Source organism: Haloleucobacter ellipsoideus, from assembly GCF_052491725.1.
Genome location: NZ_JBQWAR010000014.1, coordinates 113,626 through 171,296, shown reverse-complemented (window position 1 = coordinate 171,296; position 57,671 = coordinate 113,626). Strand labels below are relative to the sequence as shown.

Sequence of the window (57,671 nt, the reverse complement as noted above, 5' to 3'; positions counted from 1 at the left end):
ATGGCGGGCGGCATGGAAGCGGCCGCGCTCCTGCCCTTCATCCTGCTGGGCCCGGGCCTTGCCTTTCCCTTCACCCGGCTGGCGCGCGGGGCGCAGGGGCTGCAAACCTCACGCGGCGCACTCCAGCGGCTGGAAAGCGTTCTGGCCCTGCCGCAGGAGCCGGAGCCGCGCCACCCGGCCTTTCCGCATGATGGAACCGTGCGCATGGAAGGGGTGAGCGTTTCCTCCAACGGCCATGACATTCTCCATGACATCGATCTGGAGCTGAAACCGGGCACGGTGACCGCTGTCGTGGGGCCCTCGGGCGCCGGCAAATCCACTCTGGCCCGTCTTCTGCTGCGCTTCCTCACCCCGCACACCGGGCAGATCAGGCTTGGCGGGGTGGCGCTTCAGGATATTCCCTCCGCAACGCTCTACCGTCATGTGGGCTATGTGTTTCAGGAGACCGCCCTGCTGCGCCTCTCGGTGCGGGAGAATATCGCACTGGGGCGGCCGGATGCGGACATGGCCGAAATCGAGGCCGCCGCCCGGGCCGCGGCCATTCATGAGCGCATTCTCTCCCTGCCCCATGGCTATGACACCATCTGTGGCGAGGAAACCGGCTTCTCCGGCGGCGAGGCGCAACGGATCGCGATAGCACGGGCACTGTTGCAGGCACCGGCGGTTCTGGTTCTGGATGAACCGACGGCACAGGCCGATGCGCAGACCAGCGCGCGGATCCAGCAGGCTGTCAGCACCCTCATCTCGCGCGCACGGTCACAGAGTGTTCTGATCGTTTCGCATGATCTGGCAGCCATCCGCCATGCCGATACCATCGTGGTGCTGGAACGCGGCCGCATCGTCGAGCGCGGCACGCATCAGGCGGTTCTGGCGGCCGGCGGGCCCTATGCGCGCCTGTGGCAGCAACAGCATGGAGAGCCGGGCAAGAAGGGGTATAGCGCATGATCCTGTCGCGCCTGCAAAAACTGCTGGAGCCGGAGGAAGGCCACCGGATACCGGCATTTCTCCTCGCGGCCATGCTGGCCAGCCTGTTTCAGGGCCTTGCCTATGTGCTGGCCATCCCTTTTCTGGCGGCCCTGCTCAAGGGGACGTGGCTACAGGCGGGCTTGTGGCTGGCCGTGTTCATGGCCTGTGTCCTGGCAAGCTGGATCACATCCCACAAGGCGGCGCTGCACGGGTTCGAGCTGGCGCTGGCGCTGCTGCATCACATCCGGGAAAAGGTCGGGGACCATCTGGTCCATCTGCCGCTCGGCTGGTTCACCCCGGTCAGGGCCTCACGGCTGGCCGGCGCGCTCAGCCAAGGGGTGATGGATCTGCTGGCCCTGCCGGCCCACCAGTTGCTGCCGCTGATGCAAGCGCTTGTCATGCCGCCGGTTCTGGTGATCGGCATCGCCTTTTTCGATGTCACCCTGGCGCTCACGGCCGCCATTCTCTTCCCCCTCACCGCTCTGGTCTACTGGTGGGCGGGCCGGCTCGGACAGCTTGCCGACCGGCGCGCCCAGCAGGCCGCCGAGGAGGCTGGACAAAGGGTGGCCGAGTTTGCACAGGCGCAAATCGTGCTGCGGGCCTTCGGCGTGCTGGAGCGGGGGCATGAGAGGCTGGAAACCGCATTGCAGGAACAGGCCCGCGCCGGGCGACGCCAGCTCTGGATGATCATGCCGCCGCTTCTGGCCAATTCCTGGCTCATGCAGCTTGGCTATCTGGTCCTGCTCTCGGTCGCCCTCTCCCGGATGCTGGCGCTGGAGGCCGAGCCCGCGCGTCTGGTCACGCTGATCGCGGTGATGGTGCTGATGAACCGGATACTGGAGCCGCTGGGTGATGTCGCCGCCTCGGCCGCCGGCATCCGCATGGCCGCGCGGGAGCTGGCACGGATGGAGACCATTCTCGCCGAGCCGCCCCTGCCCCTCCCCGTTTCCCCCGCCGCCCTGCCGGCGCGGCATGACATCCGCTTCTCGCAGGTGCGCTTCGGCCATGATCCCGAAAAGCCGCTGCTGCATGATTTCAGCCTGACCCTCGAACCGGACAGGACGACAGCGCTGGTCGGCGCCTCGGGTGCCGGCAAATCCACGCTGCTGCACCTGATCGCCCGCTTTTTCGATGTTCAGGCCGGCGCGCTCACCATTGGCGGGGTGGATGTGCGGCACCTCAACCCGCAGGATCTCAGCCGCCTGATCGCCCCCGTCTTCCAGAACGCCTATCTCTTCTCCGGCTCCATTCGCGAGAATGTGCTCATGGCTCGCCCGGATGCGGGCGAAGAGGAGCTGGAACGGGTTGCCGCCCTCTCGCGTCTGGATGAGATGCTGGAACGCCTGCCCAAAGGCTGGCACTCTGCGGTGGGGGAAGGCGGACAGCGCCTGTCCGGCGGGGAGAGGCAGCGCATCTGCATGGCGCGCGCCTTGCTGAAGAACGCGCCCATACTGATGCTGGACGAACCCGCCAGCGCGCTCGATGCCGCCAACCGGGCCGCCATCGCCCGGATGCTTGCGGACCTGCACGGCACGAAAACCATCCTGATCGTCGCCCACCAGTTCGAGTGGATCGCGGGGGCGGATCGCATTCTGGTCCTGCAGGACGGAACCATTCTGGAAGATGGCTCTCCCGCCGATCTGATCGCGCGGAACGGGCATTACGCCACCCTGCACCGGCTTCACGCCCAGCCGGAAGGCTGGCGCATGTCCAGGTGAGATCACTATCCGCGGTTACAGGACAGGGGGAATGCGGCAGATCCGGCCAGCATATTACATGCGTTCATGCCCACACGGTTCCCTGTCATTCCTCCTCCTGTACGAGAAGCGAATAAGCTGCGGCCGGGGAGCGTGCCCCCCGCAACATGTCGGGCATCCTGTCGCCCCGGGTCTTGCGCGCCACGGCCGCGAGAATCTTCAGATAATCGCCCGTTCCCTCGGGCGGGGAAAGCAACAGGAAGACAATATCGACGGGCAGATCATCCACCGCCTCGAAATCGACCGGCTTTTTCAGGATGACCAATGCCGCGAAAGGTGCCATCAGGCCCTCCACCGGGGCATGGGGAACAGCAACGCCGTTGCCGATGCCGGTGGAGCCAAGATTTTCCCGGCCCAGAAGCGCGGAATGGATCACCTGCCCGCTCACGCCCGTCCGCCCGGCGGCATGGCCCGCCAGAAACTGGAGCAGGCTCGCCTTGGTCGCGACGGACAGGTCAAGGATCACATCCTCTGGCCTGATGACGGATGAAAGATTCATGAAGCTACCCACATTCAATCGTTCGCAGGGGTGCGAACACGGTCAGTCGCTCTCCGGCTCGCGGAGGCGATAGCCGACACCTGTTTCAGTCAGGATATATTGCGGCTGATCTGGCGTTGCCTCGATCTTCTGGCGCAACTGGCGCACATAGACCCGCAGATACTGGACATCCGTGCTCCCGTTCCAGACATGCTTGAGAATATGCTGGTGGGTGATCACCTTGCCGGCATGCTGCACCAGAACGCGCAGGATGTCATACTCCTTGGGTGAAAGCCGCACCTCCCTGTCGGCCACCTTCACGATCCGCTTCACCAGATCGACAGACAGATCCCCCACCTGAAAGACCGGCCGCTCGCCCTGCTGCTGGAGCTTGTGCCTCAGGGCGACGCGGATGCGGGCCGCCAGTTCGCGCATCCCGAAAGGCTTGGTCAGATAATCATCCGCCCCCAGCTCAAGCGCCCGGACAATCCCCGTTTCATCCGTGCGGCTCGACAGGATGACGATCGGCTGCTCGACATGTTCGGCCCGCCACAGCCTGAGAAGGTCATGCCCCGACATGTCGGGCAGGCCGAGATCCAGCAGGATCAGGTCCGGCCGCTCGGACGCGACCAGCGCGATTGCCTGCTCGGCACTTTCCGCCTCCACGATCACATAGCCCTCCGCCGTCAGCCCCACACGCAGCAGCTTGCGAATAGGGGGCTCGTCATCCACGACGAGTATCCTGACCCCTGATGTGGTCATATCCTGCCCTCCAGATTCACGGCTTCCGGGCCGGTCGGAAACCGCAGGGTGAAAATGGCGCCGGCCCGGTCCGCCCGGTTCGTCGCCCGGATGGTGCCGCCCATCGCCTCGACAAACCCCTTGCAGATCGACAGGCCAAGTCCCGTGCCGGCCTGCACATGATCCTTCTTGCGGACGCGATAGAAGCTGTCGAAAATCTTGGTGAGATCATCAGGGGGAATGCCCGGCCCCTCATCGGCGATCTGCAGCAGGACATGGGCATCCTCCGCCCAGCCCCGGATCGAGATCCGGGACCCGGCCGGCGCATATTTGCGGGCATTGTCGAGCAGATTGAACAGCACCTGTTCAAACAGGACCGGATCCAGCCGGACCATCGGCAGGTCGGGCGGCACGGCCAGATCGATCCTGTGATGGACGAGAATCTTTTCCGCCCGGCGCAACGCGCCCCCGACACTGTCCCCGATGAACAGGGGGGTGAGCGAAACCTCCGCCGCCCCGGACTCCAGCCGGGTCATGTCGAGAAGATTGGCGATGAAGCGGTTCAACCGCTCCGCCTCGTCCACAATGGTGGAGAGCAGCTCGATCCGGCCGGTTTCGGTCAGGGAGGCTGAATAGTCCCGCAGCGTTCCCGCCGAACCGAGGATCGAGGCCAGCGGGGTCTTGAGATCATGGGACAGTGAGGTCAGCAGCGCCGAGCGCAGCTTGTCCGCCTCGGCGGCAAGGCGGGCATTGTCGACATCGGCCACGAGCTGGATGCGCTCGATGGCCAGCGCGGCCTGATCGGCAAGGGAATCGAAAAGCCGCTGCTCGGCAGGGGTCAGGACCGGCCCCTGCTTATCATTGTCCAGGCCGATCACGCCAACCTGAGTGCGCCCCGTCCTCAGGGGCAGATACAGGCGTTTTGCTCCCGGCAGCGTATCCGCCCCCCGGCCGGCGGGCTTGTCATGTTCCCAGGCCCACTGGGCGGCGGCAAGATCCGCATCGTCGAGCGTGTCATCGGGGGGATATCCGGCCTGAACCCTGATGCGTCCATCCTCGGGCAGCAGCGCCACCACCCGGACCTGAAGCATGGAGGCGATCTGGTAGACCGTCGCCCACAGCACATCCCCCAGCGTTCCCGCGCTGGCGAGCTTCTTGCTGAACAGATACAGCCCCTCGGTGGTTTTCGCCCGTCGCCGCGCCGTCATCGCCTGGCTTTGGACCCGGCCGGCCAGATTGCTGGCGATCACCGCAACCCCGAGGAAGAAGGCCAGTGCGACGACACTTTCCGGGTCGCCAATATCCAGCGTGTATCGCGGCTCCAGAAAGAAGAAGTTGAAGACAAAGGCGCTGACGACTGACGCGAACAAGGCCGGCCACAGGCCGCCGCCCATGGCCGAGGCCAGCACCGCCATGAGGAACACCAGCGCGATGTTGCGCACATCCAGAAACCGGGACAGGGCCGTGCCGATCCCCAATGCACCCGCGACATACAGGATGCTCCAGAGATAGCGGCCCAGATCCAGACGCCGTCTGGACCATATGTCCGGCATGGCGGAGCGCCGCGCCTGCCCGCCGGTTCCGGGCGAGATGACATGGACGCTCACATCCGCCTTCGCCCGGATCAGGTCATGGGAAACCGAGCCGGAAAAGAACTCCAGCCACCGCGGGGCTGTCGGCATGCCGACAATGACATGCGTGTAGTTGTTGGCGCAGGCATAGGCGAGAATCTCCTGGGCGACATTCTCACCCGGCAGGACAACCGCCTCCGCCCCCAGCTGTTCGGCCAGCCGCAGGGCGCTTGCGATCTTGTCCTTGTCGATCTCGGAAAGACGCGCATCCCTGCTGGTCTCGACATGAACCGCCGCCCAGGGCACGCGCAGACGATCGGCCTGCCTGCGCCCGTATCGCACAAGCGCCATCGCGCCGGGGTGCTCATTGATGCACACCAGAACGCGCTCGCCCGCCGACCAGGGGCCGGGAATGGCATGCGCCTGCATATGGGTCACGAGCTGGTCGTCCACGCGCTGCGCCGTGCGGCGAAGGGCAAGCTCCCGCAGCGCCGTCAGGTTGCTCGGCGAGAAATAGTTCTGTGTCGCGCGTTTCGCGGTCTTGGGCAGATAGACCTTTCCCTCGGTCAGCCGCTTGATGAGATCGCCCGGGGTGATGTCGATGATCTCGATGTCATCGGCCCGGTCGATGATCGAGTCCGGCACGGTTTCGCGCACCCGGATGCGGGTGATCTGCGCCACGATGTCATTGAGGCTCTCCACATGCTGGATGTTGAGCGTGCTGTAGACATCGATCCCGTTGGCGAGCAGTTCCTCGACATCGAGATAGCGCTTGGGGTGCTTGCTGCCGGGCGCATTGGTGTGGGCCAGCTCGTCCACCAGAACGAGCGCCGGCCTGCGGGCAAGAACCGCATCAAGGTCCATTTCATCGAGCACATGCCCCCGATAGGGCACATCGCGGCGCGGAATGATCTCGAAACCCTCCACCAGAGCCTCGGTCTCGGCCCGGCCATGTGTTTCCACGACGCCGATCACCACATCCACGCCCTCCGCCCGCTGGGCGCGGCCGGACATGAGCATCTCATAGGTTTTCCCGACACCGGGCGCCGCCCCAAGAAAGATCTTGAGATGGCCCCGGCTTTCCCGCCGGGCATCCTCCAGCAAGGCATCCGGCGAGGGCCGCGCTTGCTCCCGCAATGGATCTTCAGACACGGCAATGGCTCCGGATCAACAGTCAGGACACCTGTTCTAGCCGTCCTGACACTTTCATTCAGCCGCGACTTGCGTCATCGAGCGCCAGATTCAGCTTGAGCACATTCACCACGGGCTCGCCCATGAAACCGAGCATGCGCGGCTCTATATGCCGATCGACCAGACCGCGCACAACGGCCTCGCCAACGCCGCGCGCCCGGGCGATCCGCGGCACCTGGAAATAGGCGGCCTCCGGCGTGATGTGCGGGTCAAGGCCACTGCCCGAGGCGGTGACGAGATTCATCGGGACAGGCTCATGGCCATTCTCCGCGCGCAGCGCCCCGGCATCGTTTGCGACGCGATCGCGCAGCGCCTTGCTTGTCGGCCCGTAGTTCGAGCCGCTCGACGCCCCGGCATCATAGCCATCCGCGCCCGCCGCTGACGGGCGCGGGTGAAAATAGCGCTCAGCGACGAAACGCTGTCCGATCAGCGCGGAGCCGATCACCTTCCCGTCACGCTCGATCAGGCTGCCATTGGCCTGGAACGGGAAGATGGCCTGCGCGATCCCGGTGATGCCGAGCGGATAGATGAACCCGGTGATGAGGGTGAATGCGACAATCATGATGATGGCCGGTCGAACTTGCTTGAGCATCTTGTTTGTCCCGAATGATCCGCCGCCGCGCTTCTGGCAGGCATGCGGAAGAATGGCCCGCTGGTCGATCCGCCTCACGCCAGACCGGCGGCGGTGATCGCCATGTCGATGAGCTTGATGCCGGCGAAAGGCACCAGAACGCCGCCCAGCCCGTAGACCAGAAGATTGCGGGAGAGCAGCGCGGCCGCGCCCGTGGCACGATATTTCACGCCCTTCAGAGACAGGGGAATGAGCGCGATGATGATGAGCGCGTTGAAGATGATCGCCGACAGGATCGCGCTCTGCGGCGAGGTGAGCCCCATGACATTCAGCGCGCCAAGCTGCGGATAGAAGGCCAGGAACATCGCCGGGATGATCGCAAAATACTTGGCGATGTCATTGGCGATGGAGAAGGTCGTCAGCGCCCCGCGTGTCATCAGGAGCTGCTTGCCGATCTCGACGATCTCGATCAGCTTGGTCGGGTCGCTGTCGAGATCGACCATGTTGCCGGCCTCGCGCGCGGCCACGGTCCCGGTATTCATGGCCACGCCGACATCGGCCTGCGCGAGCGCGGGGGCATCATTGGTGCCATCGCCGCACATGGCCACGAGCTTGCCCTTCGCCTGTTCCTGCCGGATCAGCGCCAGCTTGTTCTCCGGCGTCGCCTGGGCGAGGAAATCGTCCACGCCGGCCTCCGCGGCGATGGCGGCGGCTGTCATGGGATTATCACCGGTGATCATCACCGTGCGGATGCCCATGCGCCGCAGTTCGGCAAAGCGCTCGCGGATTCCCCCCTTCACGATATCCTTGAGATAGATCACGCCAAGCAGCCGCCCGTCCCTGACAACCGCCAGCGGCGTGCCGCCTTCCTTTGCGATGTCATCGGCAATGGCCCGCACCGCGCGCACGCTTTCGGAGCTGGCGCGCGGGGCACCCGTGGCGACGGGGGCAAGCTCGACATGTTTCAACACTGCATCCACCGCGCCCTTGCGGATGGATGAACCCTCCAGATCCACGCCACTCATGCGCGTCTGGGCCGTGAAGGGAATGAAGCTTGCATTCAGGCTCGCCATGTCACGCGCCCGGATGCCGTATTTCTCCTTCGCAAGCACCACGATGGAGCGCCCCTCCGGTGTCTCGTCCGCAAGCGAGGCAAGCTGCGCCGCATCGGCCAGCTCCTGCTCGCTGACACCCCTGACCGGGCGAAACGCGCTGGCCTGACGGTTGCCCAGCGTGATCGTTCCGGTCTTGTCGAGCAGCAGCGTGTCCACATCACCTGCCGCTTCCACCGCCCGGCCGGACATGGCCAGAACATTGAAGCGCACCAGCCGGTCCATGCCGGCAATGCCGATGGCGGAGAGCAGCGCGCCGATGGTGGTGGGGATCAGCGTGACGAACAGCGCCACAAGGACAATCACCGGAACCATGCCGCCGGAATAGGTGGCGAAACTGGGAATGGTGACGACCGCCAGAACAAAGATCAGGGTCATGCCGGCAAGCAGGATGTTGAGCGCGATCTCGTTCGGCGTCTTCTGCCGTTCCGCGCCTTCCACAAGGGCAATCATCTTGTCGATGAAGGTGGCGCCGGCCGCGGCGGTGATGCGCACCTTGATCCAGTCGGAGAGCACCTGCGTGCCACCGGTGACGGCGGACCTGTCACCGCCGGACTCGCGGATCACCGGCGCGGACTCGCCCGTAATGGCGGCCTCGTTGACCGAGGCCACACCCTCGATCACCTCGCCATCGGAGGGGATGATGTCGCCCGGCTCCACCAGAACGACGTCCCCCACCTTCAGGCTGTTGCCGGGCACCATGCTGTATGTGCCGCTGGTGCCGGAGAGCAGCTTGGCCTGCGTCTCGCTGCGCGTGCGGCGCAGGGATTGCGCCTGCGCCTTGCCGCGCCCTTCCGCCACCGCCTCCGCGAAATTGGCGAACAGGACGGTGAACCAGAGCCACAGCACGATTTGCAGCGAGAAGCCCACATGCTCCGCGCCTGTCACGATATCCTTCACGAGCAGAACCGTTGTCAGCAGCGACACGACAGCGACAACAAACATGACCGGATTTCTGGCCAGGCTTTTCGGGTTCAGCTTCCGAAAGGCGCCGCCAATGGCCGGAACGAGGATGCGAGCATCCAGTATGCTCGCGGATATGGACTGGTTCATTGAAAACTCCAGCGCACTTGTTCTTGGAAGGTCAACCATCCGGCGACACCGCCGCGAGCAATTCAGGGATATCGGGCCGGGAGCACCACGGCTCCCGGCGCCAGTGTCATGCCATGCAGGCGCGTCAGGCCCTTGATGGGCGGGAGTGGCGCGCCGGCCCGGGCGGGCCTTGCCATCGGGCGCTCAGCACGGCTTTCAGAATGTCTGTCCCGCCAGCATGGCGAAGTGCTCGACCACAGGGCCCAATGCCAGCACGGGAAAGAAGGTGAGCCCGCCCACGATGAGTGTCACGCCGACGACAAGGCCGATAAACAGCGGCCCTGTGGTTGGCAGCGTGCCTGATGAGGCGGGAATGCTCTTCTTCGCGGCCAGAGAACCTGCAATGGCCAATACAGGGATGATGAGCAGGAACCGCCCCATCAGCATCGCAAGACCAATGGCGACATTGTAGAAGGGCGTGTTCGCGCTCAGTCCGGCAAAGGCGCTGCCATTGTTGTTTGCGCCGGAGGTGAAGGCATAGAGCACCTCGCTCAGGCCATGGGGACCGGCATTCAGGATGCCGGACAACCCGGCCGGAATGACGATGGCGATGGCTGTCAGGGCAAGGATCGCGAAGGAAGGCCCGAGCATCGCCAGAATGCTCATCTTCACTTCCTTCGCCTCGATCTTCTTGCCGATATATTCCGGGGTGCGCCCGACCATGAGTCCGGCAATGAAAACCGCCAGAATGGCGAAAACCAGCGTGCCATAGACACCGGCGCCAATGCCTCCGAGCGGCGGAATCTGCATGTTGAACAGCGGGATGAGCCCACCCAGCGGCATCAGGCTGTCATGCATGGTATTCACCGCGCCTGTCGAGGCCGATGTGGTCACCACCACGAACAGCGAGGAGAGGGCAAGGCCGAAACGCGTTTCCTTGCCTTCCATATTGCCACCCTCGAGCCCCAAAGCGTGAAGCAGGGGATTGCCAGCGCTTTCGGCCCAATAGACGACGCCGATGCCGGCCACGATGATGGTCAAAATGGCCCCAAGCAGCGCCCAGCCCTGCTTCTGGTTTCCCACCATCCGCCCAAAGACATTGAGCATCGCGAAGGAGATCGCGAAGATCGACAGGATATGGATGTAATTGGTGAGCGCCGTCGGGTTCTCGAACGGATGCGCCGAATTGGTGTTGAAGAATCCGCCACCATTCGTTCCCAGATGCTTGATGATCATCTGTGAGGCAACAGGGCCCTGGGCGATGGTTTGCCGGGCTCCCTCAAGCGTCGTTGCAGCGGTATAGGGATTGAGATTTTGCGGAACCCCCTGCCACACCAGCACCAGACTGCCGACAATGCAGATCGGCAACAGGATATAGAGCGTGCTGCGGGTCAGATCGACCCAGAAATTGCCGACCGTTCTGGAGGAGGCCCGCGAAAAGCCACGGATGATGGCCATTGCGCCGGCCACACCGACAGCGGCCGAGACGAAATTCTGCACCGTCATGCCGGCCATCTGGGTCAGGTAGCTCATGGTGGTTTCGCCACCATAGCCCTGCCAGTTGGTATTGGTCATGAAACTGACCGCCGTGTTGAAGGCGGAATCCGCGCTGACAGGCCCCATGCCGGCCGGGTTGAAGGGCAACCCGCCCTGAATGCGCTGGAAAAGATAGAGAAGCGCAAACCCCGCCAGATTGAAGAACAGCATGGCGGCCATATAGGTGGTCCAGTGCTGCTCCTCGCTCTCGCGGGTGCCGCAGATACGGTACAGGCCGCGCTCAACCGGCCCGAAAATGGTCGAGAGGATCGTGCGCTCCCCATTCATGACCCGCGTGATGTATCCGCCCAGCGGCTTCACCAGCGCGATCGCGATCCCGAGAAAGACCAGGATCTGTATCCATCCATTCATAGTCATCGGTCATTGCTTTCCGGGCTGTCGCCTTGGTCAGAACCGCTCGGGGCGAGCGAGGGCGTAGAGCAGGTAGATGGTCACGAAAGCCGCGACGCCTGCCCCCAGGAAGTAGTTGATCATCATGCCAGAAGCCTCCACATCAAAGCCTCTCGCAAAGCTTGATGTATCCAAACATCATCGCGAAAAACACGACGCCTGTAGCGAGCATAAGAGCGTCCATTTCCTTCACCTCCCCCGGTATGGTCTCGCGACATCTGGGATTTGAAAGATCCAGACGGCGATGAACCTGGGCGTTCCGGCACTGACATGCCCATGCAGGCGCGCCGAACGCGAAAACTGGCAGGACTATGGACACGAACCGCATATAGGTTCGAGAGAGACGAGCGCCCCGGGATATAGGAAACCGATAAGGGTCCGGGCGGGCCACATAAGTATTCCATAAAGATCCACGGCCATTTGGGCGGGCATATTGCGCCCTCCGGACGCAAAACCCGCCGATCCGGCCTGGATCGACGGGTTTGGGATGGATCATGTACAGGGCACAGATGATGTGCAGACAAGGCGGACACACAGACATCAGAACCGAAACAGAAAGACGTTCATCCGCCCTGCACAGCAACAATAGAGAATCCTTATTTGGCCGGATGATCTGGCGTCTTCTCCCCATCCTGCACCGTGCGCTGCCCGAGATTCATCATCTCCAGACAAAAGCGCCCATTGGCCAGTTGCAGATGAAGCCGATAACGCCCGTAACTCTCCCCAATCAGACGCGCAGCATGGGTCGCATCACCACGCGATGAATGGGTCCATTCTGTATCCTCGCCTTCGAGATGCACGGTCCAGCGACCATTATAGCTCTGGTATACCCAGAGCACCGGCGTGACCGGAGACATCGCCCCAACGGCCTGCCTCTTCTCCGGGTTCAGGATCATCAGTTCCAGATTCATGGATCACCTTGAAAACCGAGGGCGCAACGACACCGACAAACCGCGCACCGATGCTCCCGCACCCGCCTTTCCGGCAGGCTATGTCTCCTGACTGTGGGAAAGCCTCCAGCGATGGACATATGCTGGAATGCCACGCGCCAGAGCCTCCCGGCAGGAAAGGCCATCAATCTAGAAAGATGCACATATGATTTCGACAGGGGCCTGAAAGGCTGGAGATATTTTTTCCATCAAAAAAGCGGGGGGAAATATATAGAGATGAATACTGCCCCTCTCGGGAGGGATGACCTTCACTGCCCCGAAAGCCGGACCATCCATGGCGCACCCGTTCAGCATGTCGGTGTAGCCAGAAACAGGTTTCGCTTTATGGATGAGAGCGAGACGCCGCCACGCTCGGCACAGCGCTTATCATGGCCGTGAATCCATCTCCGGTTATGTTCAGGGTCTTCGTGGCCATCTTGAATCATGCAGACAATCCAGCCATGGACCGCCCCTTTCCACGTTCCGCATGCGCTCGCCTCCTCCAGCATGCTTCACGGCGGATAGCACTGAAATCACATCAGGTATCCTTCTCATCTTTATTGCACTTTTCTTTGGCTGTCAGAAAACTGGTCTGGACATAGGAACGGCACTTGAGATGGGGCCCGGCTAATTCCCCCTCATCCTCTCCGGTTTATTGTTCTTGATTGGCGCGATCATTCTCACCCAAGGGCTCCGGCACGCTGGCGAGCCAAACAGAGAAATCGCGTGGCGCGGCATTCTGCTGATTATTCCAGCGCCCATCCTCTTTGGCCTCACGGTGCGTGGGCTGGGTTTTGTGCCCGCGCTGTTCCTCACATCCCTGATTGCCTCGCAGGCTTCCGCCCGCATGAAATGGCGTCTTGCACTGCTTCTGATCGCCGGACCTGTGCTTGTTGCGCTTCTTCTGCCTTTCATAAATAAAAGTCGATAAGAGGCATTTTCGGAAAGCGATCTGTAACAATCACTTTCCTCTTTCCCGTGTAGAAATTCCATTCTTCGAAATATACGAAAAGGAGTCAAAAGCATAAACTATGCGCATGCGCTCCACAAAGCCTTCAGATGGTCGAGAGTACAGTCATCCGTGCCCGTCACCATGCGGCGGAATTGCATCAGGCTGGAAAATCAACCGCATGCTCCCCTCTAATTTCGCGCCGCGTCAGGATGCGATCGATGAGACCCCATTCCAATGCCTCCTCTGCCGTCATGAAGCGGTCCCGGTCCATTCCTTGCTCAAACTCTTCATAGGAGCGATTGCAGTGCTGGGAATAGAGCCGCGTCATGCGTTGTTTGGTTTTCCGGATTTCTTCAGCATGGATCAGCATGTCAGATGCCTGTCCCTGAAAACCGCCTGACGGTTGATGAATCAGGATGCTGGCGTTCGGGAGCGCAACACGCTCGCCAGCCTCACCAGCCATCAGCAGGAAAGACCCCATTGAGCGGGCCGTCCCCATGCAGAGAGTATGCACCGGAGCACGGATGTATTGCATCGTGTCATACATGGCCAGACCGCTGGTGATGACCCCACCAGGAGAGTTGATGTAGAGCTGGATCGGCCTTTGGGGATTTTCGGCCTCCAGAAACAACAACTGGGCGCAAACAAGCGCTGACACGGCGTCATTGACCTCACCGTTCAGAAAAATGATCCTTTCGCGCAACAGGCGGGAGTAGATGTCGAAAGAGCGTTCGCCACGGCTTGATTGCTCAATGACCATAGGGACGAGTTGCATCGCTTCGCGCATAGGCGAATTCCTTTTATCCAGTTTTTCTTTGGGTGAACCGAGGCGTCAGGCGGCGCGCATCAGCGAAGGCATGTTGCTGTTTGCCGCTGGTAGCATCTGCGCGGCCAGCCGCGTATCGGCCAGCTCATGCACGATCCTGAGTATCGCGCCGCCGTTGAGATCTGGCAGAACCTGAAAGGTCACGACGCTTTCAAGAAAAGGCGACTCATCATCACGCATCCGATAACAGACCTCCTCACCGGGAGTCGTGGATACTGGTTCACTGTCGATCAGATTCTGCGTGGGCAGCCATTTCTCGCGGAAGGCCGGGATACTGATAGCCCGCCAGACTTTTTCGGGGGATGCATTCAGCTCATACTCCAGCACCAGTTGCTTTTCTTGCCCTCCGGCCTCCGTCTCTCTCATTGATCCATATCCTTCAGCAAAGCCTTCAGTGCATCAATCCGCGTGGGCCAGTAGGCGCGATACTTCGCCAGCCATCCGGCAATGAGCGCCAGTCCATCCGGATCGACCTCATAGTCGACGAAGCGCCCCCGCCGTTCCTCACGAACCAGACGAGCATTGCGCAGCACGGAAAGGTGCTGGGACATGGCCGGTTGGCTGATGTCCATGCCATCACGCAGGGCACTGGCGTTCATGCTGCCACGCGCCAGTTTCTCGAAGATCGCGCGACGTGTCGGGTCAGCCAAAGCTTTGAAAATTTCGTTCTCGATCATGCCAACAGATAAGCGCACACTTATGCGATTCGCAAGACACGATCATTATCTGGTACTGGTCGTGATGAACCTGTTTGATACCATCCAACTCAGGCTGCACGCCGGTGCTGCCGTGAGGTCAGCAACGCCAGGGTCGCGCCGATCAGCAGCAAGATCGCACTCGCAGCGAACGTCATCTGATATCCGTGGAGGTCGAACAGTGTGCCGCCGACGACGGCCCCCAGGGTGATTGCAAGCTGGATGACAGCCACCATAAGACCGCCACCAGCTTCCGCGTCTTGCGGCAAAGACCGCACCATCCACGTCCACCAGCCGACCGGCGCGGCCGTCCCGATCAGTCCCCACACGCAGAGAACAGCCGCGGTAACGGGGAGGCTGTGGCCAAACGCGATGAGCATCACGGCGATCACGGCCATCGACACCGGGATGGTGATCAGCGTGCGATAAAGCCCTTCCTTCAGGAAATAGCCAATCAGACTGGTGCCGACGACGCCGGCGATGCCGATCGCGAGCAAAACGAGCGACAGGGTTGAGACATCGACCTGGGTCACGGTCTCAAGGAACGGGCGCACATAGGTGAAGAGTGCGAACTGCCCCATAAAGAATAGCGCCACCGACGCCATGCCGAGCGCGATCAGCGGCCGTTTCAGCAGCCTGAAGACGTTACCAGCCCCCGACTGCCGTTCCGCTTTCATCGACGGCAAACTGACCATCTGCCAGAGGAAGACAATCACCGCGACTGGAACGACTGTGAAGAAGGCGCCGCGCCAGCCGATGATCGAGCCGAGAAAGGCGCCTAACGGTGGCGCGACCACGGTGGCCAGTGCATTGCCGCCATTGAAGATCGCCAAGGCGCGAGGAACGAGATCTTCGGGTACGAGCCGCATCGCCGTTGCCGCCGACATCGCCCAGAAGCCGCCGATGACGACGCCGATCAGGGCGCGCCCGACCATGAAAATCAGGTAGTTCGGAGCAAGGGCGACGATGGTGCCCGACACCGCCATAATGCCAGTCAGCGCGAGCAACAGCACTTTACGGTCAAGTTCACCGGCGACGGTGGAGATGAATAGGCTCGTCAGCACCGCGAACGCGCCTGAAATGGCGATCGCTTGACCGGCCTGGCCCTCCGTCACCTGAAGCTCGGAGGCAATTGGCGTCAGCAGGCTGACCGGCATGAATTCCGAGGCAATGAGTGCAAAAACGCAGAGCGACATCGCCAGCACCCCACCCCAATGGGCTGGCCGATCCGCGATCTCATTTGTTTCTGATGAAGTTGGCGGAGCCGACATTTCATTCCACTTCCAAGCCAGGTTGCCCAACGCAACCATCCACCGAGCGGTTAGGCAGCCGGCGGTGTTTCCTGAATTTGAGCGGATGCATTCCCACAGCGCGGAAGCCGTGTCTTCCGTGGGGGAACATTTCTCTGGCGCAGGAGATAGTCGAAGTCGCGGTTAACAATTAGCCTGCATAAATTGCATGTCATTATGAATTGAAATCATGAATTGGCCGATGGGGCACCGTTGCCGCGAAGGTGGTTCTGCTCAACCCACTTCCAAACTCAATTCATGAATCTGATTCACCACCACAAGCAGATTTGCAGGCCTAATCAATATTTGGCCCATCCCCTAATTTGTCTGGCAGCTGGCCGGCCTAGCCGGCGCGAAAGGAAGCTCGACGCGGTTGATAAGGAGGATTCCGGCATGGGTAGATGGAGCGGATTGGGGAATGCAGCAGTGCAGGCATCCAGCCTGAACCGGGGTCGCCGCGAACTTCTGAAGCTGACCGGCGCGAGTGTTGCAGCCCTCGGCGCGGCATCACTCTTCAATGTTTCCAATGCAAAGGCTCAAAATATGTCAGGCGAATGGGACAAGGTCTTCCCCAGGAGTGAGAAGGTCGATCACGAGAAGGTCACTTTCAAGAACCGCTACGGCATCAACTTGGTGGGCGATCTGTATTTGCCCAAGGACCGCGCCAGCAGGCGGCTGGCGGCGCTCGCTGTCGGTGGACCATTTGGGGCGGTGAAGGAACAGTCGTCGGGCCTGTACGCGCAGACTATGGCCGAGCGTGGTTTCGTCACTCTCGCTTTCGATCCGTCCTATACCGGAGAAAGCGGCGGCGAGCCGCGCAATGTTGCCTCGCCGGACATCAGCACCGAGGATTTCAGCGCCGCCATTGACTATCTCGGCCTGCATCCGTCCGTCGATCGCGAGCGGATCGGCATCATCGGCATTTGCGGCTGGGGCGGCATGGCGTTGAATGCCGTCGCCGTGGACAAGCGCGTCAAGGCTGTCGTCGCCAGCACGATGTACGATATGACCCGTGTCATGTCGAAAGGCTATAATGACAGCGTGACCCTCGAACAGCGCACGCAGACGCTGGAGCAACTAAGTCGCCAGCGCTGGGCGGATGCGGAGAAGGGAACCCCGGCCTACCAGCCGCCATACAACGTCCTGCACGGGGGCGAAGCGCAGTTCCTGGTCGAATATCACGACTACTACATGACGCCGCGCGGCTATCATAAGCGGGCCGTCAACTCGGGCAACGCCTGGACGATCACCACGCCGCTGTCGTTCATGAACATGCCACTCCTGACTTACATCAAGGAGATTTCGCCGCGCCCGGTCCTCTTTGTTCATGGCGAAAAGGCCCACTCGCTATACTTCAGCCAAACTGCCTACGCGAACGCGGCGGAACCGAAAGAGCTGATGATCATCCCCGGCGCTAACCATACGGATCTTTACGACAAGGTGGATGTGATCCCGTTCGACAAGCTGACCAGCTTCTTCAACCAGCACCTTGCTGCCTAAGATCTGGACGATGGACCTGACGGTAACGGCAGACCCATCGACCATCACGCTTCATCGGAAAGGCTGTTACGTGCTGAGATCATTGTTGGGCGCCGCCATTCTCGCCCTCGGACTATCCGGACCCGCCATGGCTCAAGAACGCATTCGAATCTCGTCAGAATGGGGGGAAGTCACTGCAGTCCTCGCGGACAATGCTGCGGCGAAAGCTCTCGCGGACATGCTGCCACTCACGGTCGCCATGACTGACCATCTCCGCCAGGAGAAGACCGGCAACCTACCGTCGCCCCTGCCTGAGATCCGCCGACAGCAGGAATTCTCCGTCGGCACCCTCGGCCTGTGGAGCCGCGATCACTTCGTGATCTACTACCGTGGCGGACGCGTCCCGCAGCCGGGCATTGTCATCCTCGGCCAGGTCAGCGGGAACGTCTCGATCTTTGATCGTCCGGGGCCGATCACCGTTCGCCTTCAGAAAGCCAAGTGAGCAGGCGACGCGCCAGCACGCAACGATGTCCCTTTTTCTTGAGAAATCGAGTAAAATATCCTGCCGACCATGAAGAGAGCTCATGAATGCCGCGCCAGAATGTCAATGACCTGCTCGCATTCCTGGCCGTAGCCCGCGAACGCAGCTTCACCAAAGCTGCTGCCCGTTTCGGCATCTCCCAGTCGGCGCTCAGCCATACGATCCGCCAGCTCGAAGCGCGTCTTGGCGTCCGCTTGCTGATGCGATCCACGCGCGCTGTTGCGCCGACCGAAGCAGGAGAGCGTCTTCTGGAGCGGATCGGTCCGCACTTCGATCAGATCGAAATCGAGGTCGACGCCCTCAATGAGCTGCGAGAAAAGCCAGCAGGAACAGTGCGGATCGTGGCCCCCGATTATGCGATCAACAATATCCTCTGGCCGAAACTGAAGACCTTCCTTCCCAAGTATCCGGACATTAAGATTGAACTTCTCCTGGATAACGGCCTGACCGACATCATTACCGAGCGTTACGACGCCGGCGTCCGCATGGGGGAACAGCTTGCCAAGGACATGATCTCGGCCCGCATCGGACCAGACTTCCGGTTTTGCGTCGTGGGGGCCAGGTCTTATTTCGCCAACCGTCCGATACCTGAGAAACCGCAGGATTTGATGCAGCATGACTGCATCAATTATCGCTTCCCGTCCTCCGGCGCGCTCTATGTCTGGGAATTCGAGGAGAACAGCCGCGAGATCAAGGTGCGTGTCGACGGCCAGCTCGTCTTCAACAACATCTTCCACGTTCTGGATGCCGCTCTGGCAGGCAGGGGCCTCGGCTACGTGCCGGAGGAAATCGCCCTGCCGCATATCGCCAAGGGCAAGCTCCAACGCGTGCTAGAAGATTGGTCGCCCTATTGGGACGGCTATCATCTCTATTATCCGAGCCGTCGCCAATCCTCCCCAGCTTTCGTCACTCTGGTCGACGCCCTTCGGTATCGTGAATAACCCGCGCGTATGTCGGAAATAAATGAACCAGCCCCCTCGGTGTCGTGGCAGTTGGGAAGGCAGCGGGGGTTGGGATTGTAAGCTTCCAACTCGCCGCCGAATGATGGTAGGCACGGCCATTGACTTAGTGGCCTCGCCAACATAAATCTACACCAAACGTCAGGTTTAGTTAGGTGTAATTTGTCGTCACTTATGCAGATCGGGGAATTGTCGGAGCGGGCTAAGGTCAGCCATCGCACGATCCATTATTACGAGCGGCTTGGGCTGCTGAAGCCCGCCGAGCGCGAGGGCGTCGGCTACCGCTACTATGACGACATTGCGCTCAAGCGGCTGGAGAAGATCGCCGCTTTGAAACGCCTTGGACTTAGCCTCGACGAGATCGCCGCTGTCATCGACCTCTATTTCGAGGATGCGAGCGGCATCAAGGGCAAGGAAAAGGTGCTGGAAATCCTGCAAGCCCAGCTCACCAAGGCCGACGCCCAGCTTCATGAACTGACCGCGTTCAAGCGCGATCTGGAAACCAACATTGCCCGTATGCACGAACTGATCGCGGAAGCGAAACAGGCGTAAGTGCGGGCAAGGACAGGAACGAATGCCTCCTCAATCTACAGCTAACGTCAAGTTACAATCTGAAACTGATCGACTGACTGGCCGCCACGTCGCTCTGCTCGCGCTTCTCATGGCCTGCGGTTTCATTGTGGTCGGCCAGCTCTATGTAACGATCCCAATGGTAGCCGGGATCGCGGCGGCTTTCGGGGTCGATCCGGCGCACGCGGCCCTGATCGGCACGGCTTTCGGCATCGCCTATGCTGCCGGTTTTCTGATCTTCGGCCCCCTATCAGACCGCTACGGCCGGAAGCGGATGATCCTGATCGGCCTAATGGCTACGGCTGTAGCGACGGCTCTGGTCGGACTCGCCCCCAGCTTCGGGCTTCTTCTCGCCGCCCGAGCGGCGCAGGGGCTTGCGGCCTCGATCTTCCCGCCCGTGGCGCTCTCGCTCGTAGCCGAGGATTTACCGCCCCATCATCGCCCGCTGGGCGTATCGCTGATGAGCTTCGCCTTTCTCGGGGCCGCTCCGCTGTCACAACTGTTCGCGGTTCAGACCGGCAGCAGCCTGTCCACCATCATGTTCGAGCTTGCGCCGCTCTATCTGCTCGGCGCAGTCGGCCTCTATCTCGCCGTCGCCGCGAAGAACATCGCGCCGGGCGTCGGGAGTGGCACACGGGGCAATCGTTTCGCTTCTCTCGTTCGCGATCCGGGCATCATCGCTGCATGGGCGGCAGCCGTCACAGTGCTGTTCGGGTTTGTCGCTTTCTACAGCGGGACGCAGATTTTCGGCGCGAATATCGGGGTGGATCTTCAAACCGTCCGCCTTATCGGCTTGCCGCCGCTACTTCTCACCTTCGCGGCTGCGCCCATGATCCGACGCTACGGTGCGCCAGTCACGGCCCGCATCGGCCTTGTCCTCGCAGCACTGGCGATTGGTGTCGGGGCGATCGCCTCGCCAACCGCGATCATAGTGGCGAGCGGTGCCTTGTCTGCCGGAGTGGCTTTTGCGGTGCCGGGCCTGATCGCCACTGTCGCAGGACGCGCGACCAACGCCAATCGCGGCCTTGCGCTCGCCATCTACAGCTTCGCGCTGTTCCTCGGCGCGAGCTTTGCGCCGCCTGTTGCTCAGGCTCTCGCCGGGATCGGGATCGTTCCGCTCTCGCTGGTTCCGGCCGCACTGCTGCTTGCAGCCGTTGTCGGCCTCACCATCGGCATCCGCCGGCCTCACCCCTCCAACCCAAGCTAAAGGAGACTTCGACATGCCTCGCATACGCCCTGCCGTGGTGCTCGCCGCACTCGGCCTTTTCGCTGGCACAGCCGCCAACATCGCGCTCGCAGACTCTACGAAAGGAAATTCCATGACCGTGACAACCACCGCCGCGCAGCCCGCAGCCACTGTCATCAATACATTCATGCCAACTGGCTATCGCGAAGTCGCTCGCCGTGCCGTCAGCGTTGACGGTGAAGGAGCCGAGCTGGTTCGCTACGAGCGCACGGACGGACGCAACGCGGCGCTCGGCGGGGAGCATTTCAGCACCGTGATCGCCGAAAACGGCCGTCTCAAGGGTTTCGCGCGCATTGACCTCGATCTGGTCGGCGGGGAACTGCCTTCGCGTGAGGAAACGCAGGCCATCGCCATGGATTTCCTGCGCGATGCCGCGCCCGACCTTCTGCCGGGAATGAAAATCAGTTGGATCGAGCCGCATGACGAGCCGCTGCGCGTTACTCGCAATGGCCGCACGGAAGACCTGACCCTTACCGGCATGAAGGTGAAGATGCGCAACAGCGCCGATGGCCTTTGGATGTGGGTCATCGTCGGCGCGGACCGAAAGGTCATGGTGTTCGAGCGCGACATTAACTGGATCACGTTCCCCGGCCATCGCGGCACTGAAAAGTGGCTGCACGATTCATGGCTGGTCGAAAAGGGCCACACGCTGCGCGCCTCGTGAGGCGATCATACGGTAACGGGCGCGGAGGGTGGTCGCCGCTTCGAGCGTGGAAACGGCGGCGTTCGGCGTTCATAATTCTGTTCTGAAATGGCGCACCCGGCACGATTCGAACGTGCGGCCTTTGCCTTCGGAGGGCAACGCTCTATCCAGCTGAGCTACGGGTGCAACGGTGCCATGCCTAACCTGACATGCCCATCAAGGTCAACAAGGTTCGATCAGAAAGCGACATTCTCCCCAGATGGCTCTGCCATGCGCCCCCCTTCCTGGCCGCGGACGGGGCCGGAATGCCAGAGTGCCGGAACGGGCGCGGTGGCATGCACCGTGCCCGTTCATGTCGTCACGCTCAGTGCGCGCGGGCGCGGGCGGCCCGGGCGGCGGCCACCATGTTCACCAAAGCGGGGCGCACCTCCTCCCATTTGCGGGTCTTGAGGCCGCAATCCGGATTGATCCAGATCTGCTCGTCCGCCAGCCGCTTGCGGGCAAGAATGATGAGCTCATCCATCTCGTCCACCGTCGGCACACGCGGGGAGTGGATGTCATAGACACCCGGACCGATCTCGTTGGGATATTTGTAGCTGGTGAAAGCCTCCAGCAGCTCCATCTTTGAGCGGGAAGTCTCGATGGAGATCACATCGGCATCCATCGCGCCAATGGCATCGATGATGTCGTTGAACTCCGAGTAGCACATATGGGTGTGGATCTGCGTCTCATCCGCCACGCCGGACGAGCACAGGCGGAACGCCTCCACCGCCCAGTCCAGATAGTGCTTCCACTGCGCGCGCCGCAGCGGCAGACCTTCACGCAGGGCAGCCTCGTCGATCTGGATCATCGCGGCACCCGCCCGTTCCAGATCCTGCACCTCATCGCGAATGGCGAGCGCGATCTGCTTGCACGCCTCGCTGCGCGGCACGTCATCGCGCACGAAAGACCAGTTGAGAATGGTCACCGGCCCGGTCAGCATGCCCTTCATGGGCTTTTGCGTGAGGGACTGGGCATAGCGCCACCATTCCACGGTCATCGGCTTCGGGCGCGCCACATCCCCGAAGAGGATCGGCGGGCGCACATAGCGCGAGCCATAGCTCTGCACCCAGCCATGTCTGGTGAAGGCAAAGCCGGAGAGCTGCTCGCCGAAATACTGCACCATGTCGTTGCGCTCAAACTCGCCATGCACCAGCACATCGAGGCCGATCTCTTCCTGCCATTTCACGGTTCGGGCCGTTTCCTCCCGCAGGAAGGCGGCATAGGCCGCATCGTCCATCTGCCCCCTGGCATGGGCGGAACGCGCCTTGCGCACATCCGCCGTCTGCGGGAAGGAGCCGATGGTGGTGGTGGGGAAAGCCGGCAGGCCAAAGCGCGGGCGCTGCACCTTTGCACGGGCGGCGTAGGAATGCTTGCGGCGCGCCATGTCGGCCGTCACCGCAGCCATGCGCGCTTCCACGGCGGCATTGTGCACCTTGGTGGATGCCTTGCGGGCCGCGGCGGCATCGGCCGAAGCCTCAAGCTGCGCCCTCACACTCTCGCCTTGCCCGGAAAGCGCGGCAGAGAGCACGGCCAGCTCGTCCATCTTCTGGAGCGAGAAAGCCAGCCAGGATTTCACATCCGCATCAAGCGCGGTTTCCTGTTCCAGATCGATCGGCACATGCAGAAGCGAGCAGGAGGGAGCAAGCTGCACATGGTCCGTGCCCCGCTGCGCCACCACCTTCTCCAGCCTGTGCACCAGCGCCGGAAGATTGGCCCGCCACACATTGCGCCCGTCAATCACGCCCAGTGACAGCACCAGACCGAGCGGTGCCTTCGCGGCCACCACATCGAGCTGCTCCGGCGCGCGGGCCAGATCGAGATGCAGGCCGGCCACCGGCAAGGAGAGGGCGGTCTCCAGATTGTCATCCAGCGCGCCGAAATAGGTCGCCAGCATGATCTTCAGATTCGGCAGGGCCAGCGCGATCGCGCCATAGGTCCGGCGCAGCGCTTCACGGGTGGCATCATCCAGATCGAGCACCAGGCAGGGCTCGTCCATCTGCACCCACTGCGCACCGCTGGAGGCCAGACGCCGCAAGATATCGACATAGACCGGCAGCAGGCCGGGCAGCAGGTCCAGCGTGTTGAACCCGGGAGTGCGGGACTTCGCCAGCTTCAGGAAGGTGACGGGGCCCAGCAGCACCGGGCGGGTTTCATGCCCCAGCGCCTTCGCCTCGCGATATTCCTCCACCGGCTTCAGCGCGCCGATCTCGAACCGCTGGCCGGGTTCCAGCTCGGGGACCATATAGTGGTAGTTGGTGTCAAACCACTTGGTCATTTCCTGTGCCGGCACGCCTGCGCCCGCACCTCCATGGGCATGATGGGCATGGCCGCAGCAGGCGTCCTGCGCCTCTGTCCGGGCGCCGCGCGCCATGGCGAAATAGGTTTCCAGCGGCACCTTGCCAGAGCGCCAGCCATAGATCCCGGGCACGGCACCCACCATTACGGAGGTGTCAAGAACCTGATCATAAAGGGAGAAATCGTTGGAGGGGATGACTGTGACGCCACGCGCCTTCTGACGCGCCCAGTTTTCAGCGCGCAGTTTCGCGGCTGTTTCCAGCAATGCAGCCTCACTGGTCTCGCCCGCCCAGTGGCTTTCAAGTGCAACCTTGAGCTCCCGGCGCGGGCCGATACGCGGCGTGCCGAGGGTCGCAACAGGAATGAGAGAAGAAGTCACGGCTCTTGAGCCCTTCTGCTGAGGGCGAGGCCATGGCGGCAGGCATCCGCTTTCCCGCGCGCACGACAGCCGTCGCCTGCCCGCGAAAACAGAAGCGCTCCTCCGGGACACCCCGCCCGAGAACGTATTTTGTCATGGCAGGTCTCCTGGCTCACGGGTCATCGCCTTCATCCAACCTTCCCGGGCACAAGGCCCAGTGGCGTCTTCCGGATGTCAGCTCACCGCTTACAGTTGCGGGGGCAGCGCTGGTTTTCCACCAGCTTCCCTCTTCGCTCCGGGGGCAACCCGGAGAACCACGACCCTTGAACCTTGCGCGCGGCCCGGGGCGCTGTCAAGGCAAATATAAAGACATCTTTATATCGCTATTCAGGTGCGAAATCCTTTCAGTGGGCGGCATAGGGGGTGAAGCCGCTGCGGCTTTCATCCACCACCAGCGCCCGGCCAATGAGCGGGAAGGCGCGCTGGGGGCAGGCGGGGCGCTCGCACACCTTGCAGCCCGCGCCAATCGGCGTTGCAGCCTTGGGATCATCCAGCGCCAGCCCGCGTGAATAGACCAGCCGGCCGGCATGGCGCACATCACAGCCCAGCCCGATGGCGAAGGTCTTTTCCGGCTCCCCGAACCCGCCCGCCTCATGCCGCACGGTCCGGGCGATCCACAGATAGGTCCGCCCGTCCGGCATCTGGGCCATCTGGGTGAGGATACGTCCGGGCTGGGTGAAGGCCTCATACACATTCCACAGCGGGCATGTGCCGCCAACGCGGGAGAAGTGGAAGTCCGTCGCCGACTGGCGCTTGGAAATATTGCCGGCCCGGTCCACGCGGATGAAGAAGAAGGGCACCCCCAGCGCACCCGGCCGCTGCATGGAGCTGAGGCGGTGGCAGATCGTCTCGAAGCCCACGCCGAAACGCCGTCCCAGCCGTTCGATATCGTAGCGCTCGGCCTCGGCCGCCGCCAGAAACGCGCCATAGGGCATCAGCAGCGCACCGGCGAAATAGTTCGCCAGGCCGATCCGCGCCAGGGCATGGGTTTCCGGCGCACCGGATGCCGCTTCAGTCGCCAGTTGCTCAATCAGTTCCCCCTGCTCCAGAAACGCCAGCTGGGTGGCGATCTGGAAGGCGCGCTGGCCGTTTTCGAGCCGGCGCGAGACATGCAGTACCCGCTCGACCGGCCGAAAACGGCGATGGGTCATTTCATCCGGCACCGCCGTGACGCGCACGCCATGGCGCTGTTCCAGATAGAAGGCCAGCCCATCCGCCATTTCCCCCGGCACGAGCCCTGCCGAAAGGGCCAGCGATTCGGCGGCCTCATCCAGCTCCGCGAAATAGTTGTGATGGGCGTAGAAGAAATCGCGCACCTGCTCATAGGGCATGGGTGTGGTCTGGCTGGGCACCCCGCCGGAGCCAAGCCCCAGCTTGCCGGCCATGGCATCCGCCCGGTCCACCGCATGCCGCCAGCGCCGGTGCAGCGCCACGATGGAGCGCCCAAGCGCGGGCATGGAGGCCGCCACCTCCTTCAGTTCGGCAAGGCTCACTTTTTCGCCGTTCGCAGGGTCTGCGAAGACCTCCCGCAAATCGGCCACGAGCCGGCCCTCATCCCCCTCCGAGAAGAGCTGCACATCCACGCCGAAGATCTCGTTGATCTTCAGCAGCACCGGCACGGTGAGCGGCCGCTGGTTCTTCTCGATCTGGTTGAGATAGCTGGGCGACAGGCCGAGCGCCTGGGCCAGCGCCACCTGGGTCAGCCCCTTTTCTTCCCGCAGCCTTTTCAGCCGCACACCGACAAATGTTTTCTTCATGGAAATTCGCAGAATTCGCAAAACTGAGGATTATCACTCGCAAACACTCGCATTTTCAGTCATTCCCCGAAAATTTTCTCGCGAATATTGTGAGGATCAGACGCCGATCGCAAGTCCTTTTCCAAACGACCGGCCCACATGAACGGGCAGGCAGGACGCGAGGGCGCGGGCAAACAGGAGGACAAGATGGGCCAGCGTAAGAGCTACAGTGAACTGAGGGCAGAACTGGCAAAGCGGTTTCCGCAGGGCGTCGCGCCCGGTGGCGTGAATGTGGATGACATCATCCAGCTCAAGCTGCAGAACAGCTTTGACACCCATCTCGACATCGCCCGCGACATGGCGAGCGTGATGCGCGCCGACATGGCCGCCTATGATGCGGACAGCTCGAAGTTCACCCAGTCCCTCGGCTGCTGGTCCGGCTTCCACGCCCAGCAGATGATCAAGGCCGTCAAGCGCCTGCGCGGCACCACGAAGGGCACCTATGTCTATCTCTCCGGCTGGATGGTGGCCGGTCTGCGCAACCGCTTCGGCCATCTGCCGGACCAGTCCATGCATGAGAAGACCGCTGTCGCGGACCTGATCGAGGAGATCTACGTCTCCCTGCGCCAGGCCGACGAGGTCGCCATCAATGACCTGTTCAAGGACCTGAAGGCCGCCCGCGAGAAGGGTGATGCCGCCGCCGAGGCGAAGGCGATCGAGGCCATCGACAATTTCGAGACCCATGTGGTTCCGATCATCGCCGATATCGATGCCGGCTTCGGCAATGAGCACGCCACCTATCTGCTCGCCAAGGAGCTGATCAAGGCCGGCGCCTGCTGCCTCCAGATCGAGAACCAGGTGTCGGACGCCAAGCAGTGCGGCCACCAGGACGGCAAGGTGACCGTGCCGCGCGAGGACTTCATCGAGAAGCTGCGCGCCTGCCGCCTCGCCTTCGAGGAGCTAGGCGTGGAGGATGGCGTGATCGTCGCCCGCACCGACAGCCTCGGGGCCGGCCTCACCCAGAAGGTGCCTGTCAGCACCCAGCCGGGCGATCTGGCGAGCGAATACATCAAGTGGCTCAAGACCGAGCCGATCAGCAAGGACAACCCCATCCGCGACGGCGAGCTGGCTCTCTACCGCAATGACGAGTTCGTGCGCCCGGTGCGCCTGCCCAATGGCCTGTTCCCCTTCCAGGAAGGCACCGGCAAGGCGCGCGTGATCGAGGACTGCATCGCCAATCTCACCCAGGGCGGCGCCGACCTGCTGTGGATCGAGACCGACACCCCGAACGTGGACGAGATCGCCTCCATGGTGAACGAGATCCGCAAGGCGGTGCCGAACGCCAAGCTGACCTACAACAACTCGCCCTCCTTCAACTGGACCCTCAACCTGCGCAAGCAGGTGCGTGAACAGTGGATCGCGGAAGGCAAGATCAAGGACACCGACTACCCGGACGGCAATGCGCTGATGGGCAAGGACTTCGATGACACCGATCTGGGCCGCGAGGCGGACGCCCGCCTGAAGCGCTTCCAGAGCGACATCTCGGCCCGGGCCGGCGTGTTCCACAACCTCATCACCCTGCCCACCTTCCACCTCACCGCCAAGTCGGTGGACGAGCTGTCCCACGGCTATTTCGGCGAGGACAAGATGCTGGCCTATGTCGCCACCGTGCAGCGCGAGGAAATCCGTCGCGGCATCTCGGCGGTGAAGCACCAGCACGAGGTGGGCTCGGATCTGGGCGACACCTTCAAGGAGATGGTCGCCGGCGAGCGCGCCCTGAAGGCGGGCGGTCACGCCAACACCATGAACCAGTTCGCGGCCGAATGAGCCGCGCGGGCTGAACGTCATCCCTTTTTCAGGAGTGTTCGACATGAGCACGGAATTCAAGGCTGTTCCCGCCCAGGATCTCACCGAGCGCGACCGCGCCATCAACCGGGTCGCCGATGCGGTGCACCGCATGAACGAGGCGATCCAGCGCGCGGTGTCCTCCGGCATCTCGGTGGAGCTGGTTCGGGTCTCCCGTTACCACGATGGCGCTGGCAGCTGGGGGGATCAGATGATCCCTCTGGTGCGCGAGGCCGACGCGGCCAAGGCCCCCTGACATGGGTGCCCATGCCCCCCTTCCCCCCCTGCCCGAGCCCGCATCGGACAGGGAGGCAGGTCCCGGACAGACCCGCTTCGTCGAGATGGTTTTCCCGGATCAGGCCAATCATTACGGCACGCTGTTCGGCGGCAATGCCCTCAGCATGATGGGAAAGGCGGCCTTCGTGGCCGCCACCCGCCGTGCCCGCTGCCCGGTGGTGATGGCCCGCTCGGAAAAGACCGAATTCCACGTGCCGGTGAAAGTCGGGCAGATCGTGGAACTCGACGCGCAGGTCGTTCGGGTGGGGCGCACATCCATGACCGTCACCGTCGAGGTGACGGCGGAGGAACTCATTTCCGGCGCCCGGTGTCTGGCCGTGCGCGGCACGTTCGAAATGGTGGCGGTGAATGCATCGGGCAAGCCCATGCCCATCCCCGCCCCCGTCCCCTCTTCCCAGCCCACATCTTCTCAGACCAAGGAATGACGAAGTGAAGCAGCATAACGTCCGCACCTATAAATCCGCCGAGCACCTCGCCCGCGCCGACCAGCTGGCCTGGAAGATCGCGGAAGTGGCGACAGATCCGGTCGCGGTGGAAGATGAAGTGGTCGAGATGATCGGCAACCGCATCATCGACAATGCTGCTGTGGCTGCGGCCTCCCTCACCCGTCGCCCGGTTGCGAGCGCGCGGGCCCAGGCCATGGCCCACCCCTTCCAGCCGGGCGCGACCGTGTTCGGCCTGTCCCAGCACCGCCGCATCTCCCCGGAATGGGCGGCCTGGGCCAATGGTGTGGCGGTGCGCGAGCTGGACTTCCATGACACCTTCCTCGCAGCCGACTATTCCCATCCCGGCGACAACATTCCCCCGGTTCTGGCGGTCGCGCAGCATTGCGGGCTGGATGGACAGGCGCTGATCCGCGGCCTTGCGGCAGCCTATGAGATCCAGGTGGATCTGGTGAAGGGCATCTGCCTGCACGAGCACAAGATCGACCATATCGCCCATCTCGGCCCCTCGGCCGCGGCAGGCATCAGCGCGGCGCTGGGCCTCTCCACCGAGGTGACCTATCAGGCCGTGCAGCAGGCGCTGCATGTCACCACCACCACCCGCCAGTCCCGCAAGGGCGAGATTTCAAGCTGGAAGGCCTATGCCCCCGCTTTCGCCGGCAAGATGGCGGTAGAGGCGGTGGACCGCGTGATGCGCGGCGAGGGCGCCCCCTCCCCGGCATGGGAAGGCGAGGACGGCTTCATCGCCTGGCTGCTGGGCGGCCCGACGGCGGAATATATCGTGCCTCTGCCGGAGAAGGGCGAGGCCAAGCGCGCCATTCTCGACACCTACACCAAGGAGCACTCGGCCGAATACCAGAGCCAGGCGCTGATCGATCTGGCCCGCCGCATGGGCCCGAAGATCGGTGATCTCTCGCAGGTGGAAAGCATCGTCATCCACACCTCCCATCACACCCATTATGTGATCGGCACCGGCGCGAACGACCCGCAGAAGATGGACCCGAAGGCAAGCCGTGAAACGCTTGACCACTCCATCATGTACATCTTCGCTGTCGCGCTGGAAGATGGCGCCTGGCACCATGTGCGCTCCTATGCGCCGGAGCGGGCGAACCGCCCCGAGACGGTGGCCCTCTGGCACAAGATCTCCACCGTGGAAGATCCCGAATGGACGCGCCGCTATCACAGCCGCGACCCGAAGGAGAAGGCGTTCGGCGGCCGCGTCGTCGTGAAGCTGAAGAACGGTCAGGTGATCGAGGATGAGCTGGCGATTGCCGACGCCCACCCGCTCGGCGCGCGCCCCTTCGCCCGCGCCCAGTATGTGGCCAAGTTCCGCGCCCTTGCGGACGGCATCGTCACCCAGTCCGAACAGGACCGTTTCCTCGGCACCGTGGAGCGCCTGTCCAAGCTGAAGGCCGACGACCTGCTCGGTCTCAACTTCTCGGTCGATCCGTCCCTGCTGGCGGGCCAGGCGCCCACCGGCATCTTCGACTGGCGCGCGCCTGCCAAGGCGGGTTCCAACTGATCTGACCCGATCTGGCGATCCGGCTCCGGCCGGGTCGTCACGCTCCTTTCATCATGGAAAAGGCCCCGGACAACCGGAGGCCCGGATTCCGGGAGGTTCACATGTCCAACCCCACTGCCAGCCCGGCTTCTGAACCGGGTTCCGAAACGCCGAAGAAGGCCAAGAAGTCGGTCGCGCTGTCCGGCGTCGTCGCCGGCAACACCGCCCTGTGCACGGTCGGCCGCACCGGCAACGACCTGCACTATCGCGGCTATGACATTCTCGACATGGCCGAAAGCTGCACATTCGAGGAAATCGCCTATCTCCTCATCCATGGCAGCCTGCCCACGCCGGCCGAGCTGGCCGCCTACACCGCCAAGCTCAAGACCCTGCGCGGCCTGCCTTCCGCCGTGCGCCGCACGCTGGAAGAGCTGCCCGCCGCCGCCCATCCGATGGATGTGATGCGCTCCGGCGTTTCCGCCATGGGCTGCGTGCTGCCGGAAGCGGCAGACCACAATATTCCCGGCGCCCGCGATATTGCCGACCGGCTCATCGCCTCGCTCGGCTCCATGCTGCTCTACTGGTATCACTACACGCAGAATGGCCGGCGCATCGAGGTGGAAACCGATGATGACAGCGTCGGCGGCCACTTCCTGCACCTGCTGCATGGCAAGGCCCCGCAGGAAAGCCATGTGCGCGCCATGCACACCTCGCTCATTCTCTATGCCGAGCATGAGTTCAACGCCTCCACCTTCACCGCCCGCTCCATCGCCGGCACGGGGGCGGACTTCTATTCGGCCATCACCGGCGCCATCGGCGCGCTGCGCGGGCCGAAGCATGGCGGCGCAAACGAGGTGGCCTTCGAGATCCAGAAGCGCTACGCCCATCCCGATGAGGCGGAAGCCGACATCCGTCGCCGTGTCGAGAACAAGGAAGTGGTGATCGGTTTCGGCCACCCGGTCTATACGGTTTCGGACCCGCGCAATGTGGTCATCAAGAAGGTGGCGCGCCAGCTTTCCCAGGAAGCCCGCTCCACCCGCATGTATGACATTGCCGAACGGATCGAGACGGTGATGTGGGACGCCAAGAGCATGTTCCCCAATCTCGACTGGTTCAGCGCCGTCTCCTACCACATGATGGGCGTGCCCACGGCCATGTTCACCCCGCTGTTCGTCATTGCCCGCACCTCCGGCTGGAGCGCGCATATCATCGAGCAGCGCCAGGACAACAAGATCATCCGTCCCTCCGCGAATTATGTAGGGCCGGAAAACCAGGTGTTCGTGCCGCTGGAAGCGCGCGGGCAAACTGGCGGAGAGACTGGCGCTCACCTCCATCGCGCTGTCTGAGCCGCACCGGGCGGGTCAGGGCCGCCCGCAGACGGATCGCTCTCCTGTGTCCTCGCAGTCGGGGGAGCGGTCCGTCTTATCTGAACGCAATATTGCCGGTTTCCCCGCCTCCCATGGGCAACGTCACCGGCTTGTCGCCCGCCTGCACTGGCGGGCAAACCGTGTCTGCCATTCCTCCAGGAGATCAAGATGCCTTATCTCGTCGCTGCCGACCTGCCTTCAGAACCTGCGGGCCTGCGCTTTCGCGCGCTGGTGGAACAAGGTGGCATCGCGCAGCTCCCCGGCGCGCATAACGGGCAGGCCGCCCTGCAGGCGCGCGCCGCCGGCTTCAAGGGGCTGTATCTTTCCGGCGCGGCCATGACCGCTTCCATGGGCCTGCCGGATCTGGGCATCATCACCGTGGATGAAGTGGCCTTCTTCATCCGCCAGATCGCGCGCTCCTCCGGCCTGCCCCTGCTGGTGGACGGCGATACCGGCTATGGCGAGGCGCTGAACGTGATGCACATGGTGCGCACCTTCGAGGAAGCCGGCGCCGGGGCGGTACATATCGAGGACCAGCTTCTGCCCAAGAAGTGCGGCCATCTGAACGACAAGAAGCTGGCCGATGCGCATGACATGGCCGCCAAGGTCGCCGCCGCCGCCAAGGCCCGCCGCCACCTCTATCTCATCGCCCGCACGGATGCCGCCGCGAGCGAGGGCATGGATGGCGCTGTCGCCCGCGCCAAGCTCTATATCGAGGCCGGTGCCGATGCCATCTTCCCCGAGGCGCTGAACACCGCCGAGATGTTCCGCGAGTTCGCCCGCCGCATGCCCGGCGTGCCGCTGCTGGCCAACATGACCGAATTCGGCCGCACCCCCTTCTTCACCGCCGCAGAGTTTGAAGAGATGGGCTATCGCATGGTCATCTGGCCGGTCTCCTCCCTGCGCGTCGCCAACAAGGCGCAGGAAAAGCTGTACAAGACCATTGCGCGTGACGGCTCCACCAAGGCCATGGTGGACGAGATGCAGACCCGCGCGGAACTCTATGACACCATCGGCCTGAAGGATTTCGAGGCGCTTGACGCCTCCATCGTCGCCACCGTGGTGCCGACCCCTCCCGCGGCCTGATTCCGGTGTGACCCATTGGCGGGGCCGTCGCTCATCCGGGTGGCGGCCCCGTTTGCATTCCGCGGGGCGGCACAGGCCACGGAGCCCCATGGGGGCGCCCTAATTGCCGCGCCCCCGCCCCTCGCGCGACATGGCGGCAAGGCGCATGTACAGGGTGGAACGGGCAATGCCCAGATGACGCGCCGCGCGGGACAGATTGCCATCGCATGAGGCAATCACATCAAGAATGATCTGGTTCTTGACCGATCTCAGGTCCGTGGCCTTGCTGCTCGCACCGCCATGATGGCCCGCACGGATTTCCGCCGGCAGATCATCCGGCCCGATGCTGTCGGCGCGGATCATGGAGACCAGCATGTCCGCCACATTGCGCAGCTCGCGCACATTGCCCGGCCAGGAATAGGCCAGCAAGGCATCCGCCGCCGCCGCGCTCACATGCGGCGTGTCGCGACCGAGCCGGCGGGCGGCCTCGATGCAGTAATGCTCCATCAGCAACAGCACATCTTCGCCCCGCTCCCGCAAGGCAGGGATGTGCAGGCGCAGGGCGGCGATGCGGTAGAACAGGTCCTTGCGGAACTGCCCCTGCGCCACCGCTTCAGACAGGTCACGATTGGTCATGGAGACAAGGCGCAACGCAACGCGCCGCGCAACATGGCTGCCCACCCGATACACCACCCCGTCTTCCAGCACGCGCAACAGATAGGATTGCAGTTCGAGCGGCATCTCGCCGATTTCATCAAGGCACAGAAGGCCATTGGCTGCCGCCTCCACCTTGCCCTGCCGCCCGGCGCTGTCCGCCCCCGTGAAGGCCCCCTTCTCATAACCGAAAAGCTCGCTGGCGATCAGATCTCGCGGCAGGCCGCCGCAATTGACCGGTACAAAAGGCCCCTGCGGCGCACTGACGGCATGGAACGCCCGGGCAAACAGCTCCTTGCCGACCCCGGTCTCCCCTTCCAGCAGCACCGGCAGGCCGCTTTGCGCCATGCGCAGGGCCTTGTCGCGCGTCTCGCGCATGATGGTGCTGTTGCCGATGATGGTCTCGAAGGAATAGTCCCGCTCCTCAACCGGCCGGGTGGTGCGGACGGACGGGCGGGCGCGGCGCGCACTGTTGAGAACGATGACGCCGCCGATATTTTCCCCATCCTCGCTGACAAGCTCAAGGCTGGTGCCGGGCAGCATGTCCGCCACCTTGCGCGCCCACTCCTCCGGCTCCGCCCCGCGCATGGGGGCAAGGTAACCCTCGGCGACAAAGTCCTCATTGCGCCGGCGGATTTCCCGCACCGCGTGATCGGTCGAGAAGATCAGCGTGCCGGAGCGGCCGAAGGCGATGATGTCATCGGACTGCCACAGCGCCCGGCGGTTCAGGAAATGGCGCAGAACCTGCTCATGCTCCATGGCCATGCGCCGCTCCAGAACCGCCTCGATCTGATGGGCGATGGCGGCGGCATGGGCCAGATTCTGCGGATTGAACGTGCTGGGAGAACCGGAAATATCAACGGCCCCGATCACCGCCCCGTCAGCAGGATCACAGATGGGGGCGGCAGCACAGGTCCAGCGATGGACGGCCGCGCAGAAATGTTCCGCGGCATGAATCTGTACAGGTTTACGCGCGGCCAGTGCGGTCCCGATGGCATTTGTGCCGATCTTCTCTTCCGCCCAGACTCCCCCCCGCTGGAGCCGCACATCCTGCCCTGTGTCCACCGCACGGGCATCGCCCACAGCCTCCAGAATTGTGCCGTCCGCATCCGCAAGGATGAGCATGGAATGGGTTTGGGCCAGCAACTGGCGAGCATCGTTCATGGCCTGGCGGGCGGCGCGCAGCAGGCGTCCATTATGCTGGCGCAGGCGATGAAACTCCCCTTCACTGATGACGGGGGCCTGCCGACGGGCGGCGGGAATATCATGCGCGCGAGAGCGGTGCCAGGAGGCGATCACCGGCGGGCGGATCGCGTCAGAAGCCGTTCCGTGCACCTGAAACCCCTCCCAGGCGCGTTCCATCTCACAATTGATCACCGGCACAGCCCTCCGGCCGGACAGCCACAGGGTCTGCTTCACGGCATGTGCGGAAGCGGATGCCTTGCCCGGACCATGAGCCAACATGCGGGATTGCCGGTCTGCGGCACACAGGTGAAACCCATGCGCAGGACATTTCCGGCACGCCCGCCCGATGGCGGTTTCACTCCCTGTTCGTCGTGTTCTGCTCGCCCGCTTCTGACAGACCGGCGGCGACCGACTTTAGGCGAATGATAGGCGCAGACCGCCGATAAAGACAAGTGCTGCCAGAGGTTCCCGGGCATCATCGTCCTGTATCGCTTCAGGTCAGACAGACAACCGTCCGAATATCGGACAGGTGGCAAAACGGCATTTCAGACTCAATTACTCAAACAACTGAAAAATAGACATGTTTCCCGGCAGGCGGATTCTGGCACGCATTCTGCTCCTCATGGTGTGAACCGGCGCGGTTGAATGCCGCCGGTCATAAGGGAGGACAGACACGTGAACGTACCTGTCACAAATATGCGCAGTGTTCAGGTGCTCGGCATTGATGCCGGCGGCACCATGACGGACACCTTCTTCGTTGATCAAGAAGGTGAATTCGTTGTCGGCAAGGCCCAGTCCACGCCGCAGAACGAATCTCTCGGCCTCATCGCATCCAGTGAGGATGCGCTGGGCGCATGGAACATGTCCCTTGAGGAAGGTCTGCGCCAGCTTCAGACCGGGGTCTATTCCGGCACGGCGATGCTCAACCGCGTGGTGCAACGCAAGGGGCTGAAATGCGGTCTCATCGTCAATCGCGGGTGCGAGGATTTCCATCGCATGGGCCGGGCGGTGCAGAGTCATCTGGGCTATGCCTATGAAGACCGCATCCATCTCAACACCCATCGCTATGATCCTCCGCTGGTGCCGCGCCACCTGACGCGCGGCGTGATCGAGCGCACGGACATGATGGGCACAGAAGTGATCCCTCTGCGCGAAGACACTGCACGGGAAGCTGCCCGTGACCTGATCGCCCAGGATGTGGAAGGCATCGTGATCTCGCTGCTGCATTCCTACAAGAATGCCGCCAATGAACGGCGGGTACGCGACATCGTTCTGGAAGAAATCGGAAAGAGCGGAAAGCAGATCCCGGTCTTCGCATCGGTTGACTACTATCCGGTGCGGAAGGAAACCCATCGCACCAATACCACCATTCTGGAAGGCTATGCGGCGGAGCCCTCCCGCCAGACGCTGAACAAGATCTCCGCCGCCTTCAAGGAGCATGGCACCAAGTTCGATTTCCGCGTGATGGCAACCCATGGCGGCACCATTTCATGGAAGGCGAAGGAACTGGCCCGCACCATCGTTTCCGGTCCCATTGGCGGGGTGATCGGCGCGAAATATCTGGGCGAGGTGCTGGGCTACAGGAACATCGCCTGCTCGGATATCGGCGGCACCTCGTTCGATGTGGCGCTCATCACCCAGGGCGAACTGACCATCCGCAATGACCCTGACATGGCCCGTCTCGTCCTCTCGCTGCCGCTGGTGGCAATGGACTCGGTGGGAGCTGGAGCGGGTTCCTTCATCCGGCTCGATCCCTATACCAAGGCGATCAAGCTTGGGCCGGATTCGGCCGGTTACCGCGTCGGCGTGTGCTGGGCGGACAGCGGCATAGACACCATCTCCATTTCCGACTGCCATGTGGTTCTGGGGTATCTCAACCCGGACAACTTCCTTGGCGGCGCAGTGAAGCTGGATCGCCAGCGGGCGGTGGATGCCATCAAAACCCAGCTTGCCGACCCGCTCGGCCTCTCGGTCGAGGATGCGGCCGCCGGGGTCATCGAACTGCTGGACAGCGACCTGCGCGACTATCTGCGGGCAATGATTTCCGGCAAGGGCTATTCGCCAGCCAGCTTCGTGTGCTTCTCCTATGGCGGTGCCGGCCCGGTGCACACCTATGGATACACCGAGGGACTGGGCTTCGAGGATGTGATCGTGCCCGCATGGGCGGCCGGCTTCTCCGCCTTTGGCTGTGCAGCGGCGGATTTCGAGTATCGCTACGACAAGTCGCTCGACATCAATATGGCGACCGAGGCCACACCCGCAGAGGGGGAAGAGGCGGCAAAGACCCTTCAGGCCGCGTGGGAGGAGCTGACCCACAATGTGCTCGAGGAGTTCAAGCTGAACGGCTATTCGGCCGATCAAGTCACCCTCCAGCCGGGCTACCGCATGCAGTATCGCGGCCAGCTCAATGATCTGGAGATCGAGTCCCCCATCACCACCGCCGCGACGGCCGAAGACTGGGTGACGCTGACAGAGGCGTTCAACGAGACCTATGGCCGGGTCTATGCGGCATCCGCCCGCTCGCCGGAACTGGGTTACTCAGTCACCGGGGCCATCATGCGCGGCATGGTTCCCATCCCCAAGCCGAAGATTCCGAAGGAGGAAGAAGAAGGCCCCACTCCGCCCGCGGATGCATTCCTCGGCACCCGCAAATTCTACCGCAAGAAGCGCTGGGTGGATGCGCAGCTCTATCGCATGGAATCCCTGCGCCCCGGCAATCGCATCACCGGCCCGGCCATCATTGAATCAGATGCCACCACCTTCGTGGTGCCGGACGGGTTCGAGACCTGGCTGGACGGGCACCGCCTGTTCCATCTGCGCGAGGTCTGATGCGCGCAATGAGAGCTCCGAAATGGGCCTGAAAACCAATCCGAGGAAACGCAATCATGAATATCAGCATCAAGAAAAGCACCCTTGAGGGCGCAACACGCGGCATTGTCCGTGGCGGTGAAACGCTGAAAGAGCACCGCGACCGCATCATGGAGGCCACACGGGCCACCAAGCGCTATGCCGGCCTTGAGAAGCTGGAGCTGCGCGAGAGCGAGCCCATTCTCTACAACAAGCTGTTCTCCCGCCTGCGTGCCGGCGTGGTGGATGCGCGTGAGACTGCCAAGAAAATCGCTGCCTCCCCCATCGTGGAACAAGAGGGCGAACTGTGCTTCACGCTCTATAATGCGGCCGGAGACAGTCTTCTCACCTCCACCGGCATCATCATCCATGTCGGCACCATGGGCGCGGCGATCAAATACATGATCGAGAACAACTGGGAGGCCAATCCCGGGGTTCGGGACAAGGATATCTTCTGCAACAACGATGCGCTGATCGGGAATGTGCATCCGTGCGACATCCACACCATCGTTCCCATCTTCTGGGAAGGCGAGCTGATCGGCTGGGTGGGGGGCGTGACCCATGTCATCGACACCGGCTCCGTGGGGCCGGGTTCCATGTCCACCGGACAGGTGCAGCGGTTCGGCGATGGCTATTCGGTTACCTGCCGGAAGGTGGGCGCGAATGACGAGCTGTTCCGAGACTGGCTGCATGAAAGCCAGCGCATGGTGCGCACCACCCGCTACTGGATGCTGGACGAGCGCACCCGTGTGGCCGGCTGCCACATGATCCGCAAGCTGGTCGAAGAGGTCATCTCCGAAGAGGGCATCGACGCTTACTGGAAGTTTGCCTATGAGGCGGTGGAACATGGCCGGCTCGGACTTCAGGCCCGCATCAAGGCCATGACCATTCCCGGCACCTACCGTCAGGTCGGCTTCGTGGATGTGCCCTACACCCATGAGGATGTGCGGGTGCCGTCCGACTTTGCCAAGGTCGACACCATCATGCATGCCCCCTGCGAGATGACCATCCGCAAGGACGGCACATGGCGGCTGGATTTCGAGGGCGCGAGCCGCTGGGGCTGGCACACCTATAATGCCCATCAGGTGAGCTTCACCTCCGGCATCTGGGTGATGATGACCCAGACGCTCATCCCCTCCGAAATGATCAATGACGGCGCGGCCTATGGCACCGAGTTCCGACTGCCCAAGGGCACATGGATGAACCCGGATGACCGCCGCGTTGCCTTCTCCTATTCGTGGCATTTCCTCGTTTCGGCATGGACAGCGCTGTGGCGCGGTCTCTCGCGCTCTTACTTTGGGCGCGGCTATCTGGAGGAGGTGAATGCGGGCAACGCCAACACCTCCAACTGGCTCCAGGGCGGGGGCTTCAACCAGTATGACGAGATTCACGCGGTGAACTCGTTCGAGTGTGCCGCCAATGGCACGGGGGCAACCGCCGTGCATGACGGCCTCTCCCACGCTGCCGCCATCTGGAACCCGGAAGGCGACATGGGCGACATGGAAATCTGGGAACTGGCCGAACCGCTGGTCTATCTGGGCCGGCAGATCAAGGCCTCTTCCGGCGGCTCCGGCAAGTATCGCGGCGGCTGCGGGTTCGAAAGCCTCCGCATGGTGTGGAACGCCAAGGACTGGACCATGTTCTTCATGGGCAACGGCCACATCTCCTCCGACTGGGGGCTGATGGGCGGGTATCCGGCAGCCTCCGGCTATCGCTTCGCCGCGCACAAGACCAACCTCAAGGAGCTGATCGCGCAGGGCAAGGAGATCCCGCTCGGTGGCGATACCGACCCGGAACATCCGGTGTGGGACGCCCTGCTGCCGGATGCGCAGATCAAGCGCGACAAGCAGGCCATCACCACCGAGGAGATGTTCGCCGATTATGACCTCTATCTGAACTATATGCGAGGTGGCCCCGGCTTCGGCGATCCGCTGGACCGCGAGCCGCAGGCCGTGGCCGATGACCTGAACGGCGGCTACATCCTCGAGCGTTTTGCCGAGCAGGTCTATGGCGTCGTGGTGAAAAAGGGGGAGGATGGCCATTATAAGGTGGATGGCCCTTCCACCGGGGAAGCCCGCAAGCGCATGCGCAGGGAGCGCATCGCCAAATCCGTGCCCACGCGCGAATGGATGAAGGGCGAGCGCGAGAAAATCCTCGCCAAGAATGCCGGCACCCAGGTGCTGCAAATGTTCGCCGCCTCCTTCAAGCTGGGCCCGAGATTTGAAGAGCAGTTCCGCGCCTTCTGGGAGCTGCCGGCAGACTGGGTGCTCACCGAGGAGGAGATCGGTATCCCCACCTATGGCTCGCGCTACTCCATGGACCTGTCCGAACTGCCGGACGTGACCACGGTGCAGTTCGTGGAGGAATGAGCTGATCCGCACATGACAACCACTCCCCCTCACTTGATGAGGGGGAGACCATCACAAGAATATCGGAGGACACCCCAATGGCTTATACCCGCGCCAAGATCGCCGATCTGGTCGATGGCAAGATCGACAATGACACCCTGCACCAGATGCTCTCCACCCCCAAGGATCCTGAGCGTTTCTCCATCTATCTGGAGATCCTGCAGGACCGCGTGCCGTGGGATGAGAAAATCATCCTGCCGCTCGGCCCCAAGCTTTATGTGGTGCAGCAGAAGATCTCCAAGGCATGGACCATACGCTGCGAATGCGGGCACGACTTCTGCGGCTGGAAGGAAAACTGGAAGCTCCATGCCAAGGTGCATGTGCGCGACAGCCAGGAAAAGATGGAGGAGCTGTATCCCCGCCTGATGGCCCCCACCTCAAGCTGGCAGGTCATCCGCGAATATTTCTGCCCGGAATGCGGCACGCTGCACGATGTGGAGGCGCCAACCCCGTGGTATCCGGTGATCCATGATTTCGAGCCGGATATCGACGCCTTCTATACGGAATGGCTCGGTCTGCCGGTGCCGGAACGCGCCGGGGCCTGAATGGCCTTTAGCATGTCCGGCGCGCCCTTTCGCCGGACATGTGCCGCCCGGCCTCCGGCAGGGCGCTTCACCAAGGGCGCTTCACCATGCGCCCCGGGGCAGAGGCCGCAGGCCCGGTTCAGGGAAGGGGCAGGGGTTCACCCTCCCCCTTCTTTTTCTTCTCGGCCTTGGGGTCGCGCAGCGCGCGCACGGCCTGATGCAGGGTGCGGAACATCTTCACCCCCTCCACATTGATGCCGCGCTCCTGGCTCCAGTGGGTCCACTGGGTCTGGCGCCCGCCCGCGGCCAGCTCTATGCCCTGCTCGGAGAGGAGGTCATGCACCTCCTTCAGGGTGAACAGGCCGGTCACATCCACATCGGTCACCGGCAGGAAATCCAGAACCACCGCCCGCGGGGGGCGCTCCTGCTGTTCCAGCGCCTGAAACAGGGCATGGCGGAAATGGCCCACATTGAAGAACACCAGCGGGCCATTGAACCGCAGCACCAGCAGGCCGGGGATGGGCCGGGCCTCGCCATGGCGGGTCTGGGAATGGAAGCCGGGCACCCCGGGAATGCGCCCCAGCACCTCCACCCTCGGCCGGGCGGAAAGACGCACGAAACGCAGCACCGCCAGCACAACGGCCACCAGAATGCCCTCGATCGCCCCGAAGGCGACGACACCCACTGTTGCCAGAATGCTGATGACAGCCTCGGCCCGGTCCACCCGGCAGATGAAGATCAGGGTCTTGAGATCCACCAGCGAAAGGCCGGCCACGATCAGCACCGCCCCCAGAGCCGCCACCGGCACATAGGCCAGAGGCGCGGTGAAGAACATCAGCACCAGCGCCACAGCGGCGGCGGCAAACAGGCCGGTGGCATGGGTGCGCCCGCCCGCGCTGTCGGCTGTCGCCGTGCGGGAATCGGCCCCGGCAATGGCAAAGCCCTGAGAGAGCGCCGAGCTGATATTCGCCACGCCCAGCGCCGCCAGATCCTGGTCCGCATCCACCGTGTAGCGGTTGCGGGAGGCGAAACTGCGCGAGGTGAGCATGAGGCTTGAGAAGCTGACCAGCGCAAGGCCCGCCGCATCCGCCATCAGGGGCGGAATGAAGGAGACATCCACCATGGGTACGGACAATGCGGGCAGGCCGGCCGGCACCGTCCCCAGCACCCGCACGCCGCTTTCATCCAGACTGAACAGCGCCACCGCCCCGGCTGTCAGCACCATGGCGGAAACCGCCGATGGCAGGGAAGGAATCAAACGCTTGCTGGTGAACAGCACCACAAAGGCGCCCGCTGTCAGCAGCGCTGTCGGCAGATGCACCTCATTGAACCGCGCGATGATCTCCATCAGCAGCGAGAACGAGCCGGAACTGGTCAGCTCTATGCCCAGCAGCTTGCCCAGCTGCCCCATCACGATGGTGATGGCGATGCCATTGAGAAAGCCCACCAGAATGGGTTTGGACAGAAAATCCGCCAGCGCCCCGAGCCGCATGAAGCTGCCGACGATGCAGATCACCCCGGTCAGTACGGCCAGAACACCCGAAAGCGCCATATAGAGCGCCATGTCCCCCCCGGCGAGGGGGGCAACGGAGGCCGCGACCAGCGCACAGGTAGCTGCATCCGGGCCAAGGATGAGCTGGCGGGAGCTGCCCAGAACGGCATAGACCAGCAGCGGCAGAAGCGAGCAGTACAGACCCATCTGCGGTGAAAAACCGGCCAGTTCCGCATAGGCCACCCCCACGGGAATGGCCACGGCGGCAACAGCCAGACCGGCACGGATATCGGCCCCGAGATCGGCCCGCTGATAGTTCAGAAGGCTGTAAAGCCCGGGCGCCCACCGCTTTGCAAACATGTCGGAACACCACGCAGAATCAGGAATCCTGTCCCGGCTATTAGAACATCTTCCGCAGAAGAGGGAGAGCGCCACCTGCCCGCCTTTTGGCCGGGGGCGGGCTGAAGGAAACAGGGCGCTTCCCCACGGGTGGAAAGCGCCCTGAATGCTGGAAACCCAGGCCTGACCGGCGCCCGGCATCACAGGCGTTCCGGGCAGATGACCCGTGTGGCTCAGGCCGCCCCGGCATCTGCCCCCGTGCTGCGGGAGCGCACCAGCAGGCCGATACCGACCACCAGCACCGCCCCGATGATGCTCGCCAGATGGCGCGGCCAGGCGATGGCATGCAGGCCCACCGGCGATTCCGGGTCCGGCTCCACCAGAGAGGGGTCGTAATTCTGAAGCGCCTCCAGCACCATCACATCACCCAGCAGCATCTCGCCGGCGATCCAGCCCAGAAGCGCCGCACCTGCCCAGATCAGCAGGGGAAAGCGGGTGAGCACGGCCAGCATCATCTGCGAGCCGAACACGATCAGCGGAATGGTGAGCAACAGCCCGACAATGAACAGTTCGGGATGCCCGCGCGAGGCCGCGGCGATGGCCACCACATTATCAAGGCTCATCACCGCATCGGCGATGGCAATGGTGCGCACCGCCTTGAACAGGCTGTCGGAGGCCGCCACCTCATGCTCTTCCCCGCCATTGTCGGTGACCAGCTTCACCGCGATCCACAACAGCAGCAGCGCCCCCGCCACCTTCAGGAAGGGCACGCCCAGCAGCACCGTGACGAGAAGAGCGAACAGGATGCGCAGCACCACCGCCGCGCCAGCCCCCAGCAGAATGCCCCATTTGCGCTGCTTCTGCGGCAGGGAGCGGCAGGCGAGCGCGATGACGACGGCATTGTCGCCGGAAAGAAGCAGGTCAATCCATACAATCTGCGCCAGAGAGACCCAGAAGGTCGGGGCCGTGATATCCATCATGGCGAACATCCGTGCTGCGCGGGAGAAACAGGCGCCGGCTCTGCGGCAAGGCAGGAAAGGCCGGACAGAATGGCAGGCCATGCACGCAGTGAACGTGCTTTCTTGCCGGTTCTCTTTACGCCTGCAAGGCCCCCGCCGTCCAGCGGGCACATGAAGGGGCGGCCTTGCGCCAGATGCACGGCTGGTGCGCCGCGGCGCGCGGACGGGAAGAGAAGGCGGGGAGCAAATGTTTCATGTGAAACATGGTTAAGGCCGGCCTGCTGCCGCACCTTGTAAAAGGGCCCGCACATGCAGCGCGGGCCCTTGTGGTTCAGCCGACGATGTCGTTGCCGGCGAAGAACTGGGCGATCTCGATCGCCGCATTCTCGGCGCTGTCGGAACCGTGCACGGAGTTGGCCTCGATGGACTCGGCGAACTGCTTGCGGATGGTGCCCTCGGCGGCATTGGCCGGGTTGGTGGCGCCCATCACTTCACGGTACTTGGCAATGGCGCCTTCGCCTTCCAGCACCTGCACGACAACCGGACCGGAGGTCATGAAGGACACCAGCTCGCCGAAGAACGGACGCTCGCGATGCACGCTGTAGAAGGTCTCGGCCTGGGCCTGGGTCATCTGCACACGACGCTGCGCAACAATGCGCAGGCCCGCACCCTCGATCACGGCATTGATGGCGCCGGTGAGGTTGCGACGGGTCGCGTCGGGCTTGATGATCGAGAAGGTGCGCTCGAGCGCCATGGGGATCATCCTGTCTGTTCGGGGACAGGTCCGCCTGCGCTTCCGAGAACGCCCGCACGGCACCTGCCCGTTTGAAATTGCATTTTCTGCATGCGAATCAGGTGTCTGACCACGCATAAATGCCCTGAAAGCCGCGTGTTCACGCGGATGGCGGCTCTTAGCAGTCCTGCTCAAGCGGAGCAAGCAAAGCCATCGCGGAACAGGGCTGCAAACAGCGGTCAGGTCAGGTGCGGGTGTCCATGGGGCGGGGCCTGCGGCCTCAGAAGGTCTTGCCGATGATATCGCGCAGGATTTCACTGGTGCCGCCAAAGATGCGCAGGGCCCGCGCATCCGCCCAGGCCCGGCCAATGCCATATTCGGCCATATAGCCATAGCCCCCGTGAAGCTGGAGCAGATCATCCAGAATCTGCCCCTGCATTTCCGTGGCGTTCAGCTTGGCCATGGCGGCAAGGGATGCATCCAGCCGGCCTTCCAGATGCTGGGCCAGGCACTTGTCCAGAAAGGCGCGCAGCATTTCAGACTGCGCCAGCGCATTGGCCAGCTTGAAGCGGGTGTTCTGATAATCCAGAACCCGCCGGCCAAACACCTTGCGGGTACGCAGATATTCCGCCGAGGCGACGATCATGCCCTCCAGCGAGGCGGCCGCGCGCAGGGCAATGGCAAGGCGCTCCTGCGCCAGCTCCTGCATCACATACTGGAAGCCGGCATTCTCCTCCCCGAGCAGATGGTCTGCCGGAATGTGCACATCCTCGAAGAACAGCTCGCATGTATCCTGACAATGCTGGCCGATCTTGCGCAGGGGCGGGCCCTTGGAGAAGCCGGCCATGCCCTCCTCCACCACCACCAGAGAAAGGCCGCGCGCGCCCAGATCCGGGTTGGTGCTCACCAGCACCACGAACAGGCCGGCATTCACCCCATTGGTGATGAAGGTCTTCTGCCCGTTGAGAATGTAGCCGTCCCCATCCCGCACAGCGCGGGTGCGCACGGCCTTCAGGTCCGAGCCCGCGCCCGGCTCGGTCATCGCAATCGCGCCGATGAGGGTGCCCGAGGCCATGTCCGGCAGCCAGCGCTGCTTTTGCGCCTCACTGCCGAAATGCCACAGATAGGGGGAGACCATATCCGAGTGGATGGAAAAGCCGATGCCGAGGCAATTGGCCCGGGCCAGCGCATCGATCACCATGGCCGCATGGCCGAAATCCCCGCCCTGCCCGTAAGGCTCCGGCAGGGCGCAATTGAGCAGGCCGCTCTCGCCGGCCTTGCGCCACAGCTCTTTCGGGGTCAGCCCCTCGCGCTCCCATGCCTCATAGTGCGGCAGGATCTCGCTGGCGATGAAACGCTCCACCTGCGCGCGGAATTGCAGGTGATCTTCGCGCAGGACGGCGTTCATGATGGCTCTCCCCGGTACTGGTGCTAGCGCTGATAGGCTTCCGTGGCGCTCACCTGCCCATGCAGTTGCGGCGCGCTGGCGGTGCCGGTCAGGAACAGGCTGTAATGGTCGCCCGGCTCAAGGCGCGGCAGGGCAAGCGCAGTGCTGAAGGCCGCCCCGCAGGTGGCCCGCAATTCGGCCTGCACCGGGTTGATGGCGCGGCTCTTCACCTCATTGGGCGCCACTGCCGTGAACAGCCCCTGCCCCGAAGGCACGATCTGCAACTCGCCCTGCGGGCATTCAGCCGCCAGATTGTAGAAGCGCAGCTCCGCCTTGAGGGCATTCTGCGCATCCGATGAATCATCCAGATGCTGGAAGGTGAGCGCGCCATCCCGGAGCTGGGGCACCAGTGTGGTGAAGCTGTCCGGCTTCACCTCCAGCGGCGCGCTGGTCACACCATCCACGGTGACGGTGAAGGGCGTCGCCCCCTTGATGATCGCATAGGGGCTGGCGAGGCTGGCGCCCCCCAGCTCCTGGACCTTGCCTTCACCGATCTTCACGCTCACCGCCTTGCCGAGCGGATTGACGAGACGCACGAAAGACGAGCCTGCCGGGGGGCGGGGCGCATAAAGCTGGGCCAGCGCGCCATCGGCCTGCGCCATGGCGGCCGGCAGGGTGCAGGCGGCAGCGAGGCCGGCCACAAGGCTCAAGGTGAATGCCCGGAATGTCATGCTCCAGCTCCCTGCTTCGCGCGCAGATGCGTTTCCAGATACAGTTGCTCCAGCTTCTTGCGGTCCACCTTGTCGGTCTGCGTCAGGGGCAGGCCGCAGCGGGCCACCAGCTCGGAGGGCACCATATAATGGGGCAGGCGGGCACCCAGAAGGGTCCGCCAGTCCGCCAGCTCTTCCGGCAAGGGCAGGAATCCGTCCGGCCCATCCCGGTTCAGGTCCACCACGCCGATCATGCGCACCAATGCGCCATCCGGCCGCTTGAGGGCGATGGCCGCCCCGGCGCGCACGCCCGGCAGGGTCGCCAGCATGGCGTCCACCTCGGCCAGCTCGATCCGGTAGCCATGCAGCTTGATCTGGTCATCCCGCCGCCCGCGGAAGGTGACGAGCCCCTCCTCATCCATCCGCCCCAGATCACCGGTGCGATAGCCGCGCTTGCCCGCGCGCATGAACATGCGGGTAACGTTCAGGTCCGGCCGGTTGACATAGCCACGCATCACATGATCGCCGGCCACGCAGATTTCCTCATCCTCGATGAAGACATCCGCATAGGGCTTGGCGCGGCCGATGGGAAAGGGCACCGGCGCCTTGCCGCGCAGCACCGGGTCTATCTCGACCCATGTGGTGGAACAGGTGGCCTCGGTCGGCCCATAGGAATTGATGATGCGCACATCGGGAAAGCGCGCCCACAGCGCCTCCGCCATGCGCGGCGTCAGGGATTCCGCGCCGAACACGAAGACCTTCAGGTCCGGCAGATGGGCCTGGTCGAAGTCCGGGTCCAGAAACTGCTGGCGGATGAAGGAGGCGGTCGTGGCCCACACGCTGGCGTGGCCCCGCGCCAAGAGGCTCAGAAAGGCCGCGCGGTCCGCGATCAGTTCGCGCCCGCACAGCACGCATGCCCCGCCCGTGGCCAGAGAGCCCACCCAGTTGAACAGCGAATAGTCGAAGCTGAACAGGATCTGGTCCACAAACACCGGGGCTGGTCCGAGCTTGAGGTCATCACGGATCCAACCGGCGAACAGGTGCAGGCTCTCGCGCCCGATCTGCACACCCTTGGGGTCTCCCGTACTGCCGGAGGTGAACATGACATAGGCCACGCCCTTTTCCTCCAGCGGCGCGGCCGTGCGGTCCAGCGCATGGAAAGCCTGCCCCTGCGCATCATAATGCAGGCCCGCGCGGACGATTTCGCCAATGCGGGCGATCCGCTCCGGCGGGTTGAGAACATCCGCGGGCACGAAGGGCACGCCCAGACGCAGACATCCGATGATGGCCACAAGAAAGGCGGTTTCCTTGTGGCCGGTGATGAGCATGGGCTCATCCCGGCGGGCGCCCGCGCGCACCGCCTCTTCCTCCCAGCGCCGCACGGCCTCGGCCAGCGCGGCCCAGTCCGTCACGCCATTCTCGTCAATGACAGCCGGCCTGTCCGCGCCTGCATTGGTCCCGGCGAAATCAAACCGCTCGAAGTCAAAATACATTCGCCCCTCCCCTATCCGGCCGGACATGTCATCGCCTGAAGGGCTCAGGCGCTCTTCTGGTCCGCGATGAACTGCGCCAGCCTGGCGACGGTTTCCAGATGCACGTCGATCTCGGAGGCGGGGATCTTCACCCCGAATTCCTGCTCGATCGCCAGCGCCACATCCACGGCGGAGAGCGAATCCACAAGGCCGGACTCGATCAGCAGCGTCTCGGGCTCCACCTGTGTGAGGACGATGCCCTCGATGATCTCGCAGACCTTCTTCTCAATCTCAGGATTGGACATCTTCTCTCTCCCTTGTCGTCAGAACTGGAAATACAGGAAACGGGTTTCCTTGTGCATGTTCACCAGGCACAGGAACAGCATCGCCAGCATGACTGCGGTCCAGATCAGGTTCGGCCTCCAGCGCAGCCACACAATGGCGGCTTCCTGCACCTTGAACAGCGCCGGGGAATAACGGCCCAGAATCTGGTGCGCATTGGGCGCGAACCACGCAACCGCCAGCAACACGAGGATATAGAACAGCTGGAGATGGTGGCCGACGAGCAGCCGCCAGGCATCCCCCGCCGACATGCCCGGCATGAAGCCGAGCGACTGCAGGCCCTCGATGCCCCGCAACCCGGCCATGCCCTTCAGCAGGGCGATGGCATCGCCCACCCCTTCGGCCCGGAAGAAGGCCTGGGCCACCAGCACCGCCACGAAGGTGATGAGCACGCACAGGGGCGTCCAGATGATGCGCGGCAGGAAGGTGACACCGGTCTTCGGGTTGGCGACGAAGAGCCGCCAGCCATGGTTGATCGACAGATAACCCGCATGCAGCAGGCCGAACACCAGATACTGGAACCCCGCCCCGTGCCAGATACCGGCCAGCGACATGGTGAACACGGTCGGCACCACGATGGTGGCGAGAAAGCCGCCGGGCGAGCGGGCCGCATTGGAGCCCACCGGCAGGCCGCGCGCCGCCCGCATCCGCGAGATGGTCACCGCCATGGGATAGAACAGATAGGCGGTGAGATAGCGCGTGAAGGTCATGTGCCAGCGCGACCAGAACTCGATGATGCTGCCGGCCTTGTAGGGCGAGTTGAAGTTCAGCGGGAAGCGGATGCCGAACATCTTCGCCAGCCCCAGGGCCATGTCGGAATAGCCGGAGAAATCGAAATAGAGCTGGAGCGCATAGGCAATGCTGGTGCCCCATGCCGCCCAGAACTGCAACGCCCCCGGCTCGGCAAAGCCTTCATCCGCGTAAGGCGCGATGCTGTCGGCCAGAATGACCTTCTTGGTCAGCCCGATGACGAACAGCATGCCGCCAATGGAGAGGTTCTCGGCCCGGAAGCGGTAATTCTCGCGGTCCGCGAACTGCGGCATCATCTCCTTGTGATGCAGCAGCGGCCCGGCGATGAGATGGGGAAAGAAGGTGACGAACAGCACGAAGCTGAGCAGGCTGCGCTCCTTCACGATGCCCAGCCGGCAATCCAGCAGATAGCCGATCTGCGTGAAGGTGAAGAAGGAAATGCCGAGCGGCAGGATCAGGTCATCCATGCCACCGGACGTGACGCCATATTCCCCCAGGAAATTGAACAGGGTGGCGAAATACTTGTAGTGGAACAGGGCCGCCAGATCGACCGCCACGCCAAAACCTGTCACCAGCGCCTGAAGGCGCGGGCGCGCCGCGAATTTCAGGATGAACAGGCTGACAATGAAATTGAACGCGATCGAGGCGGACAGCAGGATCACGAACTGCGGGTTCCACCAGCCATAGAAGATGAAAGAGGTGAGGCACAGCCACAGCGCCGCCAGCCGCAGGCTGATGGCCCCGGCCATATAATGGCCAGCCACCGCGATCGGCAGGAACAGCAGCAGGAAGATATAGGAGTTGAACAGCATGGCGCCCTGCCCTCACCACGCCGCCGGCTGGGCGATGATCGCCTCAAGCGCGGTCTTTTCCCGCTCTGCCAGCGGCAGGGACAGGGCATTTTCCGAAAACTCCCAGATCACGAGCCGGAGCGTATCGGGCCAGTCCTCACTTTTACCGAGCGCGTCCTGAAAGCCGCCGCTGAACTGTCCGCCATCCATGCTCAGATTCCAGACCTCCCGGCCAAGGCCCATGCCCAGCCAGGATGCAAAATTGCTGCGTCGACCATTGGAGCTGCCCGCGAGCAGCACTTCCACAGGCGGGGCATCATCCAGCAGGCCAAGCTCGCGTATGGGTTCGATCGTCTGCGGCGCGACCATTTCCAGATCCGGTCGCCAGCCTTCGGGGGCATCCATCAGGCCGGAAAGCACGAGAAGGTCGCCCTGCAACACCTCCGGCCTGCCGGGTGGATGGACCCTGAACTGCTGCGCGCCCTTTTCACCCCCCAGCAGCGGCAGGGCGGCCTGCGCCACCCCTTGCGCGGCCATGCGCGCGCCCGTGGCGTTCATATGCACATCCGTGCGGAAGAAGAGCGGCTCCCCATGGCCCTGCATCACGCCGCGCAGGTCCACAAACCGCACCCCCGCCTCGCGCAGGGCCGCGTGCCAGCGCTCCAGATACCGGTCCATCACCGGGGCCATCTGCAGGCCGCACAGCCGCCCGGCCTCGATACGGGACTTGTCCGGCACCGCCACCACGAGCAGCGCGATATTCTTCTCGCGCAGCCTGTGCGCCCAGTGTCGCATCAGCTTCATGCGCGCTTCGAGGGGCGCCTCGCTCACCCCGGCGGGCGGGCGCAGTCCATCGGCATAGAACAGCCATTGCGGGCAGCCCATGGCCACCTGCAGGCCGGTATCGCCCATCAGGCGGTACCGTATGGCCGCATGCGCGGTTTCCAGCGTTTTCTGGGCAGGCAGGCGCAGTTCTTTCGTCAGGGCGTTGAGTGCCGCCCCGTCCAGCCAGGCCGCCGGCCTGAAATCCGAGATCTTCACGCCCGAATGCCCGATGGACCAGCCGCTCCACACCAGACCCACGAGCAGCATCAGGCTCCAGATCCATGCATTGAAACGATGGCCAGAGGCTTCACGCTCCTCCTGACCCTGGCTCACACCCTATCCTCCAAGCGCGGCCCGGAGACGGTCTAGCCAGACCTGGGGCGGCATGAGGGAGGCGCTGTCCCACCAGCCCGTGGCATCGGGGCCATAGGAGTAGGTCGGCTCGAACATCTGCCACACGATGACCTGCGGCTTGTGACGGCGGAACTCGGACGACTCCACATAATCCAGCATCACCGCCCACGGACCGACATTGCCCGGCTTCCAGTTCAGCGAAACGGGACGGTCGAGGTCGTTCGAGAGCTTCTGCGGGAAGCCGAAATAAGGCTGCACCATGCTGTGCCCGACCACATGGACAGGCGCGTTCTCGTCATCCACGAGCTGGGTCGCCTCATTCTGGCGGCGCACCGTATAGATATCGCGGCCCAGCCTGTTGCGCTCTTCCGGCGAGAGGAACAGCTCGGCCAGATCCCCATAACGCCGTTCCTTGAGGATCGGCCCCAGCTTCATGCCGGTGCCGGGGGCGCCGGCCAGATCGGGCACGCTCTTGCGGACCATGGCCGCCGTGGCGGCAGCCGTGGCGTCCACCGCCGGCAGGGTCCAGTGCTGGTCGGCACGGTAGAAGACCTCCTCGCCCTTCTCCTGCACCTTCTGCAGAACGGCCGCATCATCGAAGGTGGGGACGCCGGCCTTGTTCAGCGCGGCCATGATCAGCTCATAGCGCCGCTGCACATCCGGGCTCATGAAGGTGCCCTCGGGCAGCTTGCCCGGATACAGCCGCCCCTTGTCCGGGATCACCAGAACAGTGAGCGTTATTCCGCGGGTAGCGAACAGCTCGCGGGCCTGGGCGATGAGGCGGGTGGAATTCTCGATGCCAGGGCGATCAATCTGGCTGAGGCTGCCCCATCCGGGAAACAGCCAGCCGTCGCGTCCCTTGATGACGGGGGATGAGCCCTGCGCCAGGGCAACCGTCGCGGTCGACGCTGCCGCGACACACAGGGCGGACATGGCAAAAACAGAGACACACACGATGCGTGCGAGCCTGCTCAGGCGCAAGGCCTTCTGATCGCGGGGAACAGCGATCATCTCATTCACCTCATGGAAAGAGTGGAGGTACGCAACACGCTTTGTCAGTAGGAGAATGTGCGGCGCATGAAAAGCTTTATTTGGCGAAACACACCGCCCGGCCCCTTGTTTCAGGCGCTGCAGGATAACGCCCGAACCGGCCTGCACATGCCCTGGCAGCAACGATACAGAATTCACCGATGCCGCGATGTAATATAATGGGTATATTTTCTTGACAAGAAACCCTTAATTTTCAATTAATTTAAAATATACATGAAAAAATATCGTATATTAATAGTTAAATTAAAGTAAATTTACAGTATTATTTGCTTAAAATCCGCAAATGTAAACCCATATCCGGCAGGTGCCTGGGAGACGGATTCCAGCCCTGTCGGGCCACATTGCGCAGCTTTCAAGAGCGTTAATAGAAGGCCCGCCCCTGACCGGAAAGCTTGCACACTACGAAATGCGCCTGATTCGGACCCGTGAATCAGTAAAAGAGATGCAAAATACATCTCGTGAACATTCATATAACTGCGATTTCGCGATGAAAATATAAAGATATCAAGCTTTACGCGATGTTAACCATAACGCCCGGTTAATGCCCCAGTAACCGAGGCCGATAGTGGTAACATGAGCAGCATTTCCCATTTCCCCACTACCAAAAGCCCGTCGTATCACGACTGGACGCGTGCCACGCCTGTGCGCACCATCAGCCTGCGATACGCTCTGGCTGCTGCCATCAGCGGCCTCGCTCTGATGTCGCCGGTTTCCGGCCGGGCACAGGCCCTGCCGGAAACATATGCGCAGGCCGAGCTGGGGGAACAGGCGGAACCCGTTGCGCCCGGCCTGACCGGCGCGGCGTGGAACATCGCCAACCAGGCCTATGCCGCCTATGTGCGGAAGGACTATCAGGAGAGCATCCGGCTGGTGCAGGAAGGGTTGCGTCTGCGCCCGGATTCTCCCCAGCTCTGGCTGCTGCTGATGGATGCGCTCGAGGCGGATGGGCGGCTGGATGAAGCTGTCGCCGCCGGCAACCGGGCACAGGCCGCGGGCGTCAAGGATGTGAGCCTGCAGGCCCGCCTGCAAAGCCAGAACCGCCTGATGGCGCAGGAGCCCTCCCTCGCGGCCAACCAGGCCCTCACGGCCAATGACCCGGAGAAGGCGATCATCGAGGCGCGCAAGGCCATTGCCCTTGTGCCGGGCGATATCAGCTATCACCTGCTGCTCATTTACGCGCTCATCGCCGCCGACAAGACGGAGGAAGCCGAGAAGGCCGCCACCGCCGCCGTGGAGCTGGACCCGGAGGCCTTCATGCCGCGGATCCTGCGCGGCTATCTGCTTGAACGTCTGGGCCGCATCACCGAGGCCAATACGGACTTCGATGACGCCCTCAAGGACGAGATGCTGAGCGAGGCCACGGAACGCGACGCCCGCATCCTCATCGCCGATGCCGCCCTTGCCGCGCGCAACCCCCAACGCGCCCTTGAGGTGCTGAAGGCGCTTGGCCAGACCAATGATCCCGGTGTCGCCCTGCGTCGCGAGGCTGCAACCGCCCTGCAGAACAAGCCCGCCCTGCAGGGCAAGGACGCGCATGCGAAACTGCCCGTGCCGTTCCGCCAATGCGTGGACACGCCCTATGGCCCGAGCTGCACCCTCGTGCCGGCCACAACACCCCCGCTGCCCGGTATCGGCAACACCCCCGGCACGCTGACCGCCCAGAACGCGTTCGATGCCTACCAGAAGGGTGACACCGCCAAGGCTGAAAAGCTCATTCGCGAGGCCCTGCGTCTCAATCCCAAGGATGCCATCTGGCATCGCCTGCTGCTGGATACGCTCGACCGTTCCGGCCAGCATGCCCTGATCGACGCCACCCTCGAAAAGGCCATCGCGGAAACGGATAACGATCCGGAGCTGGTGGCGCTGCGCGCCCAGCGCCAGCTCACCGCCTCGGTGGGGCGCGCCATCAGCGCGATTAATGACGGCCGCCCGACCACGGCCGTGGATATTGCCCGCACCGCTGTCGAGCGCGTGCCCTCCTCCATTCCGTTCCGCATCGTCCTCATCCGCGCCCTGCTGGATACGAAACAGCCCCAGGCGGCCTTCGAGGCGACCGAGGCGGCGCTGAAGCAGGATGGGGCCGACAGGCGCGCCCGCATCCTGCTGGCCTGGCAGCTGGCCCGTCAGGGCCAGGCCGACGCGGCGCTGGCGGAACTGTCCAAGGTGCTCGCCACGGCGGACATGACCGAAACCGAATCCCTGAACTTCCGCCTGATTGCCGCGAATATCGCGCTTTCGCAGGGCGATGGAGAGGCGGCCCTCGCCTATCTGGAGCCGCTGAAGGATGTGCGGCAGGATAATGTGCGCGCCTATTATCTTCAGGCCGTGCGCATGCAGCGCGGGGAAAAGGTCCGCCCGCCGGCGCTGGTCACGCCCAGCATCCTGTGCCAGCCCTCGGCCTATGGGGTGATTTGCGGGGTTTATTTCGGCCCCGCCGGAGCAAGCGCCGCACCCGGCTTCGCCGAGGCGGATGGCGCTTTCCGCGCCATGGAGCGGCGGGACTTCCGGCTGGCGCTGCAACTGGCCCGCAAGGCGGTACGTCTTGACCCGAACAATGCCGGCTATCAGCAGCTGCTGGCCGGCGCGCTGATCGGCATGGGGCAGTTCGGCGAGGCCGAGCAGCTTCTCAACCGGCTGCTGGCCCGTAATCCGCATGATACCACCCTGCTGCTCCAGCGCGCCAGCCTGCGCCAGCAGGCCGGCCGCCATGATGCCGCCATTGCCGATTACCGCGCCGCCATCGCCAGCGGCAGGCTCACCGCCCAGCAGAAGCGCACCGCTCTCCTGTCCATCGCGGACACGGCCCTGCAGGCGCAGAATCCCGAGCTGGCCATCGCCACCCTGAAAGCCTTCGGGGATGCGCCGGATTATGATGTCCACTCCCGTCTCGGCTATGCCCTGATGGCGCTGGAAAACCGGGAGGAAGCCCTGATCGCCTTCGAGCGGGCGGAACGGGCGGCTCAGGATCTGCGCCAGAAGAACGCCATGCTCGTGGCCCGGATCAATGTGCTCAATGCCATGGGCCGGCGCGATGAGGCGCGTGCCCTGTTCCTGGCCGCCTATGAGCGCGGCCAGTTGCGCGGCATGGATACGGTGCAGCTCGCGGTTCTGGCCAGCCAGTCCGGCGAGAACGAAATGGCCTTCGACCTGTTCGAGCAGGCCGATGCCCGCAACCAGCTCTCCGGCACCAATCTCATCGAAGCGGCCTACAATGCCCGCCGCACCTACAACAATGAAAGGGCGGTGGACTATTTCAAGGCGGCCATCGATGAAGCCCATTCCGGCAAGCTGAAGCTGGACCCGCAATATCTGTTCGGCCTGCGACGGGAAGTGGAGGTGCTCACCCGCACATGGGGGGCGTATCTGTCGGTCAATTACGGCGCGGCAGGCATGGGCCCCAACAACTATCTGCTCGGCCCCACCAATCTGGGCAGCGGTCACACCCTTTCCATCGGCGGTGAGGTCTACTGGCGCCCGCCGCATATCGGCTACCGGGACGGCGCGCTGTTCGAGCTGTTCGCCCGTGGCTTCATGACCGGCTATGACGAGAATGACGGCGCAACCGGGTTGGACACCTTCCAGCCCAGCGTCGGCGCGCGCTGGAAGCCGTTCAAGGACCAGAACCTGATCCTTGAGGCCTCCTATCTGTTCCCGATCAGCAAGTTCGCGCGGGAAGACGTGCTGCTGCGCGCGGCCTACTCCATGGGCGAGGGCGGCGACCTGCGGGTTGACGTGCCGGACTGGACCTTCTGGAGCGCCTATGTCGATGCGGCCTATTTCGCGATGAACCCGCAGACGATCATCAGTTCGGAGGCCCGCTACGGCCGCTCCTACCGGCTCGACCAGATCAGCGACCGGCTGGTGGTGACCCCGTTCCTGGCCTTGGGCGGCAGTTATGATACGGGCTTCCACACCCCGTTCAGCCTTGGAGTGGGGCCGGGCGTGAACCTGCGCTACTGGTTCCGCGAGGATGAATATACCGCGCCGCGCTCCTATGTGGATCTCACGGCCCAGTATCGCGTCAAGCTCGCCGGGGATGACCGCGCCGAGGGGCTCTTCGCCGGCGCCTTCCTCTCCTACTGAAGCATGGAGAAAAGGGGCCGCATGGCCCCTTTTTCATCGGCTGGCCAGCCTCAGGCCGCACCGGACTGCGACGTTGCGGCGCCCGGGGCCGACGGCCCGAATTGCGTCAGGTCAAGGCGCGCAACGCCATGTGGAGACATGGCTAGGGCATGATGACCAGCCCATCCAGCCCTGCCCCCGCCGCCCCTCTCGATACCGCCGCACTGCTGGCGCGCTACAGCCAGCCCGTGCCGCGCTACACCAGCTACCCCACCGCGCCGAACTTCACGCCGCAGGTGGATGCGCAGACCTATGCGCTCTGGCTGAAGTCCATCCCTGAAGGCTCCGCAGTTTCCATCTATCTGCATGTGCCTTTCTGCGCGGAGCTGTGCCTCTATTGCGGTTGCCAGACCGCCGTGGCGCGCAGCCGCTCGCCGGTGAAAGCCTATGCGGAACGGCTGGTGCAGGAAATCGCCCTGGTGCGCGCGCATCTGCCGGCGCACCTGAAGCTGACCCATCTGCATTTTGGCGGCGGCACGCCCACCATGCTGGAAGATGAGGACTTCACCGCCATCATGGCGGCGCTGAGAGAGACCTTCATCTTCGCCCCGGATGCCGAGATCGCCATCGAGATCGACCCGCGGGTGACCGGGGCGGACAAGGTGGCCGTGCTGGCCCGTCATGGCTTCAACCGCGCCAGCCTTGGCGTGCAGGACCTGAACATGCAGGTGCAGGAAGCCATTGGCCGCCTCCAGTCGGAGGAGGAAACGGCGCAGGTGGCCCATGCCCTGCGCGCCGCCGGCATCCATGCGGTGAATCTGGACCTGATGTATGGCCTGCCCCATCAGGATCTGGCCTCCGTGCGTCATTCGGTGGAAGCCGCGCTGAAGCTGGAGCCGGACCGGGTCGCCGTGTTCGGCTATGCCCATGTGCCATGGATGAAGAAGCATCAGGCGCTCATTCCCGAAGAGGCCCTGCCCGGCCCGCAGGAGCGGTTCGATCAGGCGGAGCTGGTGGGGCGGATCCTCACCGGCCATGGCTATCACGCCGTGGGACTGGACCATTTCGCCCGCATGGAAGACCCGATGGCCCGGCAGGCGGCGGAAGGCACGCTCAAGCGCAATTTCCAGGGCTACACCACCGATGACGCCCCGGTTCTGATCGGTTTCGGCGCCTCCTCCATTGGCGCATTGCCGCAGGGCTATGTGCAGAACATCCCCTCCACCCCGCTCTGGCACAAGGCCGTGGAGGCAGGCCAGCTTCCCGTGGCGCGCGGTGTGGCGGTGACGGATGAGGACCGGCTGCGGCGGGCCGTCATCGAGCGGCTGATGTGTGATCTCCGGGTCGATCTGGCCGGGATCGCTGCCGATCACGGCTTCCCGCCCGCCTTCTTCGAAGCGGAACTGGAGCAGATGGAACCCCTCATCGCCGATGGACTGGTCTTGCGCGAGGGGCAGGTCCTGCAGGTTCCCGAGCAGGCGCGGGCGTTCACCCGGGTGGTCTGCGCCATATTCGACGCCCATCTGGCCCGCGCCCGCATTGCCGAACCCGGCCGCAAGCGCCATGCGGCAGCGGTGTAAAGCCGCATCTGCCTCTTGCGGGCCGGGCTGCGCATCCCCGGCCCGGCTTCGGTTGCGGCCGGCATTTCATGTGATGGCGGATATGAAAAGGGCGGACATGCCTTCGCATGCCCGCCTTCACATTCCAGATATTCCGGCTGAAGGCCGCTCTCAGACGTTGAGACCCCGCAGGGCGGAGCAGTTGCGCAGCACGATACGGCGCGAGGAGGGCAGGGCAATGGCCTCCACATCCTCCAGATGGGTCAGCGTGCGCGAGACGGTCTCGATGGTCAGGCCCAGATAATCGGCGATATCCTGACGGGACATGGGCAGCTGCACTTCCTGCGCGCGCCCGGAAACGACACTGCCGGACATCCGCTCGGCCATATCGAGCAGGAAGGAGGCGACGCGCTCCTGCGCGGTCTTGCGCCCCAGCACCAGCAGATGGTTCTGCGCGCGGGCCAGCTCACCGGCGGTCACGGCCCACAGGGCCTGCGCCAGATCGGCATCATCCGCCGCGCGGGCAAACAGGATGGAGCGCTTGACCCGCACCACCTTGCACTCGCCCACAGCTTCCGCCGAAAAGCGGTGGCGCGCGCCCATCTCCCAGCCGAACACATCCCCGGCCAGACAGAAATTCGCGATCTGGCGGCGTCCATCCCCCAGAAGCTTGCAGACCCGCACGGTGCCGGAAAGCAGCACATAGATATGATCGGCCAGCGCA

General features: G+C 63.3%; 46 protein-coding genes, 1 tRNA gene and 1 riboswitch (2 of these 48 only partly in view). Of the genes, 20 read left to right on the top strand and 27 right to left on the bottom strand.

The genetic code is table 11. The annotated features are described in order from the left end of the window. Both ACT6QG_RS03440 and ACT6QG_RS03435 read left to right on the top strand, forming a co-directional pair. On the top strand, positions 1 to 945 hold the 3' portion of the coding sequence (locus ACT6QG_RS03440; protein ID WP_444976197.1) for an ABC transporter ATP-binding protein. The gene continues 789 nt to the left of window position 1, outside the view; only the last 945 of its 1,734 coding nucleotides appear in the window; the start codon falls outside the window, past its left edge; its stop codon occupies positions 943 to 945. Continuing rightward, the gene (locus ACT6QG_RS03435) at positions 942 to 2,684 is read left to right on the top strand and encodes an ABC transporter ATP-binding protein (RefSeq protein WP_444976196.1); all 1,743 of its coding nucleotides are present in this window, start codon (positions 942 to 944) and stop codon (positions 2,682 to 2,684) included. The genes ACT6QG_RS03440 and ACT6QG_RS03435 overlap by 4 nt, the downstream gene beginning before the upstream one ends. An 85-nt stretch (positions 2,685 to 2,769) precedes the next feature. Here the strand turns inward: ACT6QG_RS03435 and ACT6QG_RS03430 are convergent, their stop codons facing one another. From ACT6QG_RS03430 to ACT6QG_RS03395, 8 genes are all read right to left on the bottom strand, one after another. Continuing rightward, on the bottom strand, positions 2,770 to 3,222 hold the full coding sequence (locus ACT6QG_RS03430; protein WP_444976195.1) for a PTS sugar transporter subunit IIA: 453 nt from the start codon (positions 3,220 to 3,222) through the stop codon (positions 2,770 to 2,772). Between the two features lie 42 nt (positions 3,223 to 3,264). Next, the gene (locus ACT6QG_RS03425; RefSeq protein ID WP_444976194.1) at positions 3,265 to 3,963 is read right to left on the bottom strand and encodes a response regulator transcription factor; all 699 of its coding nucleotides are present in this window, start codon (positions 3,961 to 3,963) and stop codon (positions 3,265 to 3,267) included. Then, on the bottom strand, positions 3,960 to 6,665 hold the full coding sequence (locus ACT6QG_RS03420) for a DUF4118 domain-containing protein (RefSeq protein ID WP_444976193.1): 2,706 nt from the start codon (positions 6,663 to 6,665) through the stop codon (positions 3,960 to 3,962). The genes ACT6QG_RS03425 and ACT6QG_RS03420 overlap by 4 nt, the downstream gene beginning before the upstream one ends. A 58-nt stretch (positions 6,666 to 6,723) precedes the next feature. After that, positions 6,724 to 7,296: a potassium-transporting ATPase subunit KdpC gene (gene kdpC / locus ACT6QG_RS03415; protein WP_444976192.1), complete on the bottom strand. Its 573-nt coding sequence runs from the start codon at positions 7,294 to 7,296 to the stop codon at positions 6,724 to 6,726. Positions 7,297 to 7,370: 74 nt separating this feature from the next. After that, positions 7,371 to 9,440, bottom strand: a complete 2,070-nt coding sequence (gene kdpB, locus ACT6QG_RS03410; RefSeq protein WP_444976191.1) for a potassium-transporting ATPase subunit KdpB — start codon at positions 9,438 to 9,440, stop codon at positions 7,371 to 7,373. Positions 9,441 to 9,635: 195 nt separating this feature from the next. Next, positions 9,636 to 11,333, bottom strand: a complete 1,698-nt coding sequence (gene kdpA / locus ACT6QG_RS03405) for a potassium-transporting ATPase subunit KdpA (RefSeq protein ID WP_444976190.1) — start codon at positions 11,331 to 11,333, stop codon at positions 9,636 to 9,638. Between the two features lie 30 nt (positions 11,334 to 11,363). Further along, positions 11,364 to 11,453, bottom strand: a complete 90-nt coding sequence (locus ACT6QG_RS03400) for a K(+)-transporting ATPase subunit F (protein ID WP_444976189.1) — start codon at positions 11,451 to 11,453, stop codon at positions 11,364 to 11,366. A 509-nt stretch (positions 11,454 to 11,962) separates the two neighbouring features. Beyond that, on the bottom strand, positions 11,963 to 12,277 hold the full coding sequence (locus ACT6QG_RS03395) for a hypothetical protein (protein WP_444976188.1): 315 nt from the start codon (positions 12,275 to 12,277) through the stop codon (positions 11,963 to 11,965). 673 nt (positions 12,278 to 12,950) lie between these two features. Between ACT6QG_RS03395 and ACT6QG_RS03390 the strand changes: the two genes are divergently transcribed. Next, entirely contained in the window at positions 12,951 to 13,226 is a 276-nt protein-coding gene (locus ACT6QG_RS03390) for a hypothetical protein (protein WP_444976187.1), read from the top strand. Between the two features lie 178 nt (positions 13,227 to 13,404). Here the strand turns inward: ACT6QG_RS03390 and ACT6QG_RS03385 are convergent, their stop codons facing one another. From ACT6QG_RS03385 to ACT6QG_RS03370, 4 genes are all read right to left on the bottom strand, one after another. After that, on the bottom strand, positions 13,405 to 14,034 hold the full coding sequence (locus ACT6QG_RS03385) for an ATP-dependent Clp protease proteolytic subunit (protein ID WP_444976186.1): 630 nt from the start codon (positions 14,032 to 14,034) through the stop codon (positions 13,405 to 13,407). Between the two features lie 45 nt (positions 14,035 to 14,079). Beyond that, positions 14,080 to 14,439 (bottom strand): SRPBCC family protein, encoded by a 360-nt coding sequence (locus ACT6QG_RS03380; RefSeq protein WP_444976185.1) that lies wholly within the window; start codon positions 14,437 to 14,439, stop codon positions 14,080 to 14,082. Then, positions 14,436 to 14,750, bottom strand: a complete 315-nt coding sequence (locus ACT6QG_RS03375) for an ArsR/SmtB family transcription factor (protein ID WP_444976184.1) — start codon at positions 14,748 to 14,750, stop codon at positions 14,436 to 14,438. The genes ACT6QG_RS03380 and ACT6QG_RS03375 overlap by 4 nt, the downstream gene beginning before the upstream one ends. Positions 14,751 to 14,839: 89 nt before the next feature. Next, positions 14,840 to 15,964, bottom strand: a complete 1,125-nt coding sequence (locus tag ACT6QG_RS03370; RefSeq protein WP_444976232.1) for an MFS transporter — start codon at positions 15,962 to 15,964, stop codon at positions 14,840 to 14,842. A gap of 486 nt (positions 15,965 to 16,450) precedes the next feature. Between ACT6QG_RS03370 and ACT6QG_RS03365 the strand changes: the two genes are divergently transcribed. The 6 genes from ACT6QG_RS03365 (at position 16,451) to ACT6QG_RS03340 (ending at position 21,516) form a co-directional block, all read left to right on the top strand. Next, the gene (locus ACT6QG_RS03365; RefSeq protein ID WP_444976183.1) at positions 16,451 to 17,557 is read left to right on the top strand and encodes an alpha/beta hydrolase; all 1,107 of its coding nucleotides are present in this window, start codon (positions 16,451 to 16,453) and stop codon (positions 17,555 to 17,557) included. A 10-nt stretch (positions 17,558 to 17,567) separates the two neighbouring features. Next, positions 17,568 to 18,038, top strand: a complete 471-nt coding sequence (locus ACT6QG_RS03360) for a cyclophilin-like fold protein (protein WP_444976182.1) — start codon at positions 17,568 to 17,570, stop codon at positions 18,036 to 18,038. Positions 18,039 to 18,124: 86 nt separating this feature from the next. Then, positions 18,125 to 19,018 (top strand): LysR family transcriptional regulator, encoded by an 894-nt coding sequence (locus ACT6QG_RS03355; protein WP_444976181.1) that lies wholly within the window; start codon positions 18,125 to 18,127, stop codon positions 19,016 to 19,018. 192 nt (positions 19,019 to 19,210) lie between these two features. Further along, complete coding sequence (locus ACT6QG_RS03350) at positions 19,211 to 19,588, top strand: MerR family transcriptional regulator (RefSeq protein WP_444976231.1); 378 nt, start codon at positions 19,211 to 19,213, stop codon at positions 19,586 to 19,588. A gap of 22 nt (positions 19,589 to 19,610) precedes the next feature. Next, positions 19,611 to 20,813 (top strand): MFS transporter, encoded by a 1,203-nt coding sequence (locus tag ACT6QG_RS03345; RefSeq protein ID WP_444976180.1) that lies wholly within the window; start codon positions 19,611 to 19,613, stop codon positions 20,811 to 20,813. A 112-nt stretch (positions 20,814 to 20,925) separates the two neighbouring features. Beyond that, complete coding sequence (locus ACT6QG_RS03340) at positions 20,926 to 21,516, top strand: hypothetical protein (RefSeq protein ID WP_444976179.1); 591 nt, start codon at positions 20,926 to 20,928, stop codon at positions 21,514 to 21,516. A gap of 88 nt (positions 21,517 to 21,604) precedes the next feature. Here ACT6QG_RS03340 and ACT6QG_RS03335 read toward each other — a convergent pair. The 3 genes from ACT6QG_RS03335 to ACT6QG_RS03325 form a co-directional block, all read right to left on the bottom strand. Beyond that, positions 21,605 to 21,681 (bottom strand) — tRNA-Arg (locus tag ACT6QG_RS03335). A 178-nt stretch (positions 21,682 to 21,859) separates the two neighbouring features. Beyond that, positions 21,860 to 24,211: a 5-methyltetrahydropteroyltriglutamate--homocysteine S-methyltransferase gene (gene metE / locus ACT6QG_RS03330; protein ID WP_444976178.1), complete on the bottom strand. Its 2,352-nt coding sequence runs from the start codon at positions 24,209 to 24,211 to the stop codon at positions 21,860 to 21,862. Positions 24,212 to 24,330: 119 nt separating this feature from the next. Further along, positions 24,331 to 24,524: riboswitch (cobalamin riboswitch) on the bottom strand. A gap of 70 nt (positions 24,525 to 24,594) precedes the next feature. After that, positions 24,595 to 26,007: a short-chain fatty acyl-CoA regulator family protein gene (locus ACT6QG_RS03325; protein WP_444976177.1), complete on the bottom strand. Its 1,413-nt coding sequence runs from the start codon at positions 26,005 to 26,007 to the stop codon at positions 24,595 to 24,597. A gap of 186 nt (positions 26,008 to 26,193) precedes the next feature. Between ACT6QG_RS03325 and ACT6QG_RS03320 the strand changes: the two genes are divergently transcribed. The 6 genes from ACT6QG_RS03320 to prpB all read left to right on the top strand — a co-directional run bounded on the left by ACT6QG_RS03320 (position 26,194) and on the right by prpB (position 32,525). Further along, complete coding sequence (locus ACT6QG_RS03320; protein ID WP_444976176.1) at positions 26,194 to 27,813, top strand: isocitrate lyase; 1,620 nt, start codon at positions 26,194 to 26,196, stop codon at positions 27,811 to 27,813. A gap of 43 nt (positions 27,814 to 27,856) precedes the next feature. Beyond that, positions 27,857 to 28,087 carry a hypothetical protein gene (locus ACT6QG_RS03315; RefSeq protein ID WP_444976175.1) on the top strand — a complete coding sequence of 77 codons (231 nt, stop codon included), beginning with the start codon at positions 27,857 to 27,859 and terminating at the stop codon, positions 28,085 to 28,087. A gap of 1 nt (position 28,088) precedes the next feature. Further along, positions 28,089 to 28,553, top strand: coding sequence for an acyl-CoA thioesterase (locus ACT6QG_RS03310; RefSeq protein WP_444976174.1), 465 nt, complete (start codon positions 28,089 to 28,091; stop codon positions 28,551 to 28,553). Between the two features lie 4 nt (positions 28,554 to 28,557). Then, positions 28,558 to 30,093: an MmgE/PrpD family protein gene (locus ACT6QG_RS03305; RefSeq protein WP_444976173.1), complete on the top strand. Its 1,536-nt coding sequence runs from the start codon at positions 28,558 to 28,560 to the stop codon at positions 30,091 to 30,093. 101 nt (positions 30,094 to 30,194) lie between these two features. After that, a complete protein-coding gene (gene prpC, locus ACT6QG_RS03300) occupies positions 30,195 to 31,418 on the top strand; it encodes a bifunctional 2-methylcitrate synthase/citrate synthase (protein ID WP_444976172.1) in 1,224 nt (407 codons plus the stop codon). A gap of 189 nt (positions 31,419 to 31,607) precedes the next feature. Further along, a complete protein-coding gene (gene prpB / locus ACT6QG_RS03295) occupies positions 31,608 to 32,525 on the top strand; it encodes a methylisocitrate lyase (protein ID WP_444976171.1) in 918 nt (305 codons plus the stop codon). Between the two features lie 99 nt (positions 32,526 to 32,624). On the opposite strand, the gene ACT6QG_RS03290 is transcribed toward prpB, so the two are convergent. Then, positions 32,625 to 34,520 (bottom strand): sigma-54-dependent Fis family transcriptional regulator, encoded by a 1,896-nt coding sequence (locus tag ACT6QG_RS03290; protein WP_444976170.1) that lies wholly within the window; start codon positions 34,518 to 34,520, stop codon positions 32,625 to 32,627. Positions 34,521 to 35,018: 498 nt separating this feature from the next. On the opposite strand from ACT6QG_RS03290, the gene ACT6QG_RS03285 reads away from it, so the two are divergent. The 3 genes from ACT6QG_RS03285 to ACT6QG_RS03275 all read left to right on the top strand — a co-directional run bounded on the left by ACT6QG_RS03285 (position 35,019) and on the right by ACT6QG_RS03275 (position 40,143). Continuing rightward, complete coding sequence (locus ACT6QG_RS03285) at positions 35,019 to 37,172, top strand: hydantoinase/oxoprolinase family protein (protein ID WP_444976169.1); 2,154 nt, start codon at positions 35,019 to 35,021, stop codon at positions 37,170 to 37,172. A gap of 56 nt (positions 37,173 to 37,228) precedes the next feature. Next, positions 37,229 to 39,559, top strand: a complete 2,331-nt coding sequence (locus ACT6QG_RS03280; protein WP_444976168.1) for a hydantoinase B/oxoprolinase family protein — start codon at positions 37,229 to 37,231, stop codon at positions 39,557 to 39,559. 77 nt (positions 39,560 to 39,636) lie between these two features. Continuing rightward, the gene (locus ACT6QG_RS03275; RefSeq protein ID WP_444976167.1) at positions 39,637 to 40,143 is read left to right on the top strand and encodes an acetone carboxylase subunit gamma; all 507 of its coding nucleotides are present in this window, start codon (positions 39,637 to 39,639) and stop codon (positions 40,141 to 40,143) included. A 118-nt stretch (positions 40,144 to 40,261) separates the two neighbouring features. On the opposite strand, the gene ACT6QG_RS03270 is transcribed toward ACT6QG_RS03275, so the two are convergent. The 10 genes from ACT6QG_RS03270 to ACT6QG_RS03225 form a co-directional block, all read right to left on the bottom strand. After that, complete coding sequence (locus tag ACT6QG_RS03270; protein WP_444976166.1) at positions 40,262 to 41,974, bottom strand: SulP family inorganic anion transporter; 1,713 nt, start codon at positions 41,972 to 41,974, stop codon at positions 40,262 to 40,264. A gap of 212 nt (positions 41,975 to 42,186) precedes the next feature. After that, positions 42,187 to 42,930, bottom strand: coding sequence for a TerC family protein (locus ACT6QG_RS03265; RefSeq protein WP_444976230.1), 744 nt, complete (start codon positions 42,928 to 42,930; stop codon positions 42,187 to 42,189). 313 nt (positions 42,931 to 43,243) lie between these two features. Continuing rightward, positions 43,244 to 43,666 (bottom strand): nucleoside-diphosphate kinase, encoded by a 423-nt coding sequence (gene ndk, locus ACT6QG_RS03260; RefSeq protein WP_444976165.1) that lies wholly within the window; start codon positions 43,664 to 43,666, stop codon positions 43,244 to 43,246. A gap of 259 nt (positions 43,667 to 43,925) precedes the next feature. Continuing rightward, positions 43,926 to 45,053, bottom strand: a complete 1,128-nt coding sequence (locus ACT6QG_RS03255; RefSeq protein ID WP_444976164.1) for an acyl-CoA dehydrogenase family protein — start codon at positions 45,051 to 45,053, stop codon at positions 43,926 to 43,928. A 23-nt stretch (positions 45,054 to 45,076) separates the two neighbouring features. Next, a complete protein-coding gene (locus tag ACT6QG_RS03250) occupies positions 45,077 to 45,763 on the bottom strand; it encodes an alginate O-acetyltransferase AlgF (protein ID WP_444976163.1) in 687 nt (228 codons plus the stop codon). Further along, positions 45,760 to 47,235 (bottom strand): AMP-binding protein, encoded by a 1,476-nt coding sequence (locus ACT6QG_RS03245; protein WP_444976162.1) that lies wholly within the window; start codon positions 47,233 to 47,235, stop codon positions 45,760 to 45,762. Before ACT6QG_RS03245 ends, ACT6QG_RS03250 begins: the two co-directional genes overlap by 4 nt. A 44-nt stretch (positions 47,236 to 47,279) precedes the next feature. Then, positions 47,280 to 47,519: an acyl carrier protein gene (locus tag ACT6QG_RS03240; RefSeq protein ID WP_444976161.1), complete on the bottom strand. Its 240-nt coding sequence runs from the start codon at positions 47,517 to 47,519 to the stop codon at positions 47,280 to 47,282. An 18-nt stretch (positions 47,520 to 47,537) separates the two neighbouring features. Continuing rightward, positions 47,538 to 49,118 carry an MBOAT family O-acyltransferase gene (locus ACT6QG_RS03235; RefSeq protein ID WP_444976160.1) on the bottom strand — a complete coding sequence of 527 codons (1,581 nt, stop codon included), beginning with the start codon at positions 49,116 to 49,118 and terminating at the stop codon, positions 47,538 to 47,540. A gap of 12 nt (positions 49,119 to 49,130) precedes the next feature. Then, entirely contained in the window at positions 49,131 to 50,255 is a 1,125-nt protein-coding gene (locus ACT6QG_RS03230; RefSeq protein WP_444976159.1) for an alginate O-acetyltransferase AlgX-related protein, read from the bottom strand. A gap of 3 nt (positions 50,256 to 50,258) precedes the next feature. Further along, positions 50,259 to 51,287: an alginate O-acetyltransferase AlgX-related protein gene (locus ACT6QG_RS03225; protein WP_444976158.1), complete on the bottom strand. Its 1,029-nt coding sequence runs from the start codon at positions 51,285 to 51,287 to the stop codon at positions 50,259 to 50,261. 612 nt (positions 51,288 to 51,899) lie between these two features. Here ACT6QG_RS03225 and ACT6QG_RS03220 point away from each other — a divergent pair. Together ACT6QG_RS03220 and hemN are read left to right on the top strand one after the other, a co-directional pair. Continuing rightward, positions 51,900 to 55,409: an NfrA family protein gene (locus tag ACT6QG_RS03220; protein ID WP_444976157.1), complete on the top strand. Its 3,510-nt coding sequence runs from the start codon at positions 51,900 to 51,902 to the stop codon at positions 55,407 to 55,409. 149 nt (positions 55,410 to 55,558) lie between these two features. Further along, a complete protein-coding gene (hemN, locus tag ACT6QG_RS03215) occupies positions 55,559 to 56,968 on the top strand; it encodes an oxygen-independent coproporphyrinogen III oxidase (RefSeq protein WP_444976156.1) in 1,410 nt (469 codons plus the stop codon). 150 nt (positions 56,969 to 57,118) lie between these two features. On the opposite strand, the gene ACT6QG_RS03210 is transcribed toward hemN, so the two are convergent. Next, positions 57,119 to 57,671 carry the 3' portion of a helix-turn-helix domain-containing protein gene (locus ACT6QG_RS03210; protein WP_444976155.1) on the bottom strand. Its footprint extends 161 nt past the window's final position, so 553 of the gene's 714 nt are visible here — the last part of the coding sequence; the start codon falls outside the window, past its right edge — the gene reads right to left on this strand; it ends in the stop codon at positions 57,119 to 57,121.

Coding starts and splice junctions, on each gene's coding strand:
- ACT6QG_RS03435 (WP_444976196.1), top strand. CDS start 942: ATGATCCTGTCGCGCCTGCAAAAACTGCTGGAGCCGGAGGAAGGCCAC.
- ACT6QG_RS03430 (WP_444976195.1), bottom strand. CDS start 3,222: ATGAATCTTTCATCCGTCATCAGGCCAGAGGATGTGATCCTTGACCTG.
- ACT6QG_RS03425 (WP_444976194.1), bottom strand. CDS start 3,963: ATGACCACATCAGGGGTCAGGATACTCGTCGTGGATGACGAGCCCCCT.
- kdpC (WP_444976192.1), bottom strand. CDS start 7,296: ATGCTCAAGCAAGTTCGACCGGCCATCATCATGATTGTCGCATTCACC.
- kdpB (WP_444976191.1), bottom strand. CDS start 9,440: ATGAACCAGTCCATATCCGCGAGCATACTGGATGCTCGCATCCTCGTT.
- kdpA (WP_444976190.1), bottom strand. CDS start 11,333: ATGACTATGAATGGATGGATACAGATCCTGGTCTTTCTCGGGATCGCG.
- ACT6QG_RS03400 (WP_444976189.1), bottom strand. CDS start 11,453: ATGATGATCAACTACTTCCTGGGGGCAGGCGTCGCGGCTTTCGTGACC.
- ACT6QG_RS03395 (WP_444976188.1), bottom strand. CDS start 12,277: ATGAATCTGGAACTGATGATCCTGAACCCGGAGAAGAGGCAGGCCGTT.
- ACT6QG_RS03385 (WP_444976186.1), bottom strand. CDS start 14,034: ATGCGCGAAGCGATGCAACTCGTCCCTATGGTCATTGAGCAATCAAGC.
- ACT6QG_RS03380 (WP_444976185.1), bottom strand. CDS start 14,439: ATGAGAGAGACGGAGGCCGGAGGGCAAGAAAAGCAACTGGTGCTGGAG.
- ACT6QG_RS03375 (WP_444976184.1), bottom strand. CDS start 14,750: ATGATCGAGAACGAAATTTTCAAAGCTTTGGCTGACCCGACACGTCGC.
- ACT6QG_RS03370 (WP_444976232.1), bottom strand. CDS start 15,964: ATGTCGCTCTGCGTTTTTGCACTCATTGCCTCGGAATTCATGCCGGTC.
- ACT6QG_RS03365 (WP_444976183.1), top strand. CDS start 16,451: ATGGGTAGATGGAGCGGATTGGGGAATGCAGCAGTGCAGGCATCCAGC.
- ACT6QG_RS03360 (WP_444976182.1), top strand. CDS start 17,568: ATGGACCTGACGGTAACGGCAGACCCATCGACCATCACGCTTCATCGG.
- ACT6QG_RS03355 (WP_444976181.1), top strand. CDS start 18,125: ATGCCGCGCCAGAATGTCAATGACCTGCTCGCATTCCTGGCCGTAGCC.
- ACT6QG_RS03350 (WP_444976231.1), top strand. CDS start 19,211: ATGCAGATCGGGGAATTGTCGGAGCGGGCTAAGGTCAGCCATCGCACG.
- ACT6QG_RS03345 (WP_444976180.1), top strand. CDS start 19,611: ATGCCTCCTCAATCTACAGCTAACGTCAAGTTACAATCTGAAACTGAT.
- ACT6QG_RS03340 (WP_444976179.1), top strand. CDS start 20,926: ATGACCGTGACAACCACCGCCGCGCAGCCCGCAGCCACTGTCATCAAT.
- ACT6QG_RS03325 (WP_444976177.1), bottom strand. CDS start 26,007: ATGAAGAAAACATTTGTCGGTGTGCGGCTGAAAAGGCTGCGGGAAGAA.
- ACT6QG_RS03320 (WP_444976176.1), top strand. CDS start 26,194: ATGGGCCAGCGTAAGAGCTACAGTGAACTGAGGGCAGAACTGGCAAAG.
- ACT6QG_RS03315 (WP_444976175.1), top strand. CDS start 27,857: ATGAGCACGGAATTCAAGGCTGTTCCCGCCCAGGATCTCACCGAGCGC.
- ACT6QG_RS03310 (WP_444976174.1), top strand. CDS start 28,089: ATGGGTGCCCATGCCCCCCTTCCCCCCCTGCCCGAGCCCGCATCGGAC.
- prpC (WP_444976172.1), top strand. CDS start 30,195: ATGTCCAACCCCACTGCCAGCCCGGCTTCTGAACCGGGTTCCGAAACG.
- prpB (WP_444976171.1), top strand. CDS start 31,608: ATGCCTTATCTCGTCGCTGCCGACCTGCCTTCAGAACCTGCGGGCCTG.
- ACT6QG_RS03290 (WP_444976170.1), bottom strand. CDS start 34,520: ATGGAACGCGCCTGGGAGGGGTTTCAGGTGCACGGAACGGCTTCTGAC.
- ACT6QG_RS03280 (WP_444976168.1), top strand. CDS start 37,229: ATGAATATCAGCATCAAGAAAAGCACCCTTGAGGGCGCAACACGCGGC.
- ACT6QG_RS03275 (WP_444976167.1), top strand. CDS start 39,637: ATGGCTTATACCCGCGCCAAGATCGCCGATCTGGTCGATGGCAAGATC.
- ACT6QG_RS03270 (WP_444976166.1), bottom strand. CDS start 41,974: ATGTTTGCAAAGCGGTGGGCGCCCGGGCTTTACAGCCTTCTGAACTAT.
- ACT6QG_RS03265 (WP_444976230.1), bottom strand. CDS start 42,930: ATGGATATCACGGCCCCGACCTTCTGGGTCTCTCTGGCGCAGATTGTA.
- ndk (WP_444976165.1), bottom strand. CDS start 43,666: ATGGCGCTCGAGCGCACCTTCTCGATCATCAAGCCCGACGCGACCCGT.
- ACT6QG_RS03255 (WP_444976164.1), bottom strand. CDS start 45,053: ATGAACGCCGTCCTGCGCGAAGATCACCTGCAATTCCGCGCGCAGGTG.
- ACT6QG_RS03250 (WP_444976163.1), bottom strand. CDS start 45,763: ATGACATTCCGGGCATTCACCTTGAGCCTTGTGGCCGGCCTCGCTGCC.
- ACT6QG_RS03245 (WP_444976162.1), bottom strand. CDS start 47,235: ATGTATTTTGACTTCGAGCGGTTTGATTTCGCCGGGACCAATGCAGGC.
- ACT6QG_RS03240 (WP_444976161.1), bottom strand. CDS start 47,519: ATGTCCAATCCTGAGATTGAGAAGAAGGTCTGCGAGATCATCGAGGGC.
- ACT6QG_RS03235 (WP_444976160.1), bottom strand. CDS start 49,118: ATGCTGTTCAACTCCTATATCTTCCTGCTGCTGTTCCTGCCGATCGCG.
- ACT6QG_RS03225 (WP_444976158.1), bottom strand. CDS start 51,287: ATGATCGCTGTTCCCCGCGATCAGAAGGCCTTGCGCCTGAGCAGGCTC.
- ACT6QG_RS03220 (WP_444976157.1), top strand. CDS start 51,900: ATGAGCAGCATTTCCCATTTCCCCACTACCAAAAGCCCGTCGTATCAC.
- hemN (WP_444976156.1), top strand. CDS start 55,559: ATGATGACCAGCCCATCCAGCCCTGCCCCCGCCGCCCCTCTCGATACC.